This is a genomic window from Pseudoalteromonas luteoviolacea (assembly GCF_000814765.1).
GTDB classification, from domain to species: Bacteria; Pseudomonadota; Gammaproteobacteria; order Enterobacterales; family Alteromonadaceae; genus Pseudoalteromonas; species Pseudoalteromonas luteoviolacea_H.
In genome coordinates, this window is sequence record NZ_JWIC01000006.1 from 638,234 (window position 1) to 695,904 (window position 57,671).

The following is a 57,671-nucleotide window of genomic DNA, read 5'->3' on the forward strand; positions in this document are numbered from 1 at the left end:
GCTATATTCGATGATCCCATCAAGCCGCCCCTGAACAAGCATTTGCCTTAACCTAAACGCACTATCATTGCCTTCACCTATGAACATTCTGTCTGCGTTTGCTTTGATAAAATCGTCTATCTCTAGGCCATATGAGCGGCCTTTCGTAACACCAATTCGAAGACCCATAGCAAGCGCCTTTTTAAGAGAAATTTCAATAGACACGAACTTTTTATTTCTTAAGATAAGGCGGTTAGAAGGAAATGCCATCAGAGGGAATGATACAAACACAGCCATCGCTTCACGCTCTGGGGTTTTTACTTTATTGTAAAGGCAAATATTTTGATGGTGCTTTAATTCGCGCCACTCTCTCTCCCTGCTTGCTGGAACAAACTCAATTGACATTTCTTTGTCTAGATTACGTGTAATAATGAGCAAAAGTTGGGTAGCTAAATCGCCTGGAGATTCTCCAAATGAAGGGTTGTAATCAGAGACAATTTCGATTTTTAATGGTTTGGCAAAGCCGCAAAAAGACATAAACAACAAAAAAATAAACACAAATCTGGACAGCATAGTTACTCCGACAGCATGCAGTCCGTGCGATTATTTATCTTTTGAGTATAGCCTTAAAACGTTAGTTTGCTATTTCGAAGGGCACTTCTTAATAAAAAGCCCTCAATAAGAGGGCTTCAAAAAACAACTTTTACTGTTAGAGACTACAACGTTTGTAGTTTCTGTATTCAGGCATCCAGTAGTTTTTATCGATCGTAGCCCAGATACGCTCGTCAGGCATATCCAAGCACACCCCTTCTTCCATCGCTTTTTTGGCAACTGCAAACGCTATGCGCTTACTAAGTTGTTCGATTTCAACGAGAGAAGGTAATAAGCTACCTTTACCAGTATTTGCCCAAGGTGATGATTCTGCTAGTGTTTCACTCGCAACCATCAACATTGATTCCGTAATACGAGTCGCCTTTGCGGCAAGTGCACCTAAACCAATGCCTGGGAAAATATAACTGTTATTACACTGAGGAATTACATGTGTTTTGCCGTCAAACTCAACAGGCTCAAAAGGACTACCAGTAGCAACAATCGCCTGACCTTGAGTCCATTCAATAACATCTTTTGGATGTGCTTCCACTTGGCGAGATGGGTTACTCAGAGGGAAAATAATCGGTTGCTCACAGCCTGAATGCATTGCTTTAATGACTTGTTCAGTGAACAAACCAGGTTGGCCAGATACACCAATTAAAATGTCAGGTTGTGCACAGTGCATCACATCTAACAAAGATGCGTATTCTCCACTATAGTTCCAGCTTTCTAAGTTTGCTGAAGTCTGTACGAGCGCAGCTTGGAAGTCTCTTAGGCCTTCCATTCCTTCTGTCAATAGACCAAATCTATCGACCATAAATACTTGGCTACGCGCTTGATCATCCGAAACGCCTTCAGACACCATTTGTGCGATAATCTGTTCCGCGATACCACAACCTGCAGAGCCCGCGCCTACAAAGACAACTTTCTGGTCTGAAAGTTTGGCTCCTTTAACACGACACGCTGCAAGCAAAGAGCCTACAGTGACAGAAGCTGTACCTTGGATATCATCGTTAAAACAACAAATTTCGTCACGGTAGCGTTTTAACAATGGCATTGCGTTTGGCTGTGCAAAATCTTCGAATTGCAGCAATACATTTGGCCAACGGCGCTTAACTGCTTTGATAAACAGGTCTAAAAACTCATCGTATTCTTCTTGGTTAATACGCTTATGCCTTGCCCCCATGTACATTGGATCGTTTAATAATTTCTCATTATTAGTACCAACATCCAACATCACAGGTAGCGTATATGCAGGGCTGATACCCCCACACACAGTATATAAAGCGAGCTTACCGATCGGGATCCCCATTCCACCGATACCTTGGTCACCTAGGCCAAGAATACGTTCACCATCAGTGACAACAATAACTTTTACTTTGCCTTTTGTCGCATTTCGTAAAATGTCATCGATGTTATGGCGATCTTCGTAAGAAATGAACAATCCACGAGAGCTACGGTAAATATCAGAGAACTTTTCACATGCATCACCAACAGTCGGAGTGTAAATGATAGGCATCATTTCTTCTAAGTGATCTCTCACAAGGCGGTAATAAAGTGTCTCGTTGTTATCTTGAATAGCTCGTAAATAAATATGTTTGTTTAGATTATCTTTGAAACTTGAAAATTGTTGATAACAACGTTCTACCTGCTCCTCAATTGTTTCATAACGAGGAGGTACTAAACCTGCAAGGTTGAAGCTTTCACGCTCACGCTGGCTAAATGCACTGCCTTTATTTAGAAGCGGAGTTTCCAATAAAGTTGGGCCAGAATATGGGATGTAGAGGTAATTAGGGTCGGTTTGTTTAGTCATATTTACAAGCTGTGACTCTTAATTTTTTGATATAAGGGATCATTATTGTCTAAGTACACAAATTTTCAATATCTTTAGTGCACATCAGACCAATAAAACGGCCCTGTAAACGGAAGAGAGATCCGTAAACAGGGTTATACATTATAACTGAATAATCTGTAATATCCTACGCTTACTCGCTAGATTCTCCAAGTGCGACCCCTTCTCTTCGGGGATCTGCACCACCAAAAAGAAGGCCTTCTTTAATTTCGATTGCATGGATCCCTGAATTTAGGTCAGAGATACGTACTTTGTGCCCTTTCGACTCAAGCCATGGCTTCATTGCTTTAAGCGCAGTTCCTTTCTCCAAAGTCGTATACTTATTCCTATTGGTCACTCTAGGCAGGTTTATCGCTTGTTGAGGAGTGAGGCCCCAGTCCAGTACACCAATCACTGTTTGGGCAACATAATTTATAATTCTGCTACCTCCGGGAGAGCCAACAACTAACTTTAAACTCCCATCTTTATTGAAAACCATTACTGGCGCCATTGAGCTTCTTGGCCGCTTATTTGGTTCTACTCTATTAGCAACCCAGTTTCCCCCGACTTTAGGCGCTAGCGAAAAGTCAGTAAGTTGGTTGTTCAATAGGAAGCCATTAACCATCACCGTAGATCCAAAACCCATCTCAATGGAGCTAGTCATAGAAACTGCGTTACCTTTACTATCTACAATGGAGAGATGCGTGGTTGAGGGTAATTCATAGCTGTTATCTTGCGCATACGCTAATTTGCCTTTGGTAGGATCGCCCACTGGCATATTTTGATTGTCCCTATCGCCAATTAATTTAGCTCGAGACTTCAAATAAACAGGGTTAAGTAGCCCTTGTGTAGGTACATCAACAAAATCTGGGTCCGCAATGTAAAAGTTGCGATCAGCAAATGCTAAACGAGAGGCCTGTGTAAATAAATGAACAGCTTGAGGGTCATTTGGCTTATATTGTGCTAGCTTTTTACCTTCCAACAGCTTTAATATTTGCAATACCGTTAAGCCTCCACTGCTGGGAGGTGCCATTGAGCAGACTTTGTAGTCGTGGTAAGAAGTACAAACTGGGTGACGCTCTTTACTCTGATAATTAGCCAAATCTGACATTGATAAATGACCTGGTGCTATTTCAGAGTTTTGCACCGCCTTTACCATATCCTCAGCATACTTACCTTCATAGAAGGCCTTTGGTCCATACTCTGCGATTTCTCTATACAAGCTAGCTAATTCAGGATTTTTAACTAACGCACCAATTTCTAAAGCTTTTCCATTAGGATAAAAGTACTCTTTGGCTGGGGACAACTTTGTGAGACCCGGATTAAACTCCTTTTTTAACAGCATATGCAATCTGGGTGATACCTTAAACCCTTTACTTGCAAGTTCGATAGCGGGCTTAAATAACTGTTTCCACTTAAGTACACCATATTTATCATGTGCTTGCTTCATTGAATGAATGATACCAGGTACACCCACCGATCGCCCACCAACAACCGCTTCAATCCATCTTACAGGTTTGCCCTCTTTGTCTAAAAAGAGCTTATGGTCGGCTTTTTTAGGCGCGGTTTCTCGGCCATCAAAGCTTGTTAAATAGTTATTTTGTTTATCATAATGAAGAATGAAAGCGCCCCCTCCAATGCCTGAAGATTGCGGCTCAACCAAAGTAAGTACAAGCTGTGCAGCAATCGCAGCATCAATAGCGCTACCGCCTTGTTGCAGCATCAACTGGCCTGCTTTACTTGCATGGGGATTAGCTGCAACAACCATGTATTTTTCAGAGATTTTTTCTTTTTTAAGAGTAAATCCTGTCGCCGCCTCCGGCTCCCTCGCTTCTCTTTTTTTAGGGTCAGCTTGATCTGCTAGCGCAGGAAAGCTAGAAGCAAGTATGAGTGCAATGAATGTTTGCTTAAATTTGATTGTATTCATTATTTATTTTCGATCTTCGTTGGCATCATAAAAGTTAACAGGCACAATATATAAAAATACCTTTATTATTGTAGACATAGCATGTTTGGTTTCAACCTTCCTATCAGCCCTCAATACATAATTCCACCGGTAACCCTAGCGATAATCGCAACGCTACTCATGGTGTTTGATATGCGAGATACCCTTGAGTTTCATCGTCAGTTGATCAGTGAAGGTCAAATTTGGCGAATTTGGAGTAGTCAATATATCCACACTAACTGGATGCACTTGGTTTTGAACCTTGTCGGCATTTTATTTATATGGGTACTGCATGCGGAGCATACGTCAATACGCCGCTATTTTACACATGTATTATTACTCGGATTATGGACCGGGTTAGGTATATGGCTATTTTGTCCAGATATCAGAGTATACACAGGATTGAGCGGATTGCTACACGGAATTATTGTTTGGGGCGCGCTCAAAGATATTCAAATGAAAGAGTCAACTGGTATGCTTTTATTCCTGGGCATAGCGGGTAAACTCGCTTGGGAGCAATATGCTGGACCCAGTGCAGAGGTCGGCAATTTAATTGCTTCTCGAGTGGCAATAGAATCGCACCTTATTGGGGCAATAGGTGGTCTTGTGCTGGCAATTCCTCTCTTAAAAAGTAGCCAACGCAACGATATCTCTGACTCTTAAACAGGCAGACAATAACGCAATTTAACTGGTGTAAACACTGACCAATAAAACTTAAAAAAGCCAGCAGTATGCTGGCTTTTTGTATTTTATTTAAAGGTTTTCTTTAAATAGTTTGTAGATACGACGATATTCATCTAGCCAGCTTGATGGTTGAACGAAACCGTGCGGCTCTACTGGGTAGATGGCTGTTTCAAAATTTTCTTTTTCAAGTTCAATGAAACGCTGTACTAATCTAACAACATCTTGGAAAAATACATTGTCATCAATCATTGGGGCATTGATTAATAGAGGTTTATTTAAACCTTCTGCAAAGTAGATTGGTGAACTTCGCTTATATGCAATTGGATCTACATCAGGTCTGTTCAAAATATTAGACGTGTACGGGTCATTGTAATATGCCCAATCAGTAACTGGACGAAGTGCAGCTCCAGCCTGGAAAAGCTCAGGTTGTGTGAACAATGCCATAAAGGTCATGAAACCACCGTAAGAGCCCCCATAAGTACCTACTGAACCTGCATCTACATTGGCATTCTCTGTCATCCACTTAACGCCATCAGCCAAGTCTTGAATTTCAGGTGTGCCCATTTGACGATAAATTGCTGTACGCCAATCACGGCCGTAACCTTTAGACGCACGGTAATCCATATCCATTACCACATAGCCTTCGCTTGCAAGTAGTGAATGGAACATAAATTCTCGGAAATAAACCGACCAACCCATATGTGAATTTTGTAAGTAGCCAGCACCATGGTTAAAGATAACCGCTTTACGCTTTTTACCCGTTTCACCAGGTTTGTAATCAGCTGGATAATATACCTTCGCGTAGATAGGCTCGTCGGTGTGGCTAGATGGTACAGCAACTATCTTCGGGGCTATTAGCTTTTTGTTTAAAAACTCGTCTGATACTGTATTTGTTAGGCGCTTAGGCTGAGCATTAGGCTTTGCATCAGCAACATACAGCTCTGTTGGCATCATAATTTTCGAGTGCTTAAGCAATACTTTTGACTCATCAGGACTTAAAGAATAATCCGTCAAGCCATTAAGATCTGTAATCGCAACTTTCTCTTTGGTATTTACATCAACCGTGTAAATTTCATAAATACCAGGGTGATCAACGTTTGCCTTAAAGAAGAACTTACTGTTGTCACGGGTCAGCTTTGGTTCAGAAACAACAAATTTACCTGAAGTCAGTTGTTTTGCTTTGCCATCAATAGGCTTTACATATAAGTGACTGTATCCTGATTCTTCGGATAAGAAGAACAGTGTATCTTCGTTGTTCAGCCAACCAAAATCATTGTAAGCATAGTTAACCCAAGCTTTGTCATGAAGCCTATGCTGAGGTTCAAGCTCACCTTTATCAAAGTCTAATGTGGCGATCCAACGGTCTTTGTTGTCCCATGCTTTGAACATTAAGGCAACTTGATCGCCTTTGCTATTCCACTGGATTGGAGACTGCGACCAGTACCAGTCTAACATCATCTTGATAGCTCTTGGCTCTTTCACAGACTTGTAAGTCTCACCTATGGCCTCAGCATTTTCTCTTTTAACATCCGCTAAGACGTCTTCATCAAACCCAGGTAATGTTTCGAAACCAATCGACTTTTCAACACCCGTCTTTAAATCAAAATAACGTACTTCTACTTCTACTGGTTTGTTATCAGCGACTCTGCTTCGAGCTTGCACTGGATCGATGTTACCATCTTGCCCAATGTAGTTTGGCATAATGTCTTTGCTAGTCGATTGAGAGAAAACATCATCTTTACTTACTACCACAATGAGCTTGTCGCCGCTTGGCGAAATACTTGACTCTACAAGTCTATTTCCTTCGCCAAGGTATATTTGCTGATTTGCAATTGAACCATTTTGCAACTCAATATCTGCTTGACGCGCTTCTCTATCCAGTGCGTTTTTATGAGTTAGCGCAACATAATCAATGAGTTTATGTTGCTCTTTAGCGATGTAGGTTGATGGCTCTGGCGTACCCTGTGGCTTATTGCCTAAGTGTATCTTTACAAGTTCTTGTGTAAGGCCTGTTTCAACATCAACCGAAAAAATTGTATTTTTTACTTTATAGGCAAGCTCTCCAGAATTCATGAACTGGATAATTCTTTCTTTTTCACTTGAACGAGTCAGCTGTTTAATCTGTTGCGTTTCGGTATTTTTGACAAAAATATTGCCTTGAAACGTGTATGCTTGCAGCTTACCATCGGTAGAGTAAATTGCGTTATTACTACCAATCTTATGCAGGTTTGACAAAGCGATTTGCTTTGTACCTTTACTATTGATTGAAAAAGTATCCCTAAGCTGATTTCCAACCTGTTTTTGATTAAAGTAGATTGTCTCGCTATCTGCCCCCCAGTACGCACCTTCTGGTGAGCGACTTATCCAATCTGGATCAGCCATAGCTTGCTCGAGCGTAATATTTTCGCTACCAAAATCAAGCGGTGTTTGCACGTTTTCTACAACAGTTATCGCACTATTATTTGCGTTTTCAAGATCAGATTGTTGGCTTGTTGTTTGACAGCCCGTTAGCAGTAAACCTGCTACGGCAATGCTCAAAAGGGATTTTTTCATTAGAGCTCTTCTTTTAAGATTTTAATCGTCGCAATTTAATCAAAAGATAGAACATTATTCGATAGGTTTAAGACCAATAAACAAAGTTTTTAGCTTGTTTGCAGGTGCGTTCACAAAAAGGAAACAATGAAGAGTAAAAAAAGGCCAGTAAAGCTACTGGCCAAATACTCTCTGCGCTCACATAGTCGTTGATGAACAACGAGTATGAAATGAGGCATATCCAAGCCTCACATAATAAGACTAGTGCAAAATTAAAAGGTTCAAAAAAATTTAGTAATTTTATTTAATAAAACCGTCAATAATTAATACAAGTATGACAGAACTGACGATGACCCATAAAATCAATGCCATAACAAAAGGTTGCCAGCCGCATTGCGATAAAACTTTCTTTGAAATCCCAGAGCCAATCAAAAACAAGGTGCCAACCAACAGTGCTTTAGCGCCCTCGTAACTTAATTCCCAAATTGGTTTGAGCGTTGGCACCCAAGTGTTTATTGCTGCGGCTAATAAAAAGCCAATAATAAACAAGGGGATACTTGCTCGCTCCTCCGATCGCCAAAACACACCTGCCAACGCTGTATATGGGACAATCCACATTGCACGAGTTAGTTTAATTGTTGTTGCCATAGCAAGTGCTGCTGGGCCGTATGCCGCTGCGGCCCCAACAACACTACTCGTATCATGAATGGCAAGTGCACTCCAAACAGCAAATTGACTTTGACTGAGTTCAAAATAATGACCGAGCCAAGGGAATACCAACAAACCAACAGCATTAAGTGAGAATACAATGGCCAGTGCCACTGCAATTTCGTCTTGTTTAGCTTTGATCACCGGCGCCATCGCTGCAATAGCGCTGCCACCACATATGGCAGTACCAAACGATATCAAAGTTCCCGTATTTTTATTTAAACGAAAAAGCTGAGTTAAAATTTCGCCAAGGCCAATAATTGCAGTAATGCTTACAATAGTTAAAACAATGGAGCTTCGACCGACCTCCAATACTTGCATGATGTCTACATTGAATCCTAGCCCTATCACCGAAATTTTAAGCAACAACTTTGATAAATTCGCACTTTTGATTTCGAACGGATTTCCTAAAAAAAGTGCAAATGCAATACCTAAAAAAAGCGCGCTTGCAGAACCCAACAGTGGGCTAACAGATGCAATGAAGCACAATATGTATAACGCTTTAGGATAGTTTGGGTTATTCGTGAACATAGACGAACTTAATAAGTACTTAATACAATAAAAAGCCGAGCTATTGCTCGGCTTTTTTTAATTCAAAATCAAAGTGTGGCTTGTAGCACCGACACCAGGATAATCATCATCAGGGAGTATATCAGCGAGCTCTGCTAACCTTTCACCTAATTGATGTAGGTTGTCTGCCGACACATTGATATGCCCCATTTTACGACCTGGTTTTGACTCTTTACCATACCAGTGGCTTGTACAATCAGACACAGCTAAAACACTGTGTGGAATGCTTTGCTGTCCGAGTACATTGATCATCGCTGTAGGCCTAACCAACTCAGTTGAGCCAATCGGCAACCCAGTAATTGCGCGCATGTGATTTTCAAACTGACTAGTATGCGCTCCTTGTTGTGTCCAATGGCCTGAGTTGTGAACACGAGGTGCAATCTCGTTGACCAGTAATTGACCACCAACATCGAAAAACTCGATTGCTAATACACCAACATAATCTAACTCTGTTGCTAGCTTTTCAAATGCTGATTCAGCTTGGGCTTGAATAGCGGCTTTTTCCTTACCTGCAATAGATAGAGTTAAAACACCGTTAGTATGCTGATTTTCAGTTAAAGGATATACTTTGTATTGTCCATCCTTGGCACGCACGCCGATAATAGATACTTCTCTATCAAACGGTATCATTTTTTCTGCAATGATAGAATGTGGTGCATCGCCAGTGCCAGCATCTAAAAAGTCTTTCATTTCAGACCAAACTTGCTCTGCATCATCTGGTGTTTTTAAGCGCCATTGCCCCTTACCATCGTAACCTGCTTGGCAGGTTTTGATCACAAGAGGTAAACCAAGTTCATCTATGGCGTCAATGAATGCTTGTTTTTCTGTTATTAATGCGTAGGGAGCACAAGGAACTTGCGCATTGTCTAACAAAGACTTTTCTTTACTACGGTCGCCGCCTGTCGCGATAGACTCAGCGCCAGGGAAGAATTTTCCGCTTTGTTGGCAGACGCGTAAAACATCTTCAGGAATATGTTCAAATTCAGCCGTAATAGCATAAGACTGTTCGACTTCCTGTTCAAGTGTGGTTGGTTTTACTTCAAAAGTCACCGGGTTTATCACTTGTTTAGAACTTACATCGTAAGCTAAAACATCTATACCCAAGTGTGTAGAAGCTAGGCTCATCATGCGGGCCAATTGACCCGCGCCTAGAACTAGTACCTTCATATTACTCAGCAGGGTTAGGGTTAGCTAGAATTGTTTCAGTTTGTGCTTTTCTGAATGCTTCTACCTTCTCAAAAATTTCTGGTTGCTGACAACCTAAGATTTGAGCAGCTAGCAGACCAGCATTTGCGGCACCAGCATCACCAATTGCCAGTGTGCCTACTGCAACACCTTTTGGCATCTGACAAATAGAAAGTAAAGAATCAACGCCATTTAGCGTTTTAGATTTAACAGGAACACCAAGTACTGGTAAGCTTGTAAATGCAGCAGCCATACCTGGTAAGTGCGCTGCACCTCCTGCTCCAGCAATGATAACCTTAATACCGCGATCTGCTGCTGATGATGCATAATCGGCCAATAATTGAGGAGTACGATGCGCCGAAACCACCTTTGTTTCATACTCAATGCCAAACTTATCTAACATATCTGCCGCATGTTGCATTGTAGGCCAATCCGACTTAGAGCCCATGATAATGCCAACCGTCATAATAAATCCTCAATTCTAAATTAAACGATACTTACTACAGCGCTAAAGGGGTTGCGCCGAAATCGGGAGTATTATACCCGAGTGATACGTTAAAGCGAGCATCAATAATTAAAAAACCGCAGAGTGCGGTTTTTTGGCTGCAATATAACTCATTGCAAAGAATACGTTTTTACCAAATATTATCCAATCGGACTTTCTTGGACTGATTTTAGATCAGCACTACGCTTTTCTGAAGCTAAGCGCCAATGCTTCAAAAACGCTTCTGGACCGAGAATAAAAATAAATAACATCAGCCCGCCTGGAATGAGAACTAATTTTAGTACGGGTCCAAGTACATAGCTATAAAAAGCAATAAACGGGACAAATAAGATATAGCCGATAATTCGCGTTAGCATTAAATACCTCCTAATAATTGAGCGCGCTCATTTAATTTAATGAGCGCGCTCAATTTTGTCAATATAAAGATTAGTTTGTTACATTTGTGGTAATTTATGATAAGCTTTCATATGTACTCAATACGTTGATTTAATATGAAAAAAAGAGAAATAACAGCTCAAAAAATACTAGATGTTAGCTGGAACTTATTCCAAGAGTATGGCTATGCAGAGACAACAACTCGCCAAATTGCGACACATGCGTCTGTAGCCACTGGCACGGTGTTTAGCCACTTCCCTAACAAAATTGATATTTTGAAACTTGCAATGCACCAACGTATTGATGAAGTACTCAAAACTGCACATCAAGAAAATGAGCAGACAAGCCCTCGTTTGCGCCTTAGGCATTACGCTAAGTTTTTATACCGTTTTTACTGTGAAAACCGCCCTTTTAGCAAAGCACTTTTGCAGGACTTAATGTGGCATAGTGCATTTTTTGAAGAACAACTTACAGAGTTTAAACACATGCTTTTTGAAGGTCATAAGTACGATGAAATAAAAGCTACAGCGATGATGGATTGTTACTTTATGACGCTTATCTATGGACTAAATAATGAACACTTATCTCCTGTCGACTTAGTGTCACTTCTTACTGCGAAGCTACAAATGATACATACATAACACTGTATGATGTGTTCTTTTATATTGTTTTTGCTCAATCGGATATCCACTTCTAAGCTTTAGGTAGAGTCATTACCCAATCTGTCGCTTGTGAAAACCATATTCGTGTTATTGTTTTGCTTCCTGTCCTCTGCCCACGCAGCTGAGTCAGATCTTACGTTAACTAATGGCAAATACGTCAATCTCAGCGCTGGAAGTCAGTATCTACAAAATAACCAATTTGGTATCGTAGATGTGCTTTCTTTACCTAAAAATCATTGGACAACGAATGAAGTCAATAATTTTAACTTGGGTTATACCGACCATGTTTATTGGGTAAAAGTAGATTTCTCACTACCCAGCGACGAACAAACTTACCTAGTAGAAATTGCCTACCCGGTTCTTGATAGTTTAAAACTCTACTTGATGGATAATGATGATGTACTCAGCTATGCCAAACTTGGAGACAAACAGCATTTTGACGACCGCCTAATCAAACACCACAACTTTATTTTACCCATACGTAAAGATATAAGTGGCCCTCTGACTTTGTTTATTCAAGCAGAATCTACCAGTGCTTTACAGTTACCGATACGACTGTGGGAACAAAAAGAGTTCTATGAAACCGATCAACTCAACACGCTTTTTCTCGGAATCTATTTTGGTTTAATGAGTATTATGGTGATTTACAACATATTTATGTACATGTCTCTCAAAGACGAAACTTTTCTATACTACGTTGTTTACGTCTCGGCCATAATCGCGTTTTATTTCAGTTTATCTGGACTTGCCTTTAGGTACTTGTGGCAAGGGAGTTTATGGTGGAACGACCAATCCATTCTATTTTTCTTGGTGGCAGCTGTTTTAGCGGGTACATTTTTCATTATCAAACTGTTAGAACTCAGAAAAAATAGCCTTATTTTATACAGAGGCTGTCTCATCATTATAGGGTTAGGGATCTGTTTGTTATTTGCATCTATGTATTTTACCTATGGAACTATGATAAGAGTTATCATTTTATATGCTTCAATAGCCTGCTCCTGGGGAGTCATTACGAGGACAGTAAAACTTTTTGAAGGCACACATTTCTCTACATATTATTCATTGGCATGGAATGCAGCATTATGTGGTGGACTTATCCTTGCCGCAAATAAGTTAAACTTCTTACCTAATAACTGGTTTACCGAGCATGCGTTAACCATAGGTACTTCTATAGAAGTTGCGTGTTTGTCCTTTGCTATGGCAGAAAGAATAAACTCAGAAAGAAGGAAGCGTTTTGTTGCGCAGGCAAGAAGTATGACAGAAATTCGTAAAGCTAATCAACGTCTAGAAACAGAAGTCATGAACAGAACTAGAGAGCTTCAAACTGCATACGACAAACTCAAACACATCTCTCGTATTGATGAACTCACACAAGTATTTAATAGACGAAGCCTCAATGATGCACTCAATACTGAATGCATGAGAGCGAAGCGATTCGGACATTCTGTCAGCTTATTAATGATCGATATTGACCATTTTAAAAAAATTAATGATACCTATGGCCATCAGTGTGGTGATAAATGCATTGCCCATATCGCGGATATACTAAAAAAGACATGTACTCGAGCTGGAGATATTGTTGCTCGTTATGGTGGAGAAGAGTTTTGTATTTTGCTCCCCGAATGCAATGAAGGTGATGCATTTGAGTTGGCCGAGTTGGTAAGAAAGCACACTGAAGCATCATTCGTTAGATTTGAAAATACAGTAATTAAGCTGACTGTAAGTATAGGCATTGCTACGCGTTGGGGTATAGACTTAGAGCCACATGAATTGGTTAAACAATCCGATATGGCCTTGTATTTTGCTAAACAACACGGTCGCAACCAAGTGTCTCTCGGTTCAGTTCTAGACTCCTAAATAGCCGGCATACCTTCCGGCCAAACGAGGTATTATGCTACTCTACTTCGAACGTGAGGCTGCTTACTCATCTTAGGGCAATACCAAATACTGTCTACTTCACCTTCATAAACTCTCTGTCGTGCTCGCTTTAATGCATAACAAGCGGCCAGTGCAAATCCAATCGCGCCCATTTCAATTCCAAAATCGGCCATCGAGTTAGGGCTCCAAATCCCAATTGAAGGTAGTGCTAAAGCAATCATTGAATTAAGTGGTATCATAATACACAATGCAATAAACAAGCTTAAGCCAATTATGCTGAACCTTGCTGCGCCTATAATAAATGCGCTCGCCATTGTGCTTAAGAACAATGTATAGTAAACCCACATATAAGCTATATTAATATTCCAATCAGCTAATGTCAGCCATTTGCTGGCTGCAAAAGTACCCGCTAAACCAATTAGGCATCCCAGCGTCACACCAATTGTTAAATTAGCCATAAAGTGACTTGAGCGACTTTGCTTAGTAGATTGTTTTTTACGCCTTTTTTCGAGCCAGATTAGGTTTCCACTGTAAAACAAGAATGCACCGCCTAAGCCCATTACAAAATAAAGCCATCTGCCTAGCTCTCCGCCATAACTCCCAAAATGTAAGCCAAAAAAGCTCGTTACGACTGCGCCCCAGATGCCTTGCTGCCCATGATCACTTGTGACACTACTCGAATTTATCTCTAATGTGAAAGGGTTCATAAATACATAATCATTATGCGGACCGCGCATCAACGTACGCTCACTGACTATCATTACCGTTGCAGAAGGGTGTGCTGTCGTTAAACGGCTTAAACTAATGCTTTTTACTTCATAACCTGGTGCATACGTTAATGTGGCTTGTTTAATGTCATCTAACGATGGTAGATCTTTTAATTCATATCGAATCTCTTTATGCGTTTCACCACCACCAAACATGGGTTTATCACCGTAAACTTGGCTCAAACCACCGTAAAATAAATCATGAAATGAAAAAACGATTACGGTCACAGCGATAATGATATGAAACGGCAAACTCGCAATACCTACAAGATTATGTGAATCTAGCCAAAAACGGTTTGCACCTTTTTCTTTTCTCAAAGCAAAAAAGCTTTTTACTAAGCTTGGTAATAAAAAAATCACCCCGGACACAAGCGCAATAAAGTATAAAAATGCGGCGACGCCTAGCACATACACACCCGCTTGGTCATGGCCAAGTTCACCAATGATCCCCGCCGAGCGATGTAAGTAATCCACTAGCATAGAAAGCTCGTTCACATGACGTAACTCGGTGATCATATCTCCTTGTTCATTTAGTGTTGCATGCCAAACTTGGTCGTCCATCGAAAACCCACGCGCTGAACCATGCCCATACCATGATACGGGTGAACTAGCTTCTTCAAAGCTGACTGAAACCCCTTTGAGTGCCTCAGGGTTTAAGGATAAAACTTGTTGTAATAATACATCGTGCTGACCAGACTCTACCTGAGGTAATTGATAGTCTGGTGGTGTCGCCCAGTCGTTAATAGCAGAGCTAAACATAGTTAACGAACCAGCAAAAAAGCCTATGAACAGTAATAAACCGGCTGTGATACCTGTCCATGTATGCAAGCTCTGGTATGTCCTTAAAATGTCTGACCTAATCTTCATAGGTAACTCCTTAATGCATAGACAATTGCAATTGATAAAACAGCGCTACTGCCAAGATAAAACCAAGCTTGCTTACCGGTTTTAAACATATAGACAAAGCTTAAGATCAAGCACCAAACAGGCGTGATCATCCACATATTAAATTGTGTTTTCCAGGACCGCTGCTCTGGGGTAATTTGCTCTGTAAGACCTGTCGGGCCAACCCACGCAAAAATTCCTACCAAGCCTAGCGCCAAGAAAAACCCTGCAAACACCCCCGCTAGCGTCTTACTCCACCAATGTGGTTGGATTTTATCTGTTTGAGACATGCTTAATTCCTTTTAATAAAAAGCGCGACAAACGGAAAACAAAATAAAGCTGCCATTAAGATAAGGAGCCAGATAAATACACCTGCCGAACCAACAAAATTAAATACCCCTACCAAAATCGCCGTGGTAAACAATCCATAGCCCAGTTTTTGGTATGTTTTAGAGAGTGGCTTTTTTAAGAGCCTTTGGTGTCTGTTAGACAAATATGACAAAATTGCACCATTGCTTATCAATAGCACCATCAGAAACGCGTACAAACCTATGCTCCTATCCTTAGTAATGAGAGTATTTGGGATGCGGGATTATAAACATAATAGGAACATCATTGCACAGCTTAAATATAATGAGAATGGTTTTTATTACAATAATAATATGAGATTTTCTAATAAATGAATTTGTTCATATAAAACAAGCTACGATAACATTATGTTAAATAAAGTAGAGATCTCGCTTCATTACTCATTCCCTCCTTCCAAAACAGAAAATAGCGCTTCTTGTATAGGCGTGGTTGACAACCGACCCTATATTTAGTTTCCTCTTGATATTCTGTGTTACGCTTTAGTATCAACCAAAACTTAAACACTGCCTTCAAGGTAAACAATAATGGCAAGCAAAAGAAAAATGACGACTAAAAATAACAATATGGGTTTGTGCATCGCTTTAGGTGCTGGTACAGGGATAATTTTTGGAGAATTTACTGATAACGTAGGGCTTGGACTAATGCTTGGTGCAGCAGCTGGCATGATAATTAGCTTGAGTAAAAAGCCAAATTCTTAATATTTGCGTTTAATACAAATGACACACAAACCAACTTAGCATCTTATTTTTATCCGGCCCTCATTTTTTGCTGGCCTCAAATAGTCTTTATGCTTGATCATTAATCTTTATCTCGTATCAAAAATAACACTATTCAATAAATTATCTCAATCGTGCAAATTTAGAACAAACTGACTAGATACTGCTCTGCTCATGTGAGGTGATGACGACTTTTTTATTTTCGATTTAATGTTTATTGAGATACCGAAGAGCAGTATTCAAAGTCAATTGCAATATATGGATAAGTGACTTATTTTTGAGCTGTTGTTATAGTCGGGTTTATTAAAACACACAAAGATAAATCAAATTTTAACACTGCTGCAAACAAGCTAAAAATATAGCTTACGCCGCAAAAAACTTATCGCAGAGTAACAGTATAAATGATATGGAATCCGCTAAAGCTTGACGATAGAGCCCCACTGAATCAACACACATTATTTTGGTGGCCTATATTGTTTTTCATAGGAATAGGACTTTACCTTTCATCTCCAATTTGGTGCTTTTGCATTCCAAGTGCTGAAAATTATGAAGCGATTATGAGCTTTCTTAAGCTTCCAATTTTTGTTGCCAGTATCTCAGTGCCTGTTTCTTTATTAATAAGCAAGTTTCACAGTTCAAAGTTAGCCGCAAAATCTAATGCACTAACAGAAAAAAACATCGCCTTTAATCACTACTTCGACCTTAAAAGGCACTTCAAAGAACATATAAATACAGAATTAACAACCTCAGATAACTATAAGAGTATCGAGATTGTAGACATCGAAAAACTTTTCGAAGCTATATTTCCTCATAACTCTTGGGATCAAACCGATTTAACACCATCGATAGCGGCTTTGGCTATAAAGTTCGTCGAGTGGATTGAATCAATTGAGAAAAACCTAATGTGTATAAACATTGATGGAAAAGTAGGGACATCACAATACGATGAAGTTTCGAGGAAGCTTGCTCTTGCAGCATTGAATGGCGCATTTAAAATGACACCATTACAATTTAACCAGCAGTTTGTATCCATAGCATGGGCCGATAGTGAATCCCCTCTAATACATGCTATTGAACTACTTTATGATATTACAATGATCTCAGGACAATTTTCGAAACTCCCTTTAGCCGAACTTGCAGCGCGCTTAAGTGAAGAAAAGCACACAAGTACTCATCAATTATTTAGTAAAAAAAGCAATGCTATAGATAACTTTGAATGTATGTTTTCGGTTCTTATAAAAGACTATGATGATGGATTAAAGCAGCAAGCGTAAACACTTCAAATTCTTAGAATGCGTTCGCAAAAACACCTTTTAGCTTAATCACAGTCACGCACGGACATCAACAAAACGAATCGGTTATGTTGCGTTTATAAGTGCTAAGCAAACAGTTCGGTTGAACTATGAACATAATGATTTTAAATGGATGGCGGTAGAAAAAGCATACACGTTTTTACCCGATTACACGCATGCATATATCAAGCATATAGAAGATAACTTTATCAAGAGCAAACCACAGCCAAGCCAAAACCTTTTATAACCAGAGGCATTCATAAAGTTAAAAGCATCACTATTTAGTGTGTTGGTAGTCTTTACCTCACTGTTTTTCAGCTTTAGAGACCATCAACATAAATTTCAAGTCTACTCTGCTTATCCCGCCCTATTACAAACAGTATCAGCGTTAAGAACCGGTTAGGTGCTTTACTATTTATCATGAAGTATAAATAATCTACATTCTCTATCGTTATAAAAGGAAAGATAATGTTTCTTATAAAATATAAAAAGAAAAAAGCAATCAGAAGTTACATATCTACTCTGGGTAAAGATCTTGCTCGCAGATACGGTAAAAGCAAAACATATACTACTGGACAAGTTGAAAAGACTATTCATGATGAAGGCTATAACTGGAGGCATATTTGCTACGCTCATGCTCTATATACTAGCATGAAACAGTTCGATAAATGGCACAGTGATCGTGGTGAAGTATGTGACTATAACAGTATGCGAGAAGAAATATCTGATTCATTTTTTAGCGGGGATATGTCACCCATAGAGTCAGGCAGTTTTATGGAAGGAAGTGCTGGCGGCTCCTCTGGTGATGGTGGTTCAGATTAACATAAACAAAGTATAAGCAGTCAAAGCATTAGCAATATGCTTTGACTGCTTATATCCTATTTTTACTTTAACAAAAGCCTAATCAAGACTAAGGTACAATACTTCTAGCTCTTATTACTTGGAATAAAATCCAAAACATTAGCATTAATACAGTATCTATCCGCCCCATTAGGCCCTTCTTTTTCAAATACGTGGCCTAAATGGATGCCAGTAGATTTAGAGCGTATTTCGGTTCTGACCATGCCGTAACTTAAGTCTTGATGATATGTCACACTGTCTTTTACCGGATATTTAAATGATAACCAACCAGTACCTGAATTAAATCTATCTTTTGTATCAAACAAAGGCGCACCACTGAGCTTATCGACAAACACACCCTCCCCTGTATTTTTGAAAATATCGTATTGCTTGCAAAATGGTCTCTCTGTGCCTTTTTGAAAGGCAATTTTATAGGCCTCTGTATCACCTAACTTAAAAGCGCCGAGCACTTTGTAAAAGGTTTCTCTATTCATAAAACCTTGATAACCTGCAACCTCTTTGCCATTTTCAATCAACAAAATAGTCGGTGTTGCCCACGTAGCCGACATAATATCTATGCCTTGCAGTTGATCGGCATATCTATAATGAAGTGGTATAGAGCCTTGATAGTCATTCAGTACCGTGCTTTTCAACTTTTCGCAATATGGGCAGTAACTGCGAGAATCTAGAATGACAATATGTTTACCGCTCTTCAAAGCATCGTTATCAACAAATTTTGCTTCTTTTTTTTCAAACGTCACCCCTGTACTATGATCTGGACAATATCCATTGGGATTTTTTGCTAAATAGTTTTGATGGTACTCTTCCGCTGAATAAAATCGTTCAAGCGGCTTAATTTTAGTTTGAATATCTCCGTATCCTGCTTGTTGCAATAAAAGTTGGTAACGCGCTTTTAAATCATGAGCTTGTTTAGCTTGTTCATTTGTATCAAACAAAATAATTGAACGATATTGAGTACCCACATCGTTCCCTTGGCGGTTCTTTTGTGTGGGGTCATGACTTTCAAAATACGACTTAATCAAAGATTCTGTAGAAATTAAATTAGCGTTATAAGTTACTTTCACCACTTCAGCATAATTGTTTTCGTCAAATCGTCTACGCGGGCTAACGATGTTTTTGTAAGTCGCTTTGAACCCTCGACCATCGGCATAACCAGACTCTGCATCAATCACGCCTTTCATTGCTTCATAGCGCTTCTCTGGTCCCCAAAAACAGCCAGAGCCAAGCACAAGCATTTGTATATTCACACTCGCATTTTCCATTTCAGGTTTTGGCATATCAGCGCCATAGCTAAAAGCCGAACATAAACCGAGTAACAAAGTAAAGGTAATCTGCCTTTTCACTTAAATGCTCCTATCATAGTCATCTAAACATTGAGACCGTGTTTCCCTTAAAACCATTTCAAAATTTTGTATAGTAATGAGCATTATGACCAGTCTAAAAATTGCGCCATTCGATACTTATCTAGAACATATATGAATAAAACCCTTATTTTTTAACTAAGTTTTCATTCGCTATGCAAAATTTAAATCTGATTGCTACACTCACTTCACACAGGCTATTTATTCGCTGCAATTGCAACTCACCCTACAATACGAGCAGTTCAACGACATTAGATTAATATGCCTATGAAAATAAGGTAAAACGTTGCCACGCAATATCCAGAGGATTATAAAAATGTCTTTTATCTCTCGCCTTTCAGCGATCGCAGTCGCACTTGGTACATCAATTTCGGTCAATGCTGCAGACATCCAATTCACTTCTACACTTGATAACGCAGATTCTTTAGTTGTATTCAAAACTGAAGATAAAAAAGCGGCTTTTAAGTTTCTAGACAAACCGACTAGAGCGCAATTAAACAGAGCATTAGAAAGTGAAGACTTCCAAGGTAAATTTGGAAAAACAGTTGAAGTACTTGCGCCAGTATCCTCTGACTATAAACGCATTATTGTGGTTGGTCTTGGTAAAGAAGACGAACTAAATGCAAGCAAAATGACAAAAATTGGTGGCAACTTACACGCCAAGTTAGAAGACAAAAAATCTGCCAGTGTTGCAGTTGCTTTTGAAGACTTTGACGGTGAAATTAATAACTCACAGCTTGCGGCTCAACTAGCGCATGGTATCAACCTTCGTGACCACACTTTTGAAGTATACAAAAAAGAGCCGAACAATTTTAAAGTAAGCTACAGCATCGATGTAGACAGCAAACGTAAAGCAGCTAAAGAGTACATTACGCTAGAACACATTCAATCAGGTGTTTTCTTAGCGCGTGACCTTACATCAGAAATTGCGTCAGAAATGACACCAGTTGATTTTGCACAAGCGGCAAAAGAGCTTGAGCAATATGGTGTAGAAGTAAAAGTATTAGAGCCTGCTGAAATTAAAGAACTAGGCATGGGGGCACTAGAAGCGGTAGGCCGCGGTAGTGCGCAAGGTTCACGCCTTGTTATCGCACACTATAAAGGTAACAATGACACGCCTATCGCATTAGTTGGTAAAGGCATTACCTTTGACTCAGGTGGTTATAACGTTAAAACAGGCAAATCTATTGCGCTAATGAAAGTAGATATGGCTGGTGCTGCTGCCGTACTTGGTACTGTGCAAGCTATGGCAAAAGCAAAAGCAGACGTAAACGTAGTTGCTGTTATGCCTATGGCTGCAAACATGGTATCAGAAAACTCTTTCGCACCAGGTGATGTGCTTCGCACAGCGGAAGGCCTAAGTGTTGAAGTCCTTAATACGGATGCTGAAGGTCGTCTAATTTTAAGTGATGCTTTATGGTACGCTCGCGAGTTCTATAAGCCAGAAATCATGATTGACCTTGCTACATTAACAGGCTCAAAAATCCGTGCAGTTGGTAACGACTACTCTGCTATTTTCTCAGAGGACGATGAGCTAGTTAAAGAATTCACCATTGCCGGTCAAACAGTTAACGAACAAGTATGGCGTTTACCACTTGGATATAAAGACGCACTTAAGTCTGATATCGCAGATATGACAAATGTTGGCTCATACGGTCCAGGTGCGACAACTGCTGCAACCTTCCTACAGCAATTTGTTGGCGATACACGTTGGGTACACCTTGATATTGCAGGTAATGCAATTTCAAAGAAAACCAAAGATGAAGTACCAGCAGGTGGTACAGGTTACGGCGTACGAATTCTTAGTGAATGGCTGTTGAGCGGTAACTAATCTACTTTCAGAAAAGGCCATGCAATTGCATGGCTTTTTTTGTTATTTCTAATAGTGTGGCCTCGCACACCATAAATATGTATATTAAACACGCATATTCACCTAATATGACAACGCAAAAATAATTAAGAATATCGTGTTGCAAATTATAATAAAGACAACGTAATGACTAACAACAAGATCTATATCCTAGGCGAGCGTGCACTCGTTTTAGAGATCACACAAGGTACCCTATCCCAGGAACAACAAAGTAAGCTTTTCGCGCTTCACGCGTGGATGCGAGAACAAAAGGCCTTTATTGATATAGTCCCTGCAAAAACCACAATCACTGGCTATTTAATGCATTCTCAAGATCCAGAATATTGGTTAGATAAAATGCAAGATGCTTGGCAAAACATAAAGCCAGAATCTTATGCTCCGACTGTCCATACAATTTTGACACATTACGGTAAACATTTTGGGCCAGACCTTGAGTCTGTTGCTAGTTTAACCGGCCTTTCACAGTCTCAAGTGGTAGAACTTCATAGTCAATGCCGATATCAAGTTAAGTTTTTGGGATTTTTGCCCGGCTTCGCTTACCTTGGAGAATTAAGCTCGGAACTACACCTGCCGAGATTGGATTCACCAAGAACGCATGTTCCGAAAGGGTCCGTTGCCATCGCACAAGACTTAACCGCTGTGTACCCTAGCGAATCTCCGGGTGGTTGGCGGTTAATTGGTCATACAGACACCGTATTATTCAATCATAATTTAGATTCACCCAGTATTTTACAACCTGGAGACGTGGTGAAATTTATACCTAGCACGGAGGGCATATGCTAACAATCTTAAAATCTGGTATTCAAGCGTGTATACAAGATTTAGGAAGAGAAGGGTTTAGGCACTTAGGGGTTTCACAATCTGGCGTATTAGATCCATTGGCAGCAAAAAGTGCCAATATACTTCTAAACAACCAACAAGAAACACCAGTCATAGAAATTACAGTGGGTCTATGTCAGTTTAAGTTTGAGAAACCAACAAATTTTGCAATTACAGGGGCTGATCTCGGTGCAAAGCTTTCTGGTCAGCAATTGGCGGTTGGTTGGCGCTATCATGCTAACCAAGGTGATACGTTAACGTTTGCTACAAGTAAAACTGGGCTTAGAGCCTATTTAGCGATCCAAAATGGTTTTTCCAAATTATCCCCTGTCATGAATTCATATTCTACAGACTTACAAGCTGAGTTTGGTGGCACAAATGGCAAACCACTTAATGATGGTGACGTGCTTGAATATGAGACCAACACAGCGCTAAGCTCCATCGGTGCTGCACTACCAGAATATACTGACACAATACGTGTCATTGTAGGGCCTCACATAGATATCATGTCAAAAGACAAACAACAAAGTTTGTTTGAGCAAAATTGGGGGGTATTGCCGCAAAGTAATCGTATGGGCGTTAGGCTATCCAGCAAGACAGACTTTACCCACAACATCAGCATTGCAAGCCAAGGCGTTTGCCCAGGAACAGTGCAATTGCCGCCAAATGGCGACCCCATTGTGCTGTTAAATGACAGCCAAACAACAGGTGGTTACCCCATCATTGGTCAAGTTATTGAGGCAGATCTTAGACAGTTTAGTCAGCTTGGTGCTGGCCAAACATGCAAGTTTCTAGCCGTTGATAGGACGCAAGCTTTACAGGCAAAAACGCAACAATTACAACACATAGCACAGCTTGAAATCGCTGTACAACACCACAATAAGAAAAAACATGACTGAACTAAACTTACTCCCATTAACGGGGATTTTGGTAGTCGTATTGGGCTTTGCCCTGCGATTCAATCCCTTATTAGTCGTCACCGCAGCCGGTCTAATTACTGGTTGGGCTGTCGACCTAAACTTTTCTGAATTACTTGCCACGTTTGGTGAAAAGTTTATGAATTCAAGACAACTTGCCAGCTTCTTACTCATCCTACCTGTGATTGCAATTCTAGAACGCTATGGTTTACAAAACCGTGCTAAAAACTGGATAGCTAACATTAAAGGGGCAACCACTGCCAGAATCTTAGGTATGTACTTTGTTGTGCGTGAATCCTCTGCAGCTCTAGGGCTTTTAAGCCTTGCAGGTCAAGCACAAACTGTTCGTCCACTACTTGCTCCCATGGCGCTAGGCGCAGCCGCGAACCAACATGGTGAATTACCAAAAGAAGTAAAAGATATGATCAGTGCACATTCGGCTGCGTGCGATAACATTGCAGTCTTTTTTGGCGAGGATATCTTTATCGCCTTTGGTGCAGTTTTATTGATGGATGCGTTTTTGAAAGAAAATGGCATTGCGGGTATCGAACCTCTGCACATAGGCTTGTGGGCGATCCCGACAGCGATTTTCGCGCTTATCGTTCATTTATTCCGCCTTGCTCGACTTGAAGCCAAGATTTGCAACAAAATTGCTGAAATCAGAGAACAAGAAGCACAAAACAAATCAGCAACGTCAGAGGAACCCGCATGAGCGCAGTAAATCATTCATCACAAGCTGAGGCACCGGCATTACTTTCCATTGAAAATATTTATTTGCTGATCGGCTTTTTAGTGTTATTCCTCGTTATCAAAACACTTCAAGATAAAGGGCACCCAAAACGCTACACCACCGCCCTGTTTTGGATGTTGTTTGGTAATGTATTTTTATTTGGTGACCTCTCCATTGCTCTGATCGGTGAAACACTTACTTATCAATGGGTAGGTGTGAGTGTGATCATCATCGCCCTGCTAGCAGGTATGGGGAAAGTCTCCATGGGGACTTATTACACCCCAAGCGATGAAGAACTCGACCAAAGTGCAAAATCAATTGGTAACAAGCTATTTATACCTGCAATACTCATCCCAATCATCACCGTAATTTGTACCTTATTTTTAGGCGGCATTAACCTAGGTGGTACCTACTTATTTGATCAAAACCACCTAACTTTGGCGTCATTAACACTCGCTTGCGGTGGCGCTTTGTTAGTGGCATGGAAATTCACTTCTGGCAGCCCTATTCAAGCAATTGGCGAGTCTAGACGCCTTGTGGACTCCATTGGTTGGGCTGCTATTTTGCCGCAAATGCTGGCCATGCTTGGTGGTGTATTTATTGTGGCGAACACAGGCACCGCGATTCAAGATATTGTCACTATGTTTATTTCGCCAGATAATCGCTTCATGCTCGTTGTGCTTTATTGTGTTGGTATGGCACTGTTCACCATGGTTATGGGTAACGCGTTTGCGGCATTTCCGGTAATGACCGCAGGTATCGCCGTACCATTTTTAATCCAGGGACATGATGCAAGCCCTGCGCCTCTAGTTGCGATAGGCATGTACTCGGGATATTGCGGTACGCTTATGACGCCGATGGCTGCGAATTTTAATATCGTGCCTGCGGCGCTTCTTGATTTAAAAGATAAATACCAAGTGATCAAAGTACAAATTCCGACTGCGATCGCCCTGCTCATCATCAATATTTTCTTAATGTATGGGGTAATATTTAATGACTAAACCGAATCACCCTACGGTATTAATTACTGGTTTTGAACCTTTTGGTGGCGAAGAGATCAACCCATCATGGCAAGCTGTGCAAAAACTAGAAGGATTAATCATCGAAGGCCATATGATAGTGACACGTGAACTTCCTTGTGAATTTGATACCTCACTTGAGTCTCTTTACAACAGCATCGCACTGCACGAGCCAAACCTGGTCTTATGTGTCGGTCAAGCTGGCGGCAGAAGTGACATCACCATAGAGCGTATTGCTATCAATATCAACGACGCTAGGATCAAAGACAATGCTGGCCACCAACCAATCGATACCCCTGTGATAAAAGGCGGTCCAGCGGCGGTATTTGCCAAGCTGCCGATAAAACAGATGCTCTGGGATTTACATGAAGCGCACATTCCTGCCAGTATTTCAAATACCGCTGGCACCTATGTATGTAATCATGTGATGTATGGATTATGCCACTATATTGAAACACACAAGGCAAATTTAAAAGGCGGATTTATCCATATTCCCTATTTGCCTGAGCAAGCAGTGCACCACAGTGGTGCACCAAGTATGGCAGAATCTACAGTCATTGCAGCACTAAAAGCCATGATTGCGTCTGCTTTGACTCACGATCAAGACTTAGCCATTGCTGCGGGTACAACCCACTAAGCCCTTGCCTTATTTTGGTGCAGAAATGCACCAAAATCCTCCTCTATTTTCTTCTCTTATGTTTAAAATTTTCTGTGTGACTTAGCCAAAGTTTTCTGTTAGTTATAGTTTAAGCTTTATAAAAAATAACAATATATATCGCAGTGATAAGCCACCAAGTCAGTGTATAACAACTGGGTGTCGTAACAGGAATGAGGGTACTATGTGTTCAATATTTGGTGTATTAGAAATTCAAGGCTCGGCTGATAAGTTAAGAGCACAAGCAATAGAAATGTCTAAAAAACTTAGACATCGCGGACCTGACTGGTCAGGAGTATATTCAAGCGAAAAGGCTATTTTAGTGCACGAGCGCCTTGCTATCGTCGGTGTCGCCAGTGGTGCTCAACCACTCTTTAACCCCGAGAAAACACATGTACTTGCGGTAAACGGAGAAATTTACAACCACAAAACATTAGCAGAACAGTTGGAAGTACCATTCGAATTTCAAACAAAGTCTGACTGTGAAGTTATTCTGGCACTGTATAAACAAAAAGGACCAGAGTTTTTAGATGATTTGAACGGTATTTTTGCTTTTTGTTTATATGACGAAGAGCAAGATGCTTACCTTATTGGTCGAGATCATATTGGGATAATCCCACTGTATACTGGCCGAGACCAACACGGTAATTTTTATGTTGCCAGTGAAATGAAAGCACTGACGCCAATTTGTACTCAAATAGAAGAATTCCCTCCTGGCCATTACTTATATTCAAAAGAAGGGACTTATCACAAATATTACCAACGCGATTGGGAAAACTATGATGCCGTCAAAGAAAACCCAGCCAGTGCGCTCGATGTTAAAAATGGCTTAGAAGCAGCCGTTAAAAGACAATTGATGTGCGACGTGCCCTATGGTGTGTTGCTCTCAGGTGGTCTAGATTCATCAGTGATTTCTGCAATTACACAGCAATACGCCGCCAAACGAATAGAAGACAATGACGCCAGTGATGCATGGTGGCCCAAATTACACTCTTTCTCTATTGGCCTTGAAGGGTCGCCAGATTTAGCCGCTGCACAAAAAGTCGCAGACCAAATTGGAACCGTCCACCACCCTATTCACTTTACAGTGCAACAAGGTTTAGATGCGCTTAAAGAAGTTGTATATCACTTAGAAACATACGACGTGACGACGATTCGTGCATCCACGCCCATGTATTTGATGGCAAGATATATTAAAGCCATGGGGATCAAAATGGTGTTATCTGGTGAGGGAGCCGATGAGCTATTTGGTGGCTATTTATACTTCCACAAAGCCCCAAACAGTAAAGAGTTCCACGAAGAGCTTAATCGTAAAGTGTCAAAGTTACACATGTTTGATTGCCTGCGCGCGAACAAATCTATGGCAGCATGGGGGGTTGAAGCAAGGGTGCCATTCTTGGATAAAGAGTTTGTAGATATCGCCATGCGTACTAACCCAGAATATAAAATGTGTAAAGATGGCCGAATTGAAAAACATGTGATCCGTGAAGGCTTTGACGGTTATATCCCAGATGACGTGCTTTGGCGTCAAAAAGAGCAATTCTCAGATGGCGTGGGCTATTCTTGGATTGACTCTTTGCGTGATTACGCAGAGGCACAAGTGTCTGATCAAGATATAGCTAATGCGCATTATCGTTTCCCAATTAATACACCGGATAGTAAAGAAGCGTACTTCTATAGAACTATTTTTGAAGAGCATTTCCCGGGTGATGCCGCAGCTAAATGCGTCCCTCATGGCAAATCTGTTGCGTGCTCTACGCCTGAAGCACTTGCTTGGGATGCAAGCTTTGAGAACAATGCGGATCCGTCGGGCCGTGCTGCAAACGTGCACAACGACGCCTATAAGCAAAAGTAGCAGCCCCGATTCCATTTGCCAACTATTCAAGCAGCCTATCAAATAAATTGTTAGCCTGCTTGAATAACCCTTCACATTATCGGTTTTTATCTTTGCTTTTACATACTACACTTGCAAATATCTTAATCTAAAAGAGAAAAAACAATGATTGAACAAGGACAACGCATTCCTGAGTCGGTGCTAACAGAACTTACCTCTGATGGTATGCAAAACCATACGTCAGACACACTTTTTGCAGATAAGAAGGTGGTTGTATTTGCTGTTCCTGGTGCTTTCACACCAACCTGCTCTGCTGCGCATTTGCCGGGTTTTGTCGCACTTGCTGACAAAATTAAAGCAAAAGGCGTTGATAGCATTATTTGTGTATCTGTAAACGATGCATTTGTTATGAAGGCGTGGGGCGAAGCACACAATGCGGAAGCGTTGTTAATGTTGGGCGATGGTAATGCAAGCTTTACCAAAGCATTAGGCCTTGAAATGGATACTGAGACTTTTGGTGGCGTGCGCTCACAACGCTATGCAATGATTGTCGATAACGGTGTTGTAACCCAACTAAATGTTGAAGCACCTAAAACATTTGAAGTCAGTAAAGCTGAAGTTATTTTAGAAGCGCTTTAATCACTGATATTGTCAAACGAAAGAGCCATTCTTTCGTTTGACTTATTTTTATTAGGTAAATCCTTCTTGAGCGACTTATTAACGTTTCAATCTTGTCTACTGTTCCAGTAATTTCTCCAAACATGACTTCGATGCCACGAGTACGCTCACCCTTTAAAGTACAAAACTTGTTTTTAAGCGTAATGAGCTGACCACTGGTCAAGGATCGTTTGATACGGCTTAATAAAGTTTTCTTCAGCAAATTTACCCTGTTCAATTGCCAGACGACTGCGCTCTTCACGGTCATAAACAATTTGTGTCAGTGAATGGTCCAAGTTTTTCAAATTTGGCTTATACACAGCACCTGCGACTGCATTGGCATTATAAATTTCTGGGCGATATATTCTTTGGAATGTGCCCATCGTGCTAATTGTGCTGATAAGCTCCAAATTTGAATAGTCATTCAATAAGTCACCACAGAAATAGAACGCAAATGGAGCAACACTATTTGGCGGCATGAAATAGCGAACTTGTAATCCCATTTTCTTGAAATACTGCTCAGTCAATGAAGACTCATTGGGTAAGTACTCGAAACCTAGCACCGGATGTTGATTTTCAGTTCTGTGATAAATTTTATTATCAGAAACACTTAAGCAAATCACTGGTGGCTTTTTGAAGTTTTGCTTATACGCCTCAGAAGTGACGAAATACTGAAACAGCTTTCCGTGCAAATCACCGAAATCTTCAGGAATACTGAACTGTGGCTTATCTTTATTGTATGCACGCAGTCTTACGCTGAAATCGTAATCTCGAACATAAGAGGAGAAGTTATTACCTACAATACCTTCTATACGCTCGCCGGTCTTGTTGTCTAGGATATATGTTTTTAACACCTCGATAGAAGGGAAGCTTTCACCACCTCCATCAATATCAATATCTACTGAGATAATCTCAAGCTCTACTGAATAACGGTCGCCTTGTGCGTTATCCCAATGAGCCAACGCATTAAAGTTATTATCAATCATTGTTAATGCGTTACGCAGGTTAGCTTGTCGTCTTTCACCCCGCGCTAAATTTGCGAAGTTAGTCGTAATACGCGTGCTAGTTGCCGGGTGGTAATTTTCGTCTAATCGAAGGCTTTTAATTGTAAATGTGAAATCTTTGCTCATGGTACTATTACATCCAAAATTAGTTAGGTAACCCTAAGTTTATATCTCGCTCTATCGGGCTTTTTAATCCAGGCTGTGACTCATCCTCCTTAAATTTTGCCCTATGGCGAACTTAAGATTTGGATTTTTGGACATTTAGACGTCTAGAGCTTCTTGATAAATTATTTATACTCTTAAAGCTAAATAACTAAAAATGTTATTAATTCAAATCGAACATGAGGAAAATTAATAAACCATAAAAATCAATATCTTTCCGCTATATAAACGCATCATTTAAATGCATTCTAAAAGTCACATACTGAGTTGATCGACATCAAAATACATATTGTTACCTTCGAAATTACGAGATGCTAACCACATTTCAATGCTGTAGTATTGCAACCTCAAATATAAGAAGAGATAAATTGAATGAGTGAATCGCTATTATTGGTCCTATACTGCGCATTGCTTGGCAGTGGTGTTGGTTTCCTTGCTGGCTTGCTTGGTATAGGGGGCGGATTGGTGATAGTACCAATTTTGAGTATTATTTTACTTCATTTTGAAATACTGCCACCAAACCAAGTCGTTATAGCGGCCATAGCAACCTCACTTGCGTCGATATTGTTTACATCGACTTCCTCAGCACTTGCGCATCATAAAAATGGAAATGTGCCATGGGAATTGGCACCTTGGATCATGACTGGTGTCGCATTTGGTGCATTACTCAGTGGATTTTTAGCCTCCCTATTACCAGAAGAAATGGTAAAATGGGTATTTGCTTCATGTGTAGCGCTCATTGCCCTTAAAATGCTCTATAGCAGTAACAAACACGAAGAAAACGAAGAACGAGCAATGCCAAATAAGGGCATTTTAACCACTTTAACAACCATCACAGGTGGTTTATCTGCCATGATTGGTATTGGCGGTGGCGCTTTGTTAGTCCCTCTTCTCACATATTTCTCTGTAAATATGAAAAAAGCGATTGGCTGTTCATCAGCTTGTGGAATTGTTATCGCTCTATTTGGTTCAATAGGTTATATAAGCTCAGGTGTTAATCACTTTGATTTAAAAGATGGGTTTGCAGGATTTGTTTATCTTCCTGCGCTCTTCGGCATAGTTTGCACGTCTTGGTTCACTGCTCCTCTGGGCGCAAAAGCAACAAATTATTTGCCTGTATCGACAGTGAAGAAAATCTTCGCTGGCCTATTGGTTGTCATGGCTGGAAACATGGCTCTGAGTTAGGCTCTTTTATCTATGCCCAACAACCCCAGTTTGTATTTGGGGTTGCTTACCTATAGTTATCTCTTTCGCGTTAATCGTTGTTAATTCCCAAAGTTTGAATTTATCCTAATCTTTTTGCTCTAAATTGACTAAAGCCTGCAAACATTAAGATGAACATATAAAAATTTAAATAAATCCACCATTCAATTAAACAAACTATTTACAAAAACAAAAAAATAAACAAAAATACTCAACAGATGTGATAACAAGTTCGAAATAGCGATAATAATGATCAAGCCCATATTTTTGGCACTATTTACGTTGATAGTGTCTATAACGTCACTGTTAGCAGATGCGCGTTCATCTACTTATGTACTCTGTTACAAGCAAAGCAAGGTCGCATGGAGTGAAGAGTACTATAACCCGCGCTCAGTGCAATCGGCGTACTATCGTTGTGTAAACGAAGGCGGTGCACCACAACTGGTTATTTACTAAAATCTAACCGGTTATGATGTTGGGTATTGCTTTGTAGGCATGTTAAAAACCTCGTCTACATGCTTACTAAACACGATGGCTCTATCCATTTGTTCACCTCATTTTGATATCTAATCAACCAACGTTTGGCTGCTTTTCTTTCTTTGTGACCATCAAACACCACAAACGATGAGGCATCAGCTATCATATCTGCTGTAAAATCAACTTTCTTAATTAAGTCATAGACACACGGGTTTGCCCTCTCTAAACCAGGCCAGCCAGCTTTTCTCAACCACCCTCTTTTTGGATTGCCGCAATCATTAATCAGAGCGGAATTTATTCCCCAACTTGCGTCTGTTTCACATTCAATTGAATACAGAGGAAATTCAACAAAACGACCCGGAATATGCAAATCTGTCCAGTTGGGTGTCCAATTGATTAGTACAATTGGCTCTTTATTTTGCCAAGCAATCTCAAGTTTACGCCATAGCTGTTCTTCATTTTTTAGCCTATCAATTGTAAAGTTCATCTTTAACGATCTGATCAAATCTGCATCTTGATAATCCCAATCAATAGTATAAAACACGCCTTTTTCAGGATTCGCCTCCTTGGCAAACAATAGTGCGCACTGGTCTAGTGCTTTCCAATCTGGTAAGCCCGGGCATACTTGCTCAACATATTCTGGGTACCACCACTCTTCACGCACAACCACTTGGTGAATACCTAAGTCTGCTATCAAGTTATTTGCAACCATACGATTAAATTGGCCAGCCATTGACTGTTGCCAAATCTCTATTTGAAAATGAACTAAGCCCTTTTGCATTGCGCCCCATTGATCACTTGCTGGCATATCGTGGTAGGTCACTGTGTTGCCATATTGCTCGACAATATCGCCAATGGCATATGATAAAACCCGTTGACTCATCCAGTTATTTAATGGAATTGCGATTTCAGATAACTTTTCTGATGCACTCAACTTCGAAAATGGCAAACATAACGTGAGAAAAAAGAGGTAAATTGTCAAAGTGTGTCGCATAAATGCATTACCGAAAGCAATAGGAGATGTTTTAGTTAATTTGCGTATCAAAGGCCGCACAATAAAGTATAGTTGAGGTTTAAGAGCTTACTAACTTTCAACCTTGACATAACTTTGCGTAGCCTGCTCAATTAAAAGTGGAATAAAACAGCGCGTCTCTTAAAATCGGATTATTTTAGGTAAAACAATGAATTGAAGATATTTGGGAAAACAAGACAAATACAAAACCGCACTGCCAAAAGCTATGGCAGTGCATTAACCATTATCTTACCAAATATAAGTTCCTTGGATTGGATAGCTTCCAGGCATGTCGATTTCACGAGAAATACTCAAAGTCTCTAAATCAATTTCTATGATACGGCCATCATCACTTGCTGCAGTATAGAAATATCGGTCATTTTTTGGGTCGAAAGAAGACGTATGTGACTGCGTCTTTCTACTATTTGATGATGCAGGCGGACTGACTTCGATATTCGCCAGTTTTGTATGACTGTTTAAATCTATTACTGTCATAAATGTATCTGAGTGATTGGTAGAAACAGCCAACATACGTCCTGGGATCATCGTTGTATGACCATTCCCAGTCCCAGTATCGATAACAGACACAATTTCCATTGATACTTTATTGATAACATATGTTTTACCTTCATTTGATCCAAGATAAATATGAACGCCATCAGGATGGAAAGATGCATGATGCGCTCCCATATCCTTGACATCGACTTTGGTCGTTGGCATTAACTTTATCTGCCGCTGGTATATTTTTCTATCTGACAGTTCAAATGCCATGATCCCAGGCGCGATCCCCTGCTTTGGCGCTCCTTCTAGTACAGCATAAAATACATTTTTCTGGGCGCCTGTAGAGTTAGGTGCAGCTAAAATATGATGTACCGATGTGGGAGTAGGTAACGTATATTTATGGGAAATAGAGTACTCTCCCTGTCCTGTTTTCACCTCATATAGCTCTAGTGTTCGCCTAGCCCTATCTAAAATTAAAAACTGACTATCTGTTAACCAAAATGGATGCCCAGTTGCTAAGCTACCGCCAAAATCTGAAGGCACTAAAACGCGCTCATTTCCTACGGTTGCGATGACTTCATTGGTCGTTGTATCTATGATACTTGTCACCGCTTTTTTAGTGCCAGACACCGCAGCTAGTCTTTTATTTTTATTATATGTGACTGAGCGAGGAAAGTGAGTTAATGGTATTACCCCACCAATTTCTAACGACTTACTCGCGAGTATATCTAGAGATTGCGTATTCCTTGTAGTCACGTACACTTGCTCTAAACCCGCTTTATCGATTGGATAAGGGCTATCACCAATCGTATTTAAAACCTCTTTCAGCTTCATAGTCTGAGGCTGAAATGTGACGACCTGATTATTCTCTTTATCAGCGTAAAAGCCAGTACTATGGCTGTGCGCAATAGCAGACTGAATGTTAAATGTTGACAATATAGAAATCAGTAAGACCGTTTTTCTCATTTTTTTTCCTTTCTTTTTTGATTTTAACAATGAGAGAAGAACGAACAGATTTAAAAGTCAGGGTAAGTATCTAAATCCCATAGATTTAAACCTGACAACATTCTTCCTTGTTCTAATGATTATTGCAGAATCGCATTGAACAGGTTATACCCTTTATAGGTTCAATGATAGAAGAGAACACAGATTATGAGTAAATATCAACTTGTTATCTAAGTGCTGGAAATCAAGGTTATGTATTCTCCACGCTACCGAGCTTGACTTGATTACGACCGTTACTTTTTGCTCTGAACAAAGCCATATCCGCATCGTCAAATAACTGCTGAGCATTAATTTCATCGTGATGCGACCAGCAGGCAACTCCAATACTCACAGTGACCAAATCATCTTCTGCGGCTTTATGTGGGATCGCGAGATCACAAACAGCAGCACGTATTCTTTCAGCTATATTCATAGCCGACTTTTCACTCGTATTTGGCAGTATTATCGCAAACTCTTCTCCACCAATACGGGCTAACAATGCATTTTTGACTGTGAGTTTGCTAGAAAGAGCCTGACATACATTTTGCAGGCAATAATCCCCTAACTGATGTCCATAATGATCGTTGTATTGTTTAAAGTTATCAATGTCGATCACCAGTAGGCTAAAGCTAGATTTATGTTTTTTACTGTTCTCAAAAGTTTCACTTAATTTTTTATCATATACACGTCTATTTGCGATGCCTGTCAATGGATCCAAGCTCGCTAAACGGAGTAACTCATCTTCTCTGGCTTTAAAGTGCTTACTTGTATGATCAAGTAAATAGTTATAAGTCATACACAAAGAAGCGTTGTTTGAACCATGCTCCACATTCAAGTGTTGAGGTGTATGTTCACTGCTCGAGATATTGTCAAATTGCTCCATCAACTCAATCAGCTCATCTTTCATACCATGCTCACCAAAATTCAATCCAATTGTTTCTGTTTGAGCTGACACACGCAATGGGTGTACCTTGTTGACTAACCACAAAAAGCTCAACCCAATCCCACATACCCAAAATGCACATGCCGCAACCCCAGTTAATTGAACGAGTAACTGCTCTGAATGAGATTCCAGTTTGAGCTTTTCTAGAGGGACAAACAACGCCACTGAAATAGTGCCCCAAACACCCCCTCCTAAATGCACAGGTACAGCACTGACAACATCATCGATTTTACACTTTTCTAATAGGTCACCGAGCAAAACACTGATACACCCAGAAATGGCTCCAATCACAATTGCAGCAGGTAAACTTACTAAATCCGCACTTGCAGAGATTGCTACCAGCCCTGCAAGCAAGCCATTTAACACATAACGGATGCCTTGCATAGAATGCAGGTTCCATGACAGCAATAATGCGCTCACTCCACCGGCACATGCTGATAAGGCCGTGTTCGAAAATACCCTCGCGAGCTCAGAGTTAGGCGTGTGAACACTGCCACCATTAAAACCAAACCAACCTATAAAAAGTAAAAAAGTGCCTAGTGCTGACAGGGGCAAATTTTGGCAATACATTTCTTTTGATCGCCCTTCATGGGTAAATTTTCCAAGCCTTGGGCCGACCTTGATCAATGCGATTAACGCAATCCATCCCCCTACAGAGTGAACCACTGTAGCACCTGCAAAATCAATAAACCCAATGTCAAATAACCACCCTACCTGCGCCTGTTCAAAATGTTTACCATTCCAAATCCAATGACCAACAACAGGAAATAAAACGGTTGCTGTAAGAAAAGAACAAATGATGTAACCCGAGAAGCGCATTCGTTCAGCAACAGCACCTGATAAAATAGTCGCGGCTGTACCACAAAACATCATCTGGAATAAAAAATGCGCAAGTACAGTGGGATTGTCATAACTATTCAATGCAAAACCATCTGTACCAAACACACCACTTTGGCTTGCACCATACATCAAACCATAACCTACAAGCCAAAAACAGACTCCGCTGATGCAAAAATCAGCCACGTTTTTAAGGGCAACATTAATGTTATTTTTGCTGCGTACCAAACCACTTTCAAAACAAGTAAAGCCAGGTTGCATTAGTAACACCAGCGCGGTGCACAGCAGTGTCCATGTGATGGAAATTGTTTGTGAGTCTATTTCAATATTTGCCAAAGATGCCCCATGCGATCAGATGGTTCATATATGCAGCTTAGACAAGCTCTTTCTAATTCTCCAGATGAATAACGTTGTATTCTTTCAGCTATCTTGAACGTGCAAGTTTATTCAAAAACAGATACAAACTTGCGTTCCAAAAAACCCTTCCATTTAGATTACATAAATTAGTTAAGCCGAGACTGCAAATATTTGGTATAAGATTAGTTTGTGATGATAAAAATAATACCATGTGATTTTAATAGATATCTTTAAATTTTAAAAAAGACTAATTTATAAAAAATAAAATATGACTTATAAAAACGCAGAAAAAGAGATGCCAAATAATATATACACCGATTATTAGCAACTCTAAAGCATTTAATCAAACGGTGATGCCGTTATAAATACCATAATAGACATCAAGCTAGCTTAGGTTATGCGACCATTCTCATCAACCAATACAATACTACCGGCCACCACGACCACCGCTGATTTTTTCCAATACTTCTTTTGATTTTAAGTTTGCTTTTGTAGACTTAAACCCGACTTTTAGTTTTGTGTTTAGTAACATAATTACTCATCCTTAAATTAATGTAATTTAACATATGACCGAGAAAATAGGTCAAAAACACCTTACCACCTTTAGGTTTGATTAACATATCATTAAAAGCTATCAAAAATAATAAAATCGAATTTTAAAAGACCAAAGATGATAGATTTTTATCTAGCACAAAAACAAATAGTATTGGATTATAAATTAATCAATAAACTCTGTTTTTTTACAAATTAATTCTTTAAATTAAAGCCTAATTTCAGATAAAAAAAGCCCTAGCAATGTTTGCTAGGGCTTATCAATTTAGATTTGCATGCTGATTTACTAGAGATTCTGTAGGTATACTCTCATAGAATGCAACACTACAGACTAGTGTACTTGATACATCGCAGATGAAGTTGAGAGAAGCAAGTTCAGCTTACCTTTTTCATCTAATCGAACCTTTAATGCATCTTTTGAAGGACGACCAAGTAAATCAGGGCTGCGACTTACTTTATTACCATTAGAGTCAGTAAACAGTACGTTAGAATGTAAATTGTCACTCCATCTATCACCACTTTGTGTCGCGAAAATCAGCTGTTGATAAGTCATACTAGTTGGTGAAACAGCAAAATCAGCAACATACTCGTTAAGTGATTTTTTGTGTACCTGTTCGAGCTTATCACCATTCACTTCGTAAATAATGAGCGATGTGTTACTGGTTGCATAATGATCGTTTTCATCATATAAACACGCAATTTCTAACTCTGCATCGCTGTCATAATTAAAGTACTCTACCTGTGTACACCTTTTATTAAGGTTACTTTTTTCAGAAAAAGTACCTTCTGTGAAGGTAAGTAAGGTTAGCTCATCAGACGCAACGACCATATTAACCGCATCATTTACAGAAACACTAAAATCATTTATCTGAGTTGAAGTTGTAAAATTGGATAACAAAGATTGGTTATTAACATCAACGACTTTAACATAGTTTTGAGTGCTATAAATCGCATCAGTAATGTTATCACCATTAATATCAGCAGCATTCACACCAACCAGAGTGTCATTAGAGTCAATTGGCAACGAATAAGAAATATCATATGTGCCAAGGTCCATGACGCCTAAAGCAGTGCTATAAGTTTCCGTGTTAGGAGCCAACAACTCAGAAATTCCGTCGTTGTTAAAGTCCGCAGTAATTACTGCACTGTCGTCATTCCAATTAGTTGAAATTTCGTCTGATGGTGTAAATTGACCATTTAACGCCATTTGAACTATTCGCCCACCATCGTAGCCAGAATTGCTGTTAGGAACAAAAAATACGGCTTTTTCTGTATTTCCACTCTTCTTTGCCCAGCCTGCTGATACAAAATAGTCTAGCTGAGGTGCAATTTTATCGTGCCTTACCTGTATAGTATCTCCGTCTATGTCTGCTGTTAGTAACATATCAGCACCCGTGTGAGAAGTACCAGATCCCCATATTACCTCTGGTTTGCCGTCGTTATCACTATCGCCCACCTGTAGGGACACAGCACCATGATCTACAAGGTCAGCTTGCCATACTTCAGAAAATTCATTTTCACTAGTAAAGTTATAAGCAGTTACATTGCCCCATTGACAATCTCCGACAATGAGTTCGTCGCTTACATCATTATCTAAATTTACGGCTGCTAAAGAACACTTGCCGTAAAAATCAGACAAGTTTGCGATTTGCGCTTTATCAACTGCCGAATAAACAGTTACACCGTCTTTGTTACCAACAATTTCATCAATTCCATCGCCATTAATGTCAGCAGTAATAAAACTGTTGTTACCGAATGAGTCGCTGCTTAACCATTCATTCACCCAAGTTGCGGTATCGTATACTAGACCTGAGTTTAAAATAACCTCAAGGTTTTCATCTGCATCAACATTACCAAAGCGGACTGTTGTGGCGCTATCTAAAGCAGTTTCAAATAGTGATTCATCTGGTTTGTTTAAAGAATATACAGCAAGCGTTTTTGTTGAATAATGACTGTCATCTTTTTGAAGCATAACAGCCAATTCAGGCACACCGTCATTGTCTATGTCTTCAAACGCACCAGATATCGCCTCTTTATCAAATGTTAAGAGTGCACGGGCATGTGAGTCTAAATCATCAATAACACTTAGACCACTCTCTGTAAGAACATAAATTTCTTTTTCAGCGTCGTCATCTGTATTGGCTGCAAAAACTTGCTTAACATTACCTTCTGTTGGCAACACATAAGGATATAACCATTTTTGCTCAGGCGTCTCATTGTTATAAGTGATTAACATCACCCGATTAAAGTTATCTGTCGTGAGTATTTCATTCTTGCTGTCACCGTCGAAGTCATCAATTATGAAATTGTTTTGCATTTTTGGTACTTCAATACCTGAGCGTGCTATCGGTAGAGATTTCTGAGAGTTAACAGTGACTGCAAAACTCGTCTCACTCGCGTTTACTTCATCACCATTAGCAAAAGTAAAATAATATTCTTGAGATGAAAACAGCGTTTCAGATGGCGTAGTCCAAGTTATCTGACCATTTTCGTCCACTGTGGCACCATCTGGTAACGCAATTAGCGTATCTGATTGAGTGCCTAACTTATTGTCAGGATCAACAACTTTCGCAGTAAACACAACGCGTTGCCCAGGTGAAATCGTGTCAGGAAGGCCCGTTACTTCAATGTAATTAGGCGCGTCCTCTAACATAATTGATGTACGATAACCAAGAACTGAATTTGCCCCATCAGACACCCTCATAGCGACTTCTAATACATCGCCATAAACGGCAATACCTGCAGGTAGCGTATTTGTGTACTCTCCCTCAACTAATTCATCATTCACATACCATTCGAAGCTAACAACTAAGTCTTCTATCGCTGTATCTTCATCCGAGTAATCACCAACTTCAACGGTGATAGGCGTGGTTGTGTCTACATTATAACCGTAAAAGTTAGGATAACCGACCCAAGGTGGTAATGACATGATATCAAGCGGCACTGGATTAATGTTTTTGAAATCACCAGATATAAACCCGTGAATATTCGTGATATAGGTACCTAAATCATTCACATTATCTAAGTCAGAGTCTTGATAATAGATAGGTAAATCTTCAGAAAATGAAATCGTTGTGCTTGAGCTGTTACCAGTAAATTTAATTTCACCACCACTATAGCTTGGCGCATAACCGGTTAAGTCTTTTGCATTTATCGTCAAAGAACCAGAATCGTTAAACATGATGGTGCCAGACACATTAAGATTGTCATCCCGGTTGTAATCTGAACGCCCACTAATGCTCATATTAGACACAATTTGATCACCATTATGATCCTCAAGCAAAACGTTTTGGCTAACGCTAATAGAACCGTCCTGCACGTTAAGGTCGCTTTGAGCCGCTTTTAAACTACCCGTTAACTTTTCTGATTTCCCTTGAGAAAACACTGTAAGATCATCAAAATAAATACCGAGTTCATTAGTATCGACAGAGATTTTAACCGTCATACTACCTGAGATAGTCGTATCGTAATAATTAGCGCAATTAGTAAATTTTGCAGAGATTACGCCACTACCAGACTCACTAGCAGAACCAGAATAATTTACTGTACCACCATTTCCACAGCGCTCAGTGCCGCTTATAGTGCCATCACTTTTTACATGATTTTCAATACTGGGAAAGTCGAAGTCTGTAAATCCACCAGCAGAATCATCGAGCATGTAAACAAACGCTTTTTGTACTAGTTCAGGCGTTACCTCTGCTTTACTTTTCTGTCCAGTATATCGGCTTTGAATTAGAGTATTCGCAGCTGATTCCAATTCAGAAAAGGTTTTATCTTTTGAGTTACTCAAAGTGTTAGATGCTGCGGTTTCAGTTGACTCGCTTTTGCCTCCAGAGCCGCCTCCACAGCCTGCAAGTACTAATGATAAAGCGATTGCTATAGACGAGTGTTTAAATTTATTCATACTTCTAAAGTCCCTTTTAGGCCTTCTTGTTAATTTTCAAGGCGATTGTACCCAAAAAGAGAATAATTTTCAAAATATATGAGTAAATGACGAAATAACAGCCAGACTTAGGTTTAAATCCACTCTATTGTAAATATTAATAAAATTATATTTAAGAAATATCATTAGTTTGTGGGTAGTTATAGACAGTGTTGCATCAATTTGCGAAGCTGTAATATTTTTGAAAGGTTGAGCAAATATTAAATAATAATGTTTAAACTATATTCTTAACACACTGAGCGTATTACATATAAAAATGAGACACTGCCTAAAGCGCAGTGTCAAGTAAAGATACATCCTTGAAAACTATTTCAATCAATGCAATATGTTAGTTGAGCCTAAACTCTTCTAACAACCTAACTAACTCTGCTGATTGCTCCTTAAGCTTATTCGCAGCAACTTCTGCATTTTGAGTATCTGATAAAGACCGCTTGCTTGAGTCATCTACTTTTACTATTTCTTTTGACATATCAGCAGCGACTGTGGCTTGCTCTTCTGTATCATTGGCAATAGATTGGATCATACCCGCAATTTCTTGCGCACCGCCGACAATTTCATTTAAAGAACCGCCCGCTTGCTGAGCAAGATCTACACTGTTGTTAACTTGCTCAACACTCACATTCATCGCATTCACGGCTATTTGCGTTTTATCTTGGATAGCTTGAACTGTAGAGGATACTTCTCCAGTGGCTTTTGTCGTTCTTTCTGCCAATGTTCTTACCTCATCAGCAACTACCGCAAAGCCTCGACCTTGCTCACCGGCTCTTGCTGCTTCAATCGCCGCATTCAATGCGAGTAGATTGGTTTGCTCAGCGATACTCCCGATCACGCCAATCACATCGCCAATTTGCGCACTTAAATCCCCTAAACTAGTGATAGTACTGGCCGTTTTTTGTACTTCGCTCGCTGCATTCGTAATTTCTTCTACAGTCTGTCTTACAACGCCTCCGCCTTGATCGGCCAAATCTCGGGCACTTTCCGCATGATCTGCAGCATCTTTTGCTCGTTGTGCCACTTCTGCCACTGTGGCACTCATTCGCTCAATTTCAGATGCAATAATGGTTGACTGCTCTGAGCTGCTTTGACTTAAACTCGCTATTCTCTGATTAATCTCCGCGATATCTTCACCGGATAACTCTACGTTGCTGGCCACCTGATCAACGTTTCGAATTAGGTTGCTCAGTGACTCTACCATTTCATTTGATGCATTCGCTAATCCATCAATTTCATCTTTTCCATCATGTTCAAGTGGTTGTAGAGATAAATTACCTCGAGCTGTTTCACTCGCTACGTTAAGCACTTTGGTAATTCTTGAAGAGATTGAGTTGCTCAATATAAACGCAACAACTCCACTACCAACAGCCGCAACGACTGTCAATACCACAATAATAGTGAGCATTGATTGCATATCTTCATCCAACTGAATCAACGCATTTTCCGCGTCAGCTTTTTCTTCGTTTGTCGATTTATCTAAAATGGCTTCCATTTTTTCAAATAAGAGCACCTCAAGTTCATGTACAACCTTGATAGACTTTGATTTTGCACTGGGATCAAAACGCTTAAAGACCTCATGAGCACCTTCGTACAATTCATCGTGAAGTTGCTTAATTTTATTCAAATTAGTCACTTCAACTGGTTTTCTTTCTAGGGGTCTTAATAATTCAAGATACTTTATAAATCGCTTGGAGCCTTCCTCAAACGCTTCTTTCTCATCCAGTTCACCAGTCATGAATTCAGTGAGTGATGCAAGCATATCGCCTTTTTCATCGACCATTTCTAGGTATAGTCGAACGCCTGGCAGGTCATCTGAAACAGCTTCTACGATATCAGTCGTTTTTAATGCATCAGCAAACTCTTCTTCTTTTAGACGGTCAAGCAACGATTCAAGTTCAGCACCCACCGAGTTTTCAAGCGTATCGACAAATTTAAACGCCCATCTTTCTGTGACTGGGTCATATACATCGAATACTTCCCTTTGCGCCCTTGACTTAAATTCATTAACAATGCGCTCAATTTCAGCCATCTTAGCTCTGTCAGATTCAGTCGCAGACTCAAGCGGTCTTAGACTTTTAAACACATCCATGAACTCGTCATAATTTTCATAAAATTCCGCTTTTTTACTCTCATTACCCACCACGTAATCAAGTAACTCTACATGCATATCGCCAATTTCATCCATCAATTGTAAATAATAAATTGCTGCGGGCACGTCGTCACTGTGTACCTCTTCAGTTACACGAGATAACGAGGTGACTTGAAACCAAGTTACAGCACTGGAAATGACCATTAGCATGACAATAATGCCAAAAGAGAGGTAAAGTTTTTTATCTAGTTTCATAGGGCGCAACTTTATGTGAATTTTCTAGAAAGATAGCTCTACAGAAAAACAGCGCAAAAGACGGTCTGGTTTAGTCCCTATGATTATGAAAAACCGGATAATTCAAGTAGAAGCGTCCATGTCTGAATGACCATCTCGCCAATTCAAGTGTGAGAAATCAGTCAGTCGAGATACATAAAAGTTAGTCTAAAAACAAAATGTTTCAAGATTCTCAACTTTGAACCTTCGTTTAGAAAAACAAGTAACTTAAACAAACATTGCCAACAAACCTGTTAGGGGCATGGCTTAGCTATCTTTTAGTTCATCGGTGATGCAGTGTAAATATCAGAATTGACGTAATGCACAGAGTTATATAACAGTTTGTCGTTATGCCAGTCAAAATCGCTGCTGTCTGAAGTAATCAATAATTTTTGTCTATCTTTTAGCTCATCATATTGATATAGCTGGTACCTTCGGGATTTGACTTGCTGCCAAAGCCAACGGCTTCCCCGTTTTTGCAGATTAAACCGGCTTTGTACAACCATTGGGATCGCGTTTATTTTTTCTGAGGTGACTGGCGTATGATCTAGGCCTGTGAAATATTCACCATGGATATCTTGCCAAATGATATCATCCACAACTTCTGAAAATGATACAAACTGCCAGTTGGGGTCTTCACTAGTGAGTTTATCGCTAAGAATATCATAAGAGTGTACTCGCCATTTATCACTCTCTTTTAAACTGAACGCAATCGTATTATCGTCTTTCACTGACAATCCAGCAATTTCAGTTTGAGGAATTTTTAATTGTTTGATGTGACCACTATCGACTGAGATTTGAAAAATCATATTATGAGTTAAGACAAAAATAAACCTGCCATTGAAAGCCCACTTTAAATCAACTATCTGATGTTGCTTATCAAATTTTGTAAGTAATGTTCTGCGCTCGGTATTAAAGTCATACAGCCATACTTGTTCACGACCCGTCGCCAAACTTATATAAGCAACCGAATGATTATGATATGAAAACCTAGCAAGTCGCTCATCAACAGAAGTGGCTGCTAAAGTACTTTGAGACGCCGTTTTCATCGAATAATACGTAATATTCCGATCCCGTGAGCCTGTACTAAACAAGTACCCCACACCATTAGGGTGACGACTCAGTCCAAACAAGGCGTGACTATTAGAATAAACCACAGCCCTGTCACCGCCATTTAAATCCAAACTCACTATCTCATTTGTGGGATAACCACCTAGTAAAATAATCCGCTCTCCAGAGTGGTCCCACACAGCACCACCATCACTGTTAAATAAGTGATAAAATGTATGATTTTCGATATCTATGACGTACAAACCAGTCAAGAACTGGCTATCTGTAGCACTAATTAACAACTTATTTTCTGTTGGGTGCAAATCTAATTGGCTGTAGCCACCAAGCCCTACAAGTGGTTGTGCTAAGCGTGTTTTGACACCCGTTGATAGCTGCAAGCTAAATAAATAAAACGGCCCACCTGGGTAAGCAGCTTCATTAAAAATCAGTAAATCATTGCTGTGTGTAAAAATAATTTTCCCATAGCTGCCAGTACGGCAGTTATGTATCAACTTTGCTTCGCCAACACTCCATCATTAAAGCTTCTCAAATAATACTGACAACTATTCGCTTTGGTGGTCAGATAGACAAATGCTTTACCATCTTTACGCCATGAAGCCGGCCCCTCCCAAGTGTCAATACCATGATCAATGATTTCAACCTCTTCAGTAAGGAGTGTTTTTAGTTTGAGACTTATGCTTCCATCATGCACTTCAGTAAACAATAGGTATTGACCATCAGGAGACAAATGTGGGTTGAGCTCCAAACCTGGTTCACGCGTCAATGCGCTCACATCGCTGAGCCGATCTTGATTGGGTATGCCATCGCTTGAAAGTAGAAAATAGAAAATAGATAACAGGCCTATAACCAAAGCGCTCATCAAAACTTTATGCGTTTTGTGAAGCAATATATTGTTTGTATGCTGAGGAGGGTTAACGGGCCTCTCATCATCCACAGCCCTAACAGCCGCGATAAACTGATACCCTTTTTTTGGGTAGGTCACAATAAACGTAGGTTTTCTTGGGTCATCTTGCAGCGCTTTTCTTAACTTGGTGATCACACGATTGACGGCATTATCTGTGACTATGCGCCCTTGCCACACCTGATCAATTAATTCGTCTCTTGATACCAACATATGCGGATTCAAACAAAAAAATCGTAAGACCTCTGAAACCATAGGCTCAAGCTGGGTCTTTGCACCATCAGAAATCAAAGATAGGGTTTTATCACAAAACGTAATCTCACCAATTTGCCAACGCATCACATCTCTTTATTATTATTAAGTGATTGTATTATATACTTAATATTTTTTAGTCACTAAAAGTCATCAAAAGTTTCCTGACCATCACTACTTTACAGCCGACCAAAAATAAGCTGATTTCGATTATTAATATAGGAAATCAGCAATGTGCATTTTATCTAAATTAACTGCGAAAGTAATTGCTTTTTCAGCAGTTTTATTATCGATGAGCTTATTTGTGCCATTAAAAGCAAAAGAAAATAAACAGTTTTTATTCCCTTCAAACCTAAAAGTGCTTTTAGCGACTGACAATATAACCATGACTCAGATTGCAGACTCTGAGTTGTTTTTTGAATCTGTATTACCATTAGTTAATCAGTTGCCAAAAGAATTGATATCTAAACAGCCAGCTGACGTTAAAATAGGTTTAAGCTTGTTGCAGCAAAATAAAACATATTTAGACGCGACACTTGGTAAACAAGGTACATCGTCACAATTCATTCAATATCAGCAATTTTATCAAGCAAACAGCACATTGACACTCAAGCAGATAATAACGCAAGAATTAGAAACACTAAGCTACGCAGCTTTGTACGATTATGAAAACACCTTAAACACACGTTATAAGCAACAGCGTAAACAGCTCGCAAACGTCATCAATAATATAAAGCGATTAAACACACTCAGTGGGCAACAGTTGAGTTTACTCGCGTCAAGTGCAATGAACCTAAAAGCCCTCAAAAGCGTCTATGTCATAGCGCACCCAGTTATTCAAAAAAAATGGCAAAGAAAGTACATTATTGAACCTGCAAGGCTTATCTCAACAACACAAGGTATAGAGCATACAGCCACCATAGTGAGACCAAAAAACAGCAGTGAAACTTATCCAACAGCTTTTCAATTTACAATTTATGCTGATGAAAGCCGACATATTCAAACCGCGAAATACGCTGTATTACAAGGCTATGTAGGTATCATCGTAAACTCTCGAGGAAAGAGGCTCAGTAACAATAAAATCGAGCCTTGGATAAATGAAGGCAAAGATGCCCATAAGATCATTGATTGGATCAGTACACAAAGTTGGAGCAATGGTGAAGTAGTGATGTATGGAGGAAGCTATAATGGTTACACTCAATGGGCAGCTGCAAAGTACAAACACCCTGCTTTAAAAGCAATAGCGCCCTACGCTGCAGCCCACCCAGCTCTTGGGTTGCCCATGGAAAACAACATCTTCTTAACGGCCAACTATCAATGGGGGTTTCATGTTACGAACAATAAAACGATGGACAATAGTGAATATGCAGACCGTGCACATTGGGACAATGTAAACAAAACTTTATTCTCAAGCGGCAGAGCATTTAAGGATATAGACAAAATTGAAGGACGCCCAAATCCATTGTTTCAAAAATTTTTAAGCCACCCTAGCTTCGATGATTACTACAAAGCCATGGTGCCATATGGGCAGGACTTTGCTGATATTACTATTCCCGTACTCTCTATAACAGGTTATTTTGATGGTGGCCAAATATCCTCTATTTACTATATGCAAGAGCACTATAAATATAACCCAAAAGCAAATCACACCTTATTGATAGGCCCTTATGACCATTGGACAGCTCAAAAAACTCCTCTCAGTCATGTGACTAATTATCGACTTGACCGCGTAGCCGCTAAAAAAGACACTGAAAAAATAGTGTTCGAATGGTTTAATCATATTTTAAAAAACGCGCCATCTCCTGAACTTGTGAAAAACAAAGTAAATTACCAACTCATGGGCAATAACAGCTGGCACCATGTAGATAGCTTCGCTCAACTTAACCAGCAAGGAATTAATTTTTATTTAGGCACTCCTTCAACATCGACATACCAGGCATTAGTGACAACAAAGCCAAGACAATTAGGCAAACACACGCAACAGGTTAACCTGTCTGATCGCAGTATTCAGCATAACATTGATCACATGAATGTTATCCTGCCTAGCCTCCCAGACGACACTGGTATTGTGTTTACCACGGATGTATTCAAACAAGATATGCAGTACGCAGGGACACCCACTGGGCATATTTCTATCTCTATTAATAAGCGTGATGTCGACATTGGCTTTAATATTTATCAGATCCAACCTGATGGCGAAACATTTCATTTAGCGCATTATCGTAGCCGAGCCAGTTATGCGAAGAATAGCGCAAAGCGTCAACTATTAACCCCTGGCCAAAAAACAAAGCTACCACTTGTTAATACACGGATGAGTGCAAGAAAACTGGCCAAAGGTAGTAAAATCGCGTTGGTATTAGATGTAAATAAAAATGAGCACGCTCAAGTTAATATGGGAACAGGTCAAGACGTTAGCCTTGAAACCATTGAAGATGGAAAAGAACCGTTGATTTTAAACTGGTATACAGATAGTAAAATTCATCTTCCGATCACACCGATGTACAATCAAGCCATAACAATGTCAATCAAACAATAACGCGCAGATATCATAGGCATAAAGGAAGTTTAACAAAAATTAGGGGCGAATTAGCCCCTTTTTAGAAATGATGGTTATCACGCAGTTGTTAAAGAAACAGCCACCATTAAAAAGACAAATGAGGCGACTAAGTAAGAAATTATCCCTACTGGCTGCTTAAGAAATTCCGGTACTTGAGGCCATATCTTTTCCTCAGCGGTTATGTGTTTATAGTAGTCATAACACGCAATTTGAGCACAGATGACATTGGGAACAACCCAAAAAATAACAGATGGAAAAGTGAAGCCCAATAGGCCTTCAACGATAGATAGTAAACCATTGAAAACCCATATACTGGCAAACATAAAGCCAGCTTTCATCCACATTTTTTTGAATAAATAATACAATGGTCCAAAGAATAAAACGAAAAAGTTCAGTGACACACTGATTCTATCTGAGTTCGATAACCCCTTAAATTCAGGTGTTTTCATAATAGAAAACATGGATTGTGAGTCAGCACCGAGCTTTTTTAGTAATTTGAATCGCTTAAGCCACTTTTCTGACAATTGATATTGCTCAAACTCCGATGATGATTCTGGCGCTGCCGTGGTCGATTCCGGATTCGTTGATTCTGTATTTGTAGTTTCACTCATAATTTTCATCCCTATAAAATTTTGCTCTGAAATATTGTATTGCCAGCAGGCATGAGAAACTCGCGGATCAAAGCTAAGTAATACACGCAATTCCTTTTGCTTGTTATAAATCTGACAGTGACGACTTCGGTCCTGTTGAAGTGAGTACGCTTTTACGAGCATACTTCCTTTGTATAAAACCAACACCAACTGTACACAATTTAACCATGATTTTATTAATAAATTACGATACTTATGAGAACTTGTAGGAATACGATATTTTAAAGTATTCATTATTCCAAAAAAAATGCACACGCAACAAAAAGCGTATGCATTTTTTATACTCAAGAACTCGTCTTAATTATGAACTTTTTTGCTCATCAATCCATGTATTTACACGTCTTTCTAAAATAGAAAGCGGCATTGCTCCACCGCCTAACACCGTGTCATGGAAGCCTCTAATATCGAATTTATTTCCTAACTGGCGTTTAGCATGTTCTCTGAGCTCTAAAATTTTAATCATACCGATTTTGTATGATGTCGCTTGCCCAGGCATAATCATGTATCTACGGATCTCTGAGCGTGCCGCAGTTTCATTTATTGGCACATTGCTCATAAAGTAAGATACAGATTTCTCTTCAGACCAGCCTTCAGCATGAATTCCCGTATCAACAACTAGTCTTACTGCGCGCCACATTTCATTCGACAAACGACCGAAGTCACTATATGGGTCTTTGTAAAAGCCCATTTCTTTAGCGAGCAGTTCAGAATACAATCCCCACCCTTCAGAATAGGCTGTAAAATGTGCTTTCGTTCTAAACTCTGGGATCCCCTCTAACTCTTGTGCGATAGAAAGCTGCATATGGTGGCCTGGGTTACCTTCATGATATGCAATCGACTCCATCGTATTTTTAGGCATGGATGTCATGTCAATCAAGTGGGCATAATAAACGCCTGGACGAGAACCATCTTTAGTGCCTGGCATATAGTGTTGTGCAGCACCAGGACGTTCTCTGAATGACTCGACTCGCTTAACTACCAGTTTTGACTTAGGTAAGATCCCGAAATAGTCAGGTAGCTTCTTGTTAAGCTCGTCTAAATATGCAACTGAGTCGTCAATGTAACCTTGCCTACCTTCATCATTATTTTCATAAAAGAACTGCGGATCACTTCGGAAAAATTCAAAGAACTCTTGCATAGAGCCTTCAAATCCAACTTGCTCGATGATTTTTTCCATTTCAGCTTTAATACGCGCTACTTCATCAAGGCCAATCTTATGAATTTCATCCGCCGTTAAATTAGTCGAAGTTTGATCTGCAAGTCTGTAATTATAAAAAGCTTTACCATTTGGTAAATCGCCCACACCATAGCCATCTTGTTGCTTTAAGTTGGCCATATCTTGCTCAAACCAATCTATCAATGAGGTATAACTCGATTTGAATGCACCTCGCAACGCAGCTTTGGTTTGCGCAAGTAACGCGTCCCCTTCTGCTTGACTAATCTTTTTATCGTCAATCAATTTTTGCACTTTAGCTTTAGCATCTGCCCATAAAGGCGCATCCTTTTCGCTGTCAATAAACGGCGCACCATCAATGATGTTTTTAGATTGAGCGATAACACCTTCATACGAGAATTTAGGTGGTCTGATGCCTTTTTCAGCTCTAGATTGCGCTTGACCTAGAAGCTCAACAATCGTTTCGGCTCCTCTCACTAGACGAGTATTGTAAGCCTGCATGTCAGCCAGAGTATCTACTTTGTGGTAGTTAATCATGAACTGCGCAAAAAATGACTGTATGCCAAACATGTGATTAAACACATAAGTATTTTCAAAAAACTTTGCCTGCTGCTTCTGCTTCTCGTAGTCGTACAACCACAAATCGTAAGAAATTTTTGCCTCAGCATCTAGCTTGGTGTAATCAAATTGCGATCTTAATTCAGCCACAGTGCCAGCGAGCCACGCCAGCTTGCGTCTCTCAGCCTGCTCTGACACTTCATCGATTTGGTCATATTTATCTTTTCGCCCATAAATCGTCATCGTGATTGGGCTCATTTGCAATTCTTGCTCGTATTTTTCAGCAAACCAAGCGTTCAGCCTTTGGGTTTCTTTTTCTACTGCACTTTGGCTTTCGGTTTGTACTGTTGTGGTTGCTGAGTTAACCTGCGTGCCCGCTTTATTTGCTTGACACCCAGCTAAAACGGCCACGACAGACATTGCAATAATGGATTTGTACACTGTAGCTCTCTCCTGTGACTTTTTTAGCTACATTAAATAAAAACTGCATTCAATCCAACACATTACATACGTTTAAATGTAACTAAAAATGAATATGGTTACAAAGTTCCCCTCCTATCGTTATTGTAAAATATTCAGTTAAATTAACCGTACTTTTCTGCATGGAAGCTGATCGTCAGTACTATCGCTGTTTCATTAACGCCACGGCGAGACCAGAACCAATAAAAGTTGCGCCAGCAGAGATATTTAAACCCTGTAACACTTTTGGTCTATTCATTAAGCAGTTTTTCAATTGAGAAGAAAATACCCCCATTAATGTAAAGCCGATGGTGGTCAGTAAAGCGAACCAAAACCCGTAAACCAACATCTGCATTGATACACTACCCAAATTTGGGTTGATAAACTGCGGTATGAATGCCAATACGAATATGCCAGGTTTAGGATTCAGAGCAGCTGAAAGAAAGCCTGTGGTAAATATTGATTTCAAAGATTTTGCTGCGATGGGTTCAATCGTAATTAAATTGCGATTGCGTAGCACTTTTATCCCTAACCAAATTAAATAACTTGCACCAATTATTTTCACAATAAAAAAAGCAACCATTGATGTTTGAATTAAAATGGTGAGTCCTGCGGTTGCCGCGATAACATGGAACAATATTCCGACTCCGGAAGCACTTGCTGAAACACACGCTGCCAAACGGCCTTGGCTCTCGCCTCGAGCTATCGCTAAAATATTATCTGGACCGGGTGAAATCACGAGTAAAAGGCATGCAGCGGTATAAGCAACAAACACATCGATTGGAAACATAGTCCTTTCCTTATTTTACATAAATAAAATAAGAAGACTTATACAGCAAAAAGTTCAAATAAAAGTAAAAGCTAATTGGTTAATTATTGAAAGCATCAATTACAAATGCAGTAAAATGGCTTGTCGATCGCTTTTTTTCATTTTGTTTACAACCAGCAGATACGAATTATCAATCATACGTTCAATTTCACCTTTAGGAATTGAGCCATCCAAAATTACAGTATTCCAATGCTGTTTATTCATATGATATCCAGGAATAACTGAATCGAAGATATCTCTTAGCGCCTGAGCTTCATGAGGATCACATTTAAGATTTAGCCACCAATACCCTGTGTGCGATTGCCGCATTTTTTCTGGTGCAAGCGTTGCAAACATTTTATCTTTCACTTTGTATACATCTACACCTTCTCCAAATGGCTGGCTTACGCTGCTCAATGGTTTAGATAACAAATACTCATGAACGGCATCTTTTTTTTGCATCAGTCATTCCTTCCCAACAAAACTAATTTGAGCGACATTAAGGCGTGCTATTAACACCGAATCTTGATTAAACAGCCTGCTATATTCTTTGGCTAAACGGTTTGCAGACTCAATATCAGCTTTGGAAACGTTATAGATTGTCACGACTTTTGCAGGTTCTTTTTCTCCTTTGTAATAACCCACCGCATCGACCACACTGAACCCAGTAAAAGCATTGGCCAATTGGTTCGACTCAAATTTTTGCCACTGCTGAGGTGTAATCAATCCCCCTGTAGGGATCGATAATCCGAAATACATTTTAATTCCATCACTTTTCGATGCAACACTCGACGAGGATGCAACCATACTGTTGTTTGTCTCTGACACACTTGTGCTGGCGCATCCTAAGAGTGTTAAAGCTACTAAACATATTGCCGTATTGAGAAATCGCATCGGTTGGTCCTTCGTTCGTTTTGCAAATAACAGTGTGGTTAAGAATAAACCATACAAGATGTATTCGAAGCACTCAAGGCTATAAAGGGATCAAAGCAGCATTGTCATACTGCTTATCAAAAGAATAGGATTAAGCGTGAAGCTTTAAGTACTTCTTAACCTTTTTCATTGCCATTTTTTGTTTTAAAGGTGAGAGATAATCAATGAATAAATTACCGTGGAGATGATCAATTTCGTGTTGCATCACAATTGCCAAAAATTCATCATTTTCTATTTCAATTGGGTTGCCCTGCCTGTCTTGCGCTATGACTTTGACTGAGGTGAAACGTTCAACTTCAGCAAAATAATCAGGCACAGATAGACAGCCTTCTTGTCCCTTTTCTTTGTTTTTACCTTCAGACACTTCAGGGTTAATCAAAATAATGGGTTCATTTCTTTCGTCTGAAATATCAATCACAACAACCGCCTCGTCTCTGCCAACTTGTGTTGCGGCAAGCCCAATGCCATTGCTCGTTGCGTACATCGTTTCTAGCATATCATCTACAAGTGACTGTACTGCATCAAAGTCTGTGACTTTCTTGGCTATCGTTTTTAAACGAGGATCAGGGGCTGTTAAAATCTCAAGAACTGCCATGGTTTACTTCCGTTCCATAATTCATTTTGAAAATTGAAATGACGTAATGTCATAATGCTTAAAGCGGGTTTATTAGCACAACGTTTTATGTGCTATTTTGCTGGTGGATCAAGCCAGCGTAGGCAAATTTATCGTACTCAAAATATAATTGCAATTTAAGCGTCTTTGCCTTCATATCAAGCGGGTCTGGGCAATGTATTGCTTATTGTACGACTAAACGAGCATGGCTGAATAGGCAAATAAGGATGGAGTCCCTCCAGTATGCCAAAATAACACCTGTTTATCCCTTGGTAAATTGCCGCTTTTAATCTTATCGACCATGGCGGCAAAAGCCCTCCCCGTATAAACTGGGTCTAATAAAATGCCCTCAGTTGTCGCAAGTAGCTGAATAGCTTCTCGCTCTTGCGCTGACAACACACCATAGCCCTCGCCTAAATAATGATTATCTAAAACCACCTCTTGCGCTGTATATGCCAAGTCTAAATTTAAAAATGAGGCAGTTGCATTAGCCAGCTCTAAGACTTCTTGTTTAAATGTTTTACCCGCTAACTCAGCTTTGTCAATCTGGATTCCTGTCAGAGAATGGTTTTGATTTAAAATAGATTTTGCAATCATCAAACCAGCATGAGTTCCCCCTGAACTGGAAGCAAAAAACACCTGACTTAAATTCTCCATATCAATTTGTTTACTAAGCTCCAAGCCAGCTTCTATGAAGCCACATGCCCCCAAGTCATTCGATCCCCCATAGGGGATAACATACGGCGTATGGCCAGCTAGCTTTAACCCCTCAACGACATTTGGAATATCTTCGCCTTTTCGATTTTCTTTAGTAAAATGAATGTGTGCACCGAACAAAGAGTCTAAAAGCAAATTCCCTCTAGCTTCGTTGGGCTTATCTCCGCCTAATAGCAAGTGGCAATGTAGGCCGAGTTTGGCCGCGGCCCCCGCGGTTTGCCGACAGTGATTAGACTGCTGCGCACCAGCCGTAACGACGCAATCACATCCTTTAGCGACAGCATCACCTAAAATGTATTCAAGTTTGCGAGTTTTATTACCGCCAAGGGCAAGCCCAGTTAAATCATCACGCTTCATTAGTATGTCGGGGCCACCTAAAATACGAGTAAGATTTTCTAATTTAATCACTGGTGTTGGCAGATAGCCAAGTTTGGCTTTTGGTAATTGCTGCAAGATTGAGTATTGTTGCATGATGAAGTCAGCTTTACAGATCATTAAGACACTCTTTTTAACACGGTGTATAATTAGTATGCAACATTTTCAAATAGGTGTTTATTCTACAGCCATAACTATTATTTATATTAATGATGCAACTTAACTAAATAGTGACTTATATAAACAATGTATAATGGATTACCCTAAAAAGAGCCTAAAACGCGTTTTGGTGAATAGTAGATATTTGTACATATAATAAATTTATAACTAAAGACCCTAGCTCAACTGTCGATACGTAAACCAATGACAAGTCTTCTGTATAAGGATTATGTAATGAAGATAACGAACCAGACCAACTTTCAACCACCATCCCCCAGTAACGCACCAAACAAGAATCCTTCATCTATGGATGCTAAACCCATTACTGATGAAGTCAGTACACTAGCAGCGGCACACATTCAAAATACATCACATGACGACCAACATATAATCAATGACCCAAATGTTGGTGAAATGACGCTTGAATCCCATACCTATGACCCTGAACGACTCAACAAAGTCTCCCAGACGTTGTATTTTGGTGGTGTAGCAGACCTATTTAGAGGTATGCAAACACACTACCAATCATTTATGAGCGAGTTAAAAAACACAGATCCAAAACTCGCCGAGTCTACAAGTTGGGGGTTTTCGATTGATGAAAAAGGGGAATTTGTCGTCAATGGCACCATCAGTGACGAAAATAAAAACTATTTAGAAGAAAAGCTAAATGCAAATGAAGATCTACTTAAATTGGCAAAGCAAGTTCCTGCCCTGTTCATGCAAGGTTTAGCGTACGACAGAGGCGCTGATGGCAAAGGTCAAGCTTGGGGTAGATTTGATATCAATGCAGAAAACTTTAAGGACATCATCGATTTTAAAGAAGTGTTTGATGAATCTTACAGTTCAATGGGAGACATTAGCTTTTTCAAAGGCAACTTTGATGTTTTAAAATACGCGCAAAATGTGGGTGATCAGCTGCATAATAAAGCTGAAGCCAAATTTGGTTATTAACTTGATATAAAACCGTTAGACCTCGCTAATAAAAAAGAAGCCTCATTTTGAGGCTTCTTGAATTGTTTTATTTAATGTCAAAGTAAAAAAGTTTGAAGTTCTTGATGTATTATTTTTCAAGAGTCGATTCGGCTACTGGGCTGACTAGTAGATCAGTATGAATGAAAATCACGTTTTTGATTTTCACTCTATCCACAAAATAATGGAAGATTCACTATGAACACACCCGATTTCATATAAAAAAAGATTTTTCAAAGGATACTATGAGGGTAAATTCAAATTATAAGGGCTAATTTTAATAAAGGCTTTAGATTTAAATACACAAGTTGCCTTGTTTATGTCATTGATTCCCGTCTAATAACCGATGAGATTCTCATTCATATAAATTAATGTATCAAACACCCTGATTTCACATTTACATTTAAAAAAGCAGCTAAACAATTGCACAGCAGTTACGTCCTTAAAATAACTTAAACAAGGAGTAAACTTATGAAGCAGTTCGCTTTCCTATTGATGTGTATCTGTAGTTTTTTAACCAATGCCTCTTATCTTGACTATAAATATGAACATCTACCCACTGAACATACTATTTCGTCTTCAATACTCGGTGAAGAGCGTACTGTGTGGGGTAATTTTACCTGAAGGCTACGATGCGCCAGAAAATAGCGACAAGCAATACCCTGTTATTTACACCACTGACGGCGAGAACTTGCAATATTTAACGGGTCACAATATGTGGTTTTTACAACGCTCAAACATGCTACCAGAGGCAATTTTGGTCGCTATCAATACTCGTCATCACAGAGCGCGCGATTTAACCCCAACAGAGCCTAAAAATAGTCCAATCCCCGTCGCAACCGGACAAAGCCACCAACTAAAAGCGTTTATCAAAACTGAAGTGATCCCGTTTATTGATAGCACTTACCGCACTGATGACTTTAGAGTGCTGTCTGGTCATTCACTTGGCGGGTTATTCACAATCACTAGCCTATTATCAGAGCATATGCAGCCTTTATTTAAAGGCTATGTCGCCATTGACCCTTCACTGTGGTGGGACGATGGCATTGTTGCAAAGTGGGTTGAAGCAGCAGAAGACACATTTGATGAAAAAGCCTTCTCTGTGTATATCATTGCTGCACATGAAGAAAATATTCCTCCTGAGCATCAAGCGCTTTACTTGCAGCACATCACCGCAATCGATGACGCCGCAAAAAGTCTCATTGACACAGGTGCGACCACAATTCGATACGACATTACCCATGACGAAAACCATCGTTCGGTATTGCATGTCGGTGTATTTAGAGGATTAAGAGAAGTTTTTAAATGCTATCCAAACGTTTGCCCTAAAGCAGACGAAGATGAGTCAGAACAGGACTAAGCAAGACCTGATAAAACACATTATAACTGCCATATAATGAGGTGCCCCTTTGCACCTCTTTTTCAAAGCAGACTAACCAATAAACCCATCGTGCTGCTGACCTTCATCACCAATTTCCTCCCAAGAAGCTTTTGAGCTCACCCACATGTGGTGAACCACCTTGGCACCCGCTAAATCATCATTGGCGATTAACCCAACTGGCACGTACATACGCTGCTCATCGTTTTTGCCAGGCAGGTTTGACCCACACTGTGTACAAAAACTACAAACCCAGTCGTGGTTGGGTTTGTGCCAAGAATTGATTTTGTCGGTGCCTATCAGCCAAGTAAAGTGTTGGTTATTCACCACAGCAACCGACACACCATTTCCGCCACTTGCTTTTCGGCAAATTGAGCAATGGCAAACATAGATATCCGTTATTGGTAAACTGATTTCAAACTGCACTGCGTTACAATTGCAACTACCTTTGACCATATTCAACCTAATTACATCACACACTATCTGTTTCTATTGTATGAACATTTTTGAAATTTAAACAGCCTCTATCCCGCTTAATCTTAGCGAACCTGACATTCCTTTTCTAAACTTAGAGCATTCAACCTGCATAGGCACAGTACTATGGCATTTAGCACAGGGCTGTTGATCCTGCTGTTTGTGATCTTCGCACTCTTTATTGGCGCATTTGTGCGCCATATTTTAAAAGGCACACAAGTCCCCTACACGGTTGCGCTCTTATTGTTAGGCATCGCAATCGGGTTGCTGCAAAGGGGAGATTTATTTAATGCATATGCCCCAGAGTTTGGCCAAAGTTTATCTTTGGTTGCCGAAATAGACTCTCACCTATTCTTATATCTGTTTTTGCCGACGCTCATTTTTGAAAGCGCATTTGCCATGGAAGTGCATTTATTCCGCCGCATGTTTACACAAATCGCGATTTTAGCTGTCCCTGGTTTAATGCTGGCGATTTGGTTAACTGCAGAGCTCATATTTGCCATTGTACCCGATGGCTGGGGCTGGAGCTGGGCCATTTGCCTGATGTTTGGTGCTTTGATCAGTGCCACAGATCCGGTCGCTGTCGTCGCGCTTTTAAAAGAAGTCAGCTCTCGAAAGCGCCTTGAAACCCTCATTGAAGGCGAGTCACTACTCAATGACGGTACCGCAATCGTATTCTTTTCACTCTTTTTTGCGTGGGTTACCGCAACTTACAGTGGTGATATCAACGCTGGACTTTCATCGCCTTTACATGTCACTGGCGAGTTTTTGCAAGTTGTCTTGGTGGGTCTGGCAATAGGCTTAGCCGTGGGTGGCCTATGTATTATGTGGATTGAGCATGTATTTAACGACCCAATGATCGAGATCTCTTTAACCATTGCGGCAGCTTACTCAGTTTTTTTTATTGCGGAGAATTTTCACGTATCAGGAGTTGTTGCGGTTGTCACGTTAGCCATAATGTTTGCGAGTATCGGTCGAACGCGGATCAGCCCTGAAGTCGCTGGATTTTTACATCATTTTTGGGAAATGATGGCCCATATGGCCAACACACTCATCTTTTTACTGGTTGGCATATTGGTCGCTATCCGTGTACCA

General features: G+C 39.9%; 47 protein-coding genes (2 of these 47 running past the window's edge). 20 read left to right on the forward strand and 27 right to left on the reverse strand.

What is annotated here, in order from left to right; all coding sequences use genetic code 11:
- The 3 genes from JF50_RS14265 to ggt form a co-directional block, all read right to left on the reverse strand.
- Window positions 1–552 carry the 5' portion of an ABC transporter substrate-binding protein gene (locus tag JF50_RS14265; protein ID WP_052262309.1) on the reverse strand. The gene continues 267 nt to the left of window position 1, outside the view, so the window shows 552 of its 819 coding nt (coding positions 1–552); the start codon lies at window positions 550–552; its stop codon lies off the left edge, out of view.
- Between the two features lie 136 nt (window positions 553–688).
- On the reverse strand, window positions 689–2,383 hold the full coding sequence (locus tag JF50_RS14270) for an NAD-dependent malic enzyme (protein ID WP_039610084.1): 1,695 nt from the start codon (window positions 2,381–2,383) through the stop codon (window positions 689–691).
- A 172-nt stretch (window positions 2,384–2,555) separates the two neighbouring features.
- Window positions 2,556–4,328, reverse strand: coding sequence for a gamma-glutamyltransferase (gene ggt, locus JF50_RS14275; protein ID WP_039610085.1), 1,773 nt, complete (start codon window positions 4,326–4,328; stop codon window positions 2,556–2,558).
- Window positions 4,329–4,409: 81 nt separating this feature from the next.
- On the opposite strand from ggt, the gene rrtA reads away from it, so the two are divergent.
- Entirely contained in the window at window positions 4,410–5,009 is a 600-nt protein-coding gene (gene rrtA, locus JF50_RS14280; RefSeq protein ID WP_039610086.1) for a rhombosortase, read from the forward strand.
- Between the two features lie 90 nt (window positions 5,010–5,099).
- On the opposite strand, the gene JF50_RS14285 is transcribed toward rrtA, so the two are convergent.
- The 5 genes from JF50_RS14285 to JF50_RS14305 form a co-directional block, all read right to left on the reverse strand.
- Window positions 5,100–7,583, reverse strand: coding sequence for a prolyl oligopeptidase family serine peptidase (locus tag JF50_RS14285; RefSeq protein ID WP_039610087.1), 2,484 nt, complete (start codon window positions 7,581–7,583; stop codon window positions 5,100–5,102).
- Window positions 7,584–7,862: 279 nt separating this feature from the next.
- Window positions 7,863–8,801 (reverse strand): YeiH family protein, encoded by a 939-nt coding sequence (locus JF50_RS14290; RefSeq protein WP_039610088.1) that lies wholly within the window; start codon window positions 8,799–8,801, stop codon window positions 7,863–7,865.
- Between the two features lie 57 nt (window positions 8,802–8,858).
- Window positions 8,859–10,007, reverse strand: coding sequence for a 5-(carboxyamino)imidazole ribonucleotide synthase (locus JF50_RS14295; RefSeq protein WP_039610089.1), 1,149 nt, complete (start codon window positions 10,005–10,007; stop codon window positions 8,859–8,861).
- Window position 10,008: 1 nt separating this feature from the next.
- On the reverse strand, window positions 10,009–10,491 hold the full coding sequence (purE, locus tag JF50_RS14300) for a 5-(carboxyamino)imidazole ribonucleotide mutase (RefSeq protein ID WP_039610090.1): 483 nt from the start codon (window positions 10,489–10,491) through the stop codon (window positions 10,009–10,011).
- 179 nt (window positions 10,492–10,670) lie between these two features.
- The gene (locus JF50_RS14305; protein WP_039610091.1) at window positions 10,671–10,886 is read right to left on the reverse strand and encodes a hypothetical protein; all 216 of its coding nucleotides are present in this window, start codon (window positions 10,884–10,886) and stop codon (window positions 10,671–10,673) included.
- A 135-nt stretch (window positions 10,887–11,021) separates the two neighbouring features.
- On the opposite strand from JF50_RS14305, the gene JF50_RS14310 reads away from it, so the two are divergent.
- On the forward strand, window positions 11,022–11,546 hold the full coding sequence (locus tag JF50_RS14310; RefSeq protein WP_039610092.1) for a TetR/AcrR family transcriptional regulator: 525 nt from the start codon (window positions 11,022–11,024) through the stop codon (window positions 11,544–11,546).
- Window positions 11,547–11,636: 90 nt separating this feature from the next.
- Window positions 11,637–13,424, forward strand: a complete 1,788-nt coding sequence (locus tag JF50_RS14315) for a sensor domain-containing diguanylate cyclase (protein WP_052262310.1) — start codon at window positions 11,637–11,639, stop codon at window positions 13,422–13,424.
- Between the two features lie 32 nt (window positions 13,425–13,456).
- On the opposite strand, the gene JF50_RS14320 is transcribed toward JF50_RS14315, so the two are convergent.
- A complete protein-coding gene (locus tag JF50_RS14320) occupies window positions 13,457–15,079 on the reverse strand; it encodes a PepSY-associated TM helix domain-containing protein (RefSeq protein WP_039610093.1) in 1,623 nt (540 codons plus the stop codon).
- The gene (locus JF50_RS14325; protein ID WP_039610094.1) at window positions 15,076–15,387 is read right to left on the reverse strand and encodes a hypothetical protein; all 312 of its coding nucleotides are present in this window, start codon (window positions 15,385–15,387) and stop codon (window positions 15,076–15,078) included. Before JF50_RS14325 ends, JF50_RS14320 begins: the two co-directional genes overlap by 4 nt.
- Window positions 15,388–15,990: 603 nt before the next feature.
- On the opposite strand from JF50_RS14325, the gene JF50_RS27190 reads away from it, so the two are divergent.
- From JF50_RS27190 to JF50_RS14340, 3 genes are all read left to right on the forward strand, one after another.
- Window positions 15,991–16,164 (forward strand): hypothetical protein, encoded by a 174-nt coding sequence (locus JF50_RS27190; protein ID WP_160290485.1) that lies wholly within the window; start codon window positions 15,991–15,993, stop codon window positions 16,162–16,164.
- 575 nt (window positions 16,165–16,739) lie between these two features.
- Window positions 16,740–17,456 (forward strand): hypothetical protein, encoded by a 717-nt coding sequence (locus JF50_RS14335; protein ID WP_039610096.1) that lies wholly within the window; start codon window positions 16,740–16,742, stop codon window positions 17,454–17,456.
- A 486-nt stretch (window positions 17,457–17,942) separates the two neighbouring features.
- Complete coding sequence (locus tag JF50_RS14340; protein WP_039610097.1) at window positions 17,943–18,296, forward strand: DUF6559 family protein; 354 nt, start codon at window positions 17,943–17,945, stop codon at window positions 18,294–18,296.
- 104 nt (window positions 18,297–18,400) lie between these two features.
- On the opposite strand, the gene msrA is transcribed toward JF50_RS14340, so the two are convergent.
- Window positions 18,401–19,612 (reverse strand): peptide-methionine (S)-S-oxide reductase MsrA, encoded by a 1,212-nt coding sequence (gene msrA / locus JF50_RS14345; RefSeq protein ID WP_200890414.1) that lies wholly within the window; start codon window positions 19,610–19,612, stop codon window positions 18,401–18,403.
- Window positions 19,613–20,012: 400 nt separating this feature from the next.
- Between msrA and JF50_RS14350 the strand changes: the two genes are divergently transcribed.
- From JF50_RS14350 to JF50_RS14385, 8 genes are all read left to right on the forward strand, one after another.
- A complete protein-coding gene (locus JF50_RS14350; RefSeq protein ID WP_039610098.1) occupies window positions 20,013–21,527 on the forward strand; it encodes a leucyl aminopeptidase in 1,515 nt (504 codons plus the stop codon).
- A 165-nt stretch (window positions 21,528–21,692) separates the two neighbouring features.
- The gene (gene pxpB, locus JF50_RS14355) at window positions 21,693–22,349 is read left to right on the forward strand and encodes a 5-oxoprolinase subunit PxpB (RefSeq protein WP_039610099.1); all 657 of its coding nucleotides are present in this window, start codon (window positions 21,693–21,695) and stop codon (window positions 22,347–22,349) included.
- On the forward strand, window positions 22,343–23,284 hold the full coding sequence (locus JF50_RS14360) for a biotin-dependent carboxyltransferase family protein (RefSeq protein ID WP_039610100.1): 942 nt from the start codon (window positions 22,343–22,345) through the stop codon (window positions 23,282–23,284). Before pxpB ends, JF50_RS14360 begins: the two co-directional genes overlap by 7 nt.
- Window positions 23,277–24,014: a DUF969 domain-containing protein gene (locus JF50_RS14365; protein WP_039610101.1), complete on the forward strand. Its 738-nt coding sequence runs from the start codon at window positions 23,277–23,279 to the stop codon at window positions 24,012–24,014. The genes JF50_RS14360 and JF50_RS14365 overlap by 8 nt, the downstream gene beginning before the upstream one ends.
- Window positions 24,011–25,033, forward strand: coding sequence for a DUF979 domain-containing protein (locus tag JF50_RS14370; RefSeq protein WP_039610102.1), 1,023 nt, complete (start codon window positions 24,011–24,013; stop codon window positions 25,031–25,033). Before JF50_RS14365 ends, JF50_RS14370 begins: the two co-directional genes overlap by 4 nt.
- Window positions 25,026–25,688: a pyroglutamyl-peptidase I gene (pcp, locus tag JF50_RS14375; protein ID WP_039610103.1), complete on the forward strand. Its 663-nt coding sequence runs from the start codon at window positions 25,026–25,028 to the stop codon at window positions 25,686–25,688. The genes JF50_RS14370 and pcp overlap by 8 nt, the downstream gene beginning before the upstream one ends.
- 202 nt (window positions 25,689–25,890) lie before the next feature.
- Complete coding sequence (gene asnB, locus JF50_RS14380) at window positions 25,891–27,561, forward strand: asparagine synthase B (protein WP_039610104.1); 1,671 nt, start codon at window positions 25,891–25,893, stop codon at window positions 27,559–27,561.
- A 144-nt stretch (window positions 27,562–27,705) separates the two neighbouring features.
- Window positions 27,706–28,179: a peroxiredoxin gene (locus JF50_RS14385; RefSeq protein ID WP_039610105.1), complete on the forward strand. Its 474-nt coding sequence runs from the start codon at window positions 27,706–27,708 to the stop codon at window positions 28,177–28,179.
- A 173-nt stretch (window positions 28,180–28,352) separates the two neighbouring features.
- Here the strand turns inward: JF50_RS14385 and JF50_RS14390 are convergent, their stop codons facing one another.
- Window positions 28,353–29,327, reverse strand: coding sequence for a DUF1852 domain-containing protein (locus JF50_RS14390; protein WP_039610106.1), 975 nt, complete (start codon window positions 29,325–29,327; stop codon window positions 28,353–28,355).
- 408 nt (window positions 29,328–29,735) lie between these two features.
- Here JF50_RS14390 and JF50_RS14395 point away from each other — a divergent pair, with 408 nt between their 5' ends.
- Window positions 29,736–30,548, forward strand: coding sequence for a sulfite exporter TauE/SafE family protein (locus JF50_RS14395; RefSeq protein ID WP_039610107.1), 813 nt, complete (start codon window positions 29,736–29,738; stop codon window positions 30,546–30,548).
- Between the two features lie 267 nt (window positions 30,549–30,815).
- A complete protein-coding gene (locus JF50_RS14400) occupies window positions 30,816–31,022 on the forward strand; it encodes a hypothetical protein (protein ID WP_039610108.1) in 207 nt (68 codons plus the stop codon).
- 55 nt (window positions 31,023–31,077) lie between these two features.
- Here JF50_RS14400 and JF50_RS14405 read toward each other — a convergent pair whose 3' ends face one another.
- The 7 genes from JF50_RS14405 to JF50_RS14435 form a co-directional block, all read right to left on the reverse strand.
- Window positions 31,078–32,037 (reverse strand): ABC transporter substrate-binding protein, encoded by a 960-nt coding sequence (locus JF50_RS14405; RefSeq protein WP_039610109.1) that lies wholly within the window; start codon window positions 32,035–32,037, stop codon window positions 31,078–31,080.
- 267 nt (window positions 32,038–32,304) lie between these two features.
- On the reverse strand, window positions 32,305–33,522 hold the full coding sequence (locus JF50_RS14410) for a hypothetical protein (protein ID WP_039610110.1): 1,218 nt from the start codon (window positions 33,520–33,522) through the stop codon (window positions 32,305–32,307).
- Between the two features lie 229 nt (window positions 33,523–33,751).
- Window positions 33,752–35,656, reverse strand: coding sequence for an ammonium transporter (amt, locus tag JF50_RS14415; RefSeq protein WP_200890412.1), 1,905 nt, complete (start codon window positions 35,654–35,656; stop codon window positions 33,752–33,754).
- Between the two features lie 904 nt (window positions 35,657–36,560).
- Complete coding sequence (locus JF50_RS14420) at window positions 36,561–40,133, reverse strand: FG-GAP repeat domain-containing protein (RefSeq protein WP_039610111.1); 3,573 nt, start codon at window positions 40,131–40,133, stop codon at window positions 36,561–36,563.
- A 367-nt stretch (window positions 40,134–40,500) separates the two neighbouring features.
- Window positions 40,501–42,510 (reverse strand): methyl-accepting chemotaxis protein, encoded by a 2,010-nt coding sequence (locus tag JF50_RS14425; RefSeq protein ID WP_039610112.1) that lies wholly within the window; start codon window positions 42,508–42,510, stop codon window positions 40,501–40,503.
- 296 nt (window positions 42,511–42,806) lie between these two features.
- The gene (locus tag JF50_RS14430; RefSeq protein ID WP_039610113.1) at window positions 42,807–44,090 is read right to left on the reverse strand and encodes a hypothetical protein; all 1,284 of its coding nucleotides are present in this window, start codon (window positions 44,088–44,090) and stop codon (window positions 42,807–42,809) included.
- Entirely contained in the window at window positions 44,087–44,839 is a 753-nt protein-coding gene (locus JF50_RS14435) for a winged helix-turn-helix domain-containing protein (RefSeq protein WP_039610114.1), read from the reverse strand. Before JF50_RS14435 ends, JF50_RS14430 begins: the two co-directional genes overlap by 4 nt.
- A gap of 145 nt (window positions 44,840–44,984) precedes the next feature.
- On the opposite strand from JF50_RS14435, the gene JF50_RS14440 reads away from it, so the two are divergent.
- Complete coding sequence (locus tag JF50_RS14440) at window positions 44,985–47,288, forward strand: CocE/NonD family hydrolase (protein WP_052262311.1); 2,304 nt, start codon at window positions 44,985–44,987, stop codon at window positions 47,286–47,288.
- Between the two features lie 77 nt (window positions 47,289–47,365).
- Here the strand turns inward: JF50_RS14440 and JF50_RS14445 are convergent, their stop codons facing one another.
- The 7 genes from JF50_RS14445 to JF50_RS14475 form a co-directional block, all read right to left on the reverse strand.
- Window positions 47,366–48,193, reverse strand: coding sequence for a DUF2628 domain-containing protein (locus tag JF50_RS14445; RefSeq protein ID WP_152614545.1), 828 nt, complete (start codon window positions 48,191–48,193; stop codon window positions 47,366–47,368).
- 67 nt (window positions 48,194–48,260) lie between these two features.
- Window positions 48,261–50,132, reverse strand: a complete 1,872-nt coding sequence (locus tag JF50_RS14450; RefSeq protein WP_152614546.1) for a DUF885 domain-containing protein — start codon at window positions 50,130–50,132, stop codon at window positions 48,261–48,263.
- A 181-nt stretch (window positions 50,133–50,313) separates the two neighbouring features.
- A complete protein-coding gene (locus tag JF50_RS14455) occupies window positions 50,314–50,940 on the reverse strand; it encodes a LysE family translocator (RefSeq protein ID WP_039610117.1) in 627 nt (208 codons plus the stop codon).
- A gap of 99 nt (window positions 50,941–51,039) precedes the next feature.
- Window positions 51,040–51,420: an MmcQ/YjbR family DNA-binding protein gene (locus JF50_RS14460; protein WP_039610118.1), complete on the reverse strand. Its 381-nt coding sequence runs from the start codon at window positions 51,418–51,420 to the stop codon at window positions 51,040–51,042.
- A 3-nt stretch (window positions 51,421–51,423) separates the two neighbouring features.
- Window positions 51,424–51,717 carry a DUF3574 domain-containing protein gene (locus tag JF50_RS14465; RefSeq protein WP_039610119.1) on the reverse strand — a complete coding sequence of 98 codons (294 nt, stop codon included), beginning with the start codon at window positions 51,715–51,717 and terminating at the stop codon, window positions 51,424–51,426.
- Between the two features lie 265 nt (window positions 51,718–51,982).
- Complete coding sequence (def, locus tag JF50_RS14470) at window positions 51,983–52,486, reverse strand: peptide deformylase (protein ID WP_039610120.1); 504 nt, start codon at window positions 52,484–52,486, stop codon at window positions 51,983–51,985.
- 213 nt (window positions 52,487–52,699) lie between these two features.
- Window positions 52,700–53,716 carry a D-cysteine desulfhydrase family protein gene (locus JF50_RS14475; protein ID WP_235423433.1) on the reverse strand — a complete coding sequence of 339 codons (1,017 nt, stop codon included), beginning with the start codon at window positions 53,714–53,716 and terminating at the stop codon, window positions 52,700–52,702.
- Window positions 53,717–53,989: 273 nt separating this feature from the next.
- Here JF50_RS14475 and JF50_RS14480 point away from each other — a divergent pair, with 273 nt between their 5' ends.
- Together JF50_RS14480 and JF50_RS14485 are read left to right on the forward strand one after the other, a co-directional pair.
- The gene (locus JF50_RS14480; protein WP_039610121.1) at window positions 53,990–54,706 is read left to right on the forward strand and encodes a hypothetical protein; all 717 of its coding nucleotides are present in this window, start codon (window positions 53,990–53,992) and stop codon (window positions 54,704–54,706) included.
- A gap of 562 nt (window positions 54,707–55,268) precedes the next feature.
- Window positions 55,269–56,084 carry an alpha/beta hydrolase gene (locus tag JF50_RS14485; RefSeq protein WP_039610122.1) on the forward strand — a complete coding sequence of 272 codons (816 nt, stop codon included), beginning with the start codon at window positions 55,269–55,271 and terminating at the stop codon, window positions 56,082–56,084.
- A gap of 72 nt (window positions 56,085–56,156) precedes the next feature.
- Here JF50_RS14485 and JF50_RS14490 read toward each other — a convergent pair whose 3' ends face one another.
- A complete protein-coding gene (locus JF50_RS14490; protein ID WP_039610123.1) occupies window positions 56,157–56,558 on the reverse strand; it encodes a GFA family protein in 402 nt (133 codons plus the stop codon).
- A gap of 144 nt (window positions 56,559–56,702) precedes the next feature.
- Here JF50_RS14490 and JF50_RS14495 point away from each other — a divergent pair, with 144 nt between their 5' ends.
- Window positions 56,703–57,671: the start of a cation:proton antiporter gene (locus JF50_RS14495; RefSeq protein WP_039610124.1), read on the forward strand. Its footprint extends 1,524 nt past the window's final position; 969 of the gene's 2,493 nt are visible here — the first part of the coding sequence; it begins with the start codon at window positions 56,703–56,705; the stop codon falls past the right edge of the window.

Excerpts from the sequence above, each read along its gene's own strand:
- purE (WP_039610090.1), bottom strand. The coding sequence starts at position 10,491 with ATGACGGTTGGCATTATCATGGGCTCTAAGTCGGATTGGCCTACAATG.
- JF50_RS14435 (WP_039610114.1), bottom strand. The coding sequence starts at position 44,839 with ATGCGTTGGCAAATTGGTGAGATTACGTTTTGTGATAAAACCCTATCT.
- pcp (WP_039610103.1), top strand. The coding sequence starts at position 25,026 with ATGACTAAACCGAATCACCCTACGGTATTAATTACTGGTTTTGAACCT.
- JF50_RS14325 (WP_039610094.1), bottom strand. The coding sequence starts at position 15,387 with ATGTCTCAAACAGATAAAATCCAACCACATTGGTGGAGTAAGACGCTA.
- pxpB (WP_039610099.1), top strand. The coding sequence starts at position 21,693 with ATGACTAACAACAAGATCTATATCCTAGGCGAGCGTGCACTCGTTTTA.
- JF50_RS14440 (WP_052262311.1), top strand. The coding sequence starts at position 44,985 with ATGTGCATTTTATCTAAATTAACTGCGAAAGTAATTGCTTTTTCAGCA.
- JF50_RS14360 (WP_039610100.1), top strand. The coding sequence starts at position 22,343 with ATGCTAACAATCTTAAAATCTGGTATTCAAGCGTGTATACAAGATTTA.
- JF50_RS14480 (WP_039610121.1), top strand. The coding sequence starts at position 53,990 with ATGAAGATAACGAACCAGACCAACTTTCAACCACCATCCCCCAGTAAC.
- JF50_RS14400 (WP_039610108.1), top strand. The coding sequence starts at position 30,816 with ATGATCAAGCCCATATTTTTGGCACTATTTACGTTGATAGTGTCTATA.
- JF50_RS14390 (WP_039610106.1), bottom strand. The coding sequence starts at position 29,327 with ATGAGCAAAGATTTCACATTTACAATTAAAAGCCTTCGATTAGACGAA.
- msrA (WP_200890414.1), bottom strand. The coding sequence starts at position 19,612 with ATGCCAAAACCTGAAATGGAAAATGCGAGTGTGAATATACAAATGCTT.
- JF50_RS14270 (WP_039610084.1), bottom strand. The coding sequence starts at position 2,383 with ATGACTAAACAAACCGACCCTAATTACCTCTACATCCCATATTCTGGC.
- JF50_RS14310 (WP_039610092.1), top strand. The coding sequence starts at position 11,022 with ATGAAAAAAAGAGAAATAACAGCTCAAAAAATACTAGATGTTAGCTGG.
- rrtA (WP_039610086.1), top strand. The coding sequence starts at position 4,410 with ATGTTTGGTTTCAACCTTCCTATCAGCCCTCAATACATAATTCCACCG.
- JF50_RS14465 (WP_039610119.1), bottom strand. The coding sequence starts at position 51,717 with ATGTATTTCGGATTATCGATCCCTACAGGGGGATTGATTACACCTCAG.
- JF50_RS14305 (WP_039610091.1), bottom strand. The coding sequence starts at position 10,886 with ATGCTAACGCGAATTATCGGCTATATCTTATTTGTCCCGTTTATTGCT.
- JF50_RS14490 (WP_039610123.1), bottom strand. The coding sequence starts at position 56,558 with ATGGTCAAAGGTAGTTGCAATTGTAACGCAGTGCAGTTTGAAATCAGT.
- JF50_RS14385 (WP_039610105.1), top strand. The coding sequence starts at position 27,706 with ATGATTGAACAAGGACAACGCATTCCTGAGTCGGTGCTAACAGAACTT.
- JF50_RS14350 (WP_039610098.1), top strand. The coding sequence starts at position 20,013 with ATGTCTTTTATCTCTCGCCTTTCAGCGATCGCAGTCGCACTTGGTACA.
- JF50_RS14420 (WP_039610111.1), bottom strand. The coding sequence starts at position 40,133 with ATGAATAAATTTAAACACTCGTCTATAGCAATCGCTTTATCATTAGTA.
- JF50_RS14290 (WP_039610088.1), bottom strand. The coding sequence starts at position 8,801 with ATGTTCACGAATAACCCAAACTATCCTAAAGCGTTATACATATTGTGC.
- def (WP_039610120.1), bottom strand. The coding sequence starts at position 52,486 with ATGGCAGTTCTTGAGATTTTAACAGCCCCTGATCCTCGTTTAAAAACG.
- ggt (WP_039610085.1), bottom strand. The coding sequence starts at position 4,328 with ATGAATACAATCAAATTTAAGCAAACATTCATTGCACTCATACTTGCT.
- JF50_RS14460 (WP_039610118.1), bottom strand. The coding sequence starts at position 51,420 with ATGCAAAAAAAAGATGCCGTTCATGAGTATTTGTTATCTAAACCATTG.
- JF50_RS14410 (WP_039610110.1), bottom strand. The coding sequence starts at position 33,522 with ATGAGAAAAACGGTCTTACTGATTTCTATATTGTCAACATTTAACATT.
- JF50_RS14370 (WP_039610102.1), top strand. The coding sequence starts at position 24,011 with ATGAGCGCAGTAAATCATTCATCACAAGCTGAGGCACCGGCATTACTT.
- JF50_RS14285 (WP_039610087.1), bottom strand. The coding sequence starts at position 7,583 with ATGAAAAAATCCCTTTTGAGCATTGCCGTAGCAGGTTTACTGCTAACG.
- JF50_RS14295 (WP_039610089.1), bottom strand. The coding sequence starts at position 10,007 with ATGAAGGTACTAGTTCTAGGCGCGGGTCAATTGGCCCGCATGATGAGC.
- JF50_RS14475 (WP_235423433.1), bottom strand. The coding sequence starts at position 53,716 with ATGATCTGTAAAGCTGACTTCATCATGCAACAATACTCAATCTTGCAG.
- JF50_RS14320 (WP_039610093.1), bottom strand. The coding sequence starts at position 15,079 with ATGAAGATTAGGTCAGACATTTTAAGGACATACCAGAGCTTGCATACA.
- JF50_RS14485 (WP_039610122.1), top strand. The coding sequence starts at position 55,269 with ATGAACATCTACCCACTGAACATACTATTTCGTCTTCAATACTCGGTG.
- JF50_RS14365 (WP_039610101.1), top strand. The coding sequence starts at position 23,277 with ATGACTGAACTAAACTTACTCCCATTAACGGGGATTTTGGTAGTCGTA.
- JF50_RS14455 (WP_039610117.1), bottom strand. The coding sequence starts at position 50,940 with ATGTTTCCAATCGATGTGTTTGTTGCTTATACCGCTGCATGCCTTTTA.
- JF50_RS14340 (WP_039610097.1), top strand. The coding sequence starts at position 17,943 with ATGTTTCTTATAAAATATAAAAAGAAAAAAGCAATCAGAAGTTACATA.
- JF50_RS14395 (WP_039610107.1), top strand. The coding sequence starts at position 29,736 with ATGAGTGAATCGCTATTATTGGTCCTATACTGCGCATTGCTTGGCAGT.
- JF50_RS14425 (WP_039610112.1), bottom strand. The coding sequence starts at position 42,510 with ATGAAACTAGATAAAAAACTTTACCTCTCTTTTGGCATTATTGTCATG.
- JF50_RS14445 (WP_152614545.1), bottom strand. The coding sequence starts at position 48,193 with ATGAATACTTTAAAATATCGTATTCCTACAAGTTCTCATAAGTATCGT.
- asnB (WP_039610104.1), top strand. The coding sequence starts at position 25,891 with ATGTGTTCAATATTTGGTGTATTAGAAATTCAAGGCTCGGCTGATAAG.
- JF50_RS27190 (WP_160290485.1), top strand. The coding sequence starts at position 15,991 with ATGGCAAGCAAAAGAAAAATGACGACTAAAAATAACAATATGGGTTTG.
- JF50_RS14335 (WP_039610096.1), top strand. The coding sequence starts at position 16,740 with ATGAGCTTTCTTAAGCTTCCAATTTTTGTTGCCAGTATCTCAGTGCCT.
- JF50_RS14405 (WP_039610109.1), bottom strand. The coding sequence starts at position 32,037 with ATGCGACACACTTTGACAATTTACCTCTTTTTTCTCACGTTATGTTTG.